General features: G+C 60.6%; 40 protein-coding genes. 24 read left to right on the top strand and 16 right to left on the bottom strand.

Annotated elements, in window-relative coordinates:
• From PSFL_RS12700 to PSFL_RS12670, 7 genes are all read right to left on the bottom strand, one after another.
• Positions 1-4,214 (bottom strand): RHS repeat domain-containing protein (locus PSFL_RS12700; RefSeq protein ID WP_397470135.1); only part of this gene is annotated, 4,214 nt, incomplete at its 3' end.
• A 39-nt stretch (positions 4,215-4,253) separates the two neighbouring features.
• Positions 4,254-6,239 carry a hypothetical protein gene (locus tag PSFL_RS12695; RefSeq protein ID WP_397470134.1) on the bottom strand — a complete coding sequence of 662 codons (1,986 nt, stop codon included), beginning with the start codon at positions 6,237-6,239 and terminating at the stop codon, positions 4,254-4,256.
• 230 nt (positions 6,240-6,469) lie between these two features.
• Positions 6,470-6,922 carry a molybdopterin synthase catalytic subunit MoaE gene (moaE, locus tag PSFL_RS12690; RefSeq protein ID WP_057958531.1) on the bottom strand — a complete coding sequence of 151 codons (453 nt, stop codon included), beginning with the start codon at positions 6,920-6,922 and terminating at the stop codon, positions 6,470-6,472.
• Positions 6,923-6,924: 2 nt separating this feature from the next.
• Complete coding sequence (gene moaD / locus PSFL_RS12685; protein ID WP_057438235.1) at positions 6,925-7,167, bottom strand: molybdopterin converting factor subunit 1; 243 nt, start codon at positions 7,165-7,167, stop codon at positions 6,925-6,927.
• A complete protein-coding gene (gene moaC, locus PSFL_RS12680) occupies positions 7,164-7,637 on the bottom strand; it encodes a cyclic pyranopterin monophosphate synthase MoaC (RefSeq protein ID WP_057438233.1) in 474 nt (157 codons plus the stop codon). Before moaC ends, moaD begins: the two co-directional genes overlap by 4 nt.
• Positions 7,638-7,806: 169 nt before the next feature.
• On the bottom strand, positions 7,807-9,201 hold the full coding sequence (locus tag PSFL_RS12675; RefSeq protein ID WP_198792611.1) for a PhoH family protein: 1,395 nt from the start codon (positions 9,199-9,201) through the stop codon (positions 7,807-7,809).
• 323 nt (positions 9,202-9,524) lie between these two features.
• The gene (locus PSFL_RS12670) at positions 9,525-10,649 is read right to left on the bottom strand and encodes a polysaccharide deacetylase family protein (protein ID WP_169959730.1); all 1,125 of its coding nucleotides are present in this window, start codon (positions 10,647-10,649) and stop codon (positions 9,525-9,527) included.
• Positions 10,650-10,796: 147 nt separating this feature from the next.
• On the opposite strand from PSFL_RS12670, the gene yaaA reads away from it, so the two are divergent.
• From yaaA to PSFL_RS12605, 13 genes are all read left to right on the top strand, one after another.
• A complete protein-coding gene (gene yaaA, locus PSFL_RS12665; RefSeq protein WP_057438227.1) occupies positions 10,797-11,576 on the top strand; it encodes a peroxide stress protein YaaA in 780 nt (259 codons plus the stop codon).
• 812 nt (positions 11,577-12,388) lie between these two features.
• On the top strand, positions 12,389-13,705 hold the full coding sequence (locus PSFL_RS12660; RefSeq protein WP_057438225.1) for a nucleotide sugar dehydrogenase: 1,317 nt from the start codon (positions 12,389-12,391) through the stop codon (positions 13,703-13,705).
• Between the two features lie 83 nt (positions 13,706-13,788).
• Entirely contained in the window at positions 13,789-15,270 is a 1,482-nt protein-coding gene (gene alg8 / locus PSFL_RS12655; RefSeq protein ID WP_397470133.1) for a mannuronan synthase, read from the top strand.
• Between the two features lie 37 nt (positions 15,271-15,307).
• Positions 15,308-16,477 (top strand): alginate biosynthesis protein Alg44, encoded by a 1,170-nt coding sequence (locus tag PSFL_RS12650; protein WP_029297907.1) that lies wholly within the window; start codon positions 15,308-15,310, stop codon positions 16,475-16,477.
• Positions 16,478-16,584: 107 nt separating this feature from the next.
• Positions 16,585-18,021, top strand: coding sequence for an alginate biosynthesis TPR repeat lipoprotein AlgK (algK, locus tag PSFL_RS12645; protein WP_115129434.1), 1,437 nt, complete (start codon positions 16,585-16,587; stop codon positions 18,019-18,021).
• A complete protein-coding gene (locus tag PSFL_RS12640; protein ID WP_057438224.1) occupies positions 18,018-19,505 on the top strand; it encodes an alginate export family protein in 1,488 nt (495 codons plus the stop codon). Before algK ends, PSFL_RS12640 begins: the two co-directional genes overlap by 4 nt.
• Positions 19,505-21,094 (top strand): mannuronan 5-epimerase AlgG, encoded by a 1,590-nt coding sequence (algG, locus tag PSFL_RS12635; protein WP_115128949.1) that lies wholly within the window; start codon positions 19,505-19,507, stop codon positions 21,092-21,094. The genes PSFL_RS12640 and algG overlap by 1 nt, the downstream gene beginning before the upstream one ends.
• 11 nt (positions 21,095-21,105) lie before the next feature.
• Positions 21,106-22,554: an alginate O-acetyltransferase gene (locus tag PSFL_RS12630; protein ID WP_057438391.1), complete on the top strand. Its 1,449-nt coding sequence runs from the start codon at positions 21,106-21,108 to the stop codon at positions 22,552-22,554.
• An 8-nt stretch (positions 22,555-22,562) separates the two neighbouring features.
• Positions 22,563-23,663, top strand: a complete 1,101-nt coding sequence (locus PSFL_RS12625; RefSeq protein WP_169959733.1) for a mannuronate-specific alginate lyase — start codon at positions 22,563-22,565, stop codon at positions 23,661-23,663.
• A gap of 187 nt (positions 23,664-23,850) precedes the next feature.
• The gene (locus PSFL_RS12620) at positions 23,851-25,383 is read left to right on the top strand and encodes an MBOAT family protein (protein ID WP_057438220.1); all 1,533 of its coding nucleotides are present in this window, start codon (positions 23,851-23,853) and stop codon (positions 25,381-25,383) included.
• Positions 25,384-25,394: 11 nt separating this feature from the next.
• Complete coding sequence (locus PSFL_RS12615) at positions 25,395-26,585, top strand: alginate O-acetyltransferase (protein WP_057958524.1); 1,191 nt, start codon at positions 25,395-25,397, stop codon at positions 26,583-26,585.
• A 16-nt stretch (positions 26,586-26,601) separates the two neighbouring features.
• The gene (locus PSFL_RS12610) at positions 26,602-27,255 is read left to right on the top strand and encodes an alginate O-acetyltransferase AlgF (protein WP_057438217.1); all 654 of its coding nucleotides are present in this window, start codon (positions 26,602-26,604) and stop codon (positions 27,253-27,255) included.
• Between the two features lie 185 nt (positions 27,256-27,440).
• Positions 27,441-28,892, top strand: a complete 1,452-nt coding sequence (locus PSFL_RS12605) for a mannose-1-phosphate guanylyltransferase/mannose-6-phosphate isomerase (protein ID WP_057438216.1) — start codon at positions 27,441-27,443, stop codon at positions 28,890-28,892.
• A 126-nt stretch (positions 28,893-29,018) separates the two neighbouring features.
• Here the strand turns inward: PSFL_RS12605 and PSFL_RS12600 are convergent, their stop codons facing one another.
• Complete coding sequence (locus PSFL_RS12600; RefSeq protein WP_397470132.1) at positions 29,019-31,799, bottom strand: dermonecrotic toxin domain-containing protein; 2,781 nt, start codon at positions 31,797-31,799, stop codon at positions 29,019-29,021.
• A 203-nt stretch (positions 31,800-32,002) separates the two neighbouring features.
• On the opposite strand from PSFL_RS12600, the gene PSFL_RS12595 reads away from it, so the two are divergent.
• Both PSFL_RS12595 and PSFL_RS12590 read left to right on the top strand, forming a co-directional pair.
• A complete protein-coding gene (locus PSFL_RS12595) occupies positions 32,003-32,467 on the top strand; it encodes a hypothetical protein (RefSeq protein WP_057438212.1) in 465 nt (154 codons plus the stop codon).
• Positions 32,468-32,487: 20 nt separating this feature from the next.
• Positions 32,488-33,300 carry an SDR family oxidoreductase gene (locus PSFL_RS12590; protein WP_397470131.1) on the top strand — a complete coding sequence of 271 codons (813 nt, stop codon included), beginning with the start codon at positions 32,488-32,490 and terminating at the stop codon, positions 33,298-33,300.
• Positions 33,301-33,341: 41 nt separating this feature from the next.
• Here PSFL_RS12590 and PSFL_RS12585 read toward each other — a convergent pair whose 3' ends face one another.
• Positions 33,342-34,196 carry a LysR family transcriptional regulator gene (locus tag PSFL_RS12585; protein ID WP_397470130.1) on the bottom strand — a complete coding sequence of 285 codons (855 nt, stop codon included), beginning with the start codon at positions 34,194-34,196 and terminating at the stop codon, positions 33,342-33,344.
• A 111-nt stretch (positions 34,197-34,307) separates the two neighbouring features.
• On the opposite strand from PSFL_RS12585, the gene PSFL_RS12580 reads away from it, so the two are divergent.
• Both PSFL_RS12580 and PSFL_RS12575 read left to right on the top strand, forming a co-directional pair.
• Entirely contained in the window at positions 34,308-35,495 is a 1,188-nt protein-coding gene (locus PSFL_RS12580) for an MFS transporter (RefSeq protein ID WP_273865308.1), read from the top strand.
• The gene (locus PSFL_RS12575; protein ID WP_057438390.1) at positions 35,495-35,899 is read left to right on the top strand and encodes a hypothetical protein; all 405 of its coding nucleotides are present in this window, start codon (positions 35,495-35,497) and stop codon (positions 35,897-35,899) included. Before PSFL_RS12580 ends, PSFL_RS12575 begins: the two co-directional genes overlap by 1 nt.
• A gap of 46 nt (positions 35,900-35,945) precedes the next feature.
• Here PSFL_RS12575 and PSFL_RS12570 read toward each other — a convergent pair whose 3' ends face one another.
• The 4 genes from PSFL_RS12570 to PSFL_RS12555 are packed head-to-tail and all read right to left on the bottom strand — an operon-like array spanning position 35,946 to position 40,713.
• Positions 35,946-36,806, bottom strand: coding sequence for an HlyD family secretion protein (locus tag PSFL_RS12570; RefSeq protein ID WP_057438208.1), 861 nt, complete (start codon positions 36,804-36,806; stop codon positions 35,946-35,948).
• A gap of 10 nt (positions 36,807-36,816) precedes the next feature.
• Positions 36,817-37,017 (bottom strand): DUF1656 domain-containing protein, encoded by a 201-nt coding sequence (locus PSFL_RS12565; protein WP_057438206.1) that lies wholly within the window; start codon positions 37,015-37,017, stop codon positions 36,817-36,819.
• Positions 37,007-39,190 carry an FUSC family protein gene (locus tag PSFL_RS12560; protein WP_397470129.1) on the bottom strand — a complete coding sequence of 728 codons (2,184 nt, stop codon included), beginning with the start codon at positions 39,188-39,190 and terminating at the stop codon, positions 37,007-37,009. Before PSFL_RS12560 ends, PSFL_RS12565 begins: the two co-directional genes overlap by 11 nt.
• A gap of 11 nt (positions 39,191-39,201) precedes the next feature.
• Entirely contained in the window at positions 39,202-40,713 is a 1,512-nt protein-coding gene (locus tag PSFL_RS12555; RefSeq protein ID WP_169959739.1) for an efflux transporter outer membrane subunit, read from the bottom strand.
• Positions 40,714-40,894: 181 nt separating this feature from the next.
• Here PSFL_RS12555 and PSFL_RS12550 point away from each other — a divergent pair, with 181 nt between their 5' ends.
• From PSFL_RS12550 to PSFL_RS12530, 5 genes are all read left to right on the top strand, one after another.
• On the top strand, positions 40,895-41,863 hold the full coding sequence (locus PSFL_RS12550; protein ID WP_057958518.1) for a LysR family transcriptional regulator: 969 nt from the start codon (positions 40,895-40,897) through the stop codon (positions 41,861-41,863).
• Between the two features lie 133 nt (positions 41,864-41,996).
• The gene (locus tag PSFL_RS12545; RefSeq protein ID WP_115128958.1) at positions 41,997-42,971 is read left to right on the top strand and encodes a D-glycerate dehydrogenase; all 975 of its coding nucleotides are present in this window, start codon (positions 41,997-41,999) and stop codon (positions 42,969-42,971) included.
• A 98-nt stretch (positions 42,972-43,069) separates the two neighbouring features.
• Entirely contained in the window at positions 43,070-43,972 is a 903-nt protein-coding gene (locus PSFL_RS12540) for a chemotaxis protein CheV (RefSeq protein ID WP_397470128.1), read from the top strand.
• A gap of 3 nt (positions 43,973-43,975) precedes the next feature.
• Positions 43,976-44,458, top strand: coding sequence for an N-acetyltransferase (locus tag PSFL_RS12535; protein WP_057438199.1), 483 nt, complete (start codon positions 43,976-43,978; stop codon positions 44,456-44,458).
• A gap of 108 nt (positions 44,459-44,566) precedes the next feature.
• Entirely contained in the window at positions 44,567-45,310 is a 744-nt protein-coding gene (locus PSFL_RS12530) for a YkgJ family cysteine cluster protein (protein ID WP_057958515.1), read from the top strand.
• Positions 45,311-45,523: 213 nt separating this feature from the next.
• Here the strand turns inward: PSFL_RS12530 and PSFL_RS12525 are convergent, their stop codons facing one another.
• The 3 genes from PSFL_RS12525 to PSFL_RS12515 form a co-directional block, all read right to left on the bottom strand.
• A complete protein-coding gene (locus tag PSFL_RS12525; RefSeq protein ID WP_397470127.1) occupies positions 45,524-47,098 on the bottom strand; it encodes a PAS domain-containing methyl-accepting chemotaxis protein in 1,575 nt (524 codons plus the stop codon).
• A gap of 97 nt (positions 47,099-47,195) precedes the next feature.
• Positions 47,196-48,407: a transporter substrate-binding domain-containing protein gene (locus tag PSFL_RS12520; RefSeq protein WP_170044070.1), complete on the bottom strand. Its 1,212-nt coding sequence runs from the start codon at positions 48,405-48,407 to the stop codon at positions 47,196-47,198.
• Between the two features lie 135 nt (positions 48,408-48,542).
• Positions 48,543-48,776, bottom strand: a complete 234-nt coding sequence (locus PSFL_RS12515; RefSeq protein ID WP_057438192.1) for a hypothetical protein — start codon at positions 48,774-48,776, stop codon at positions 48,543-48,545.
• 215 nt (positions 48,777-48,991) lie between these two features.
• On the opposite strand from PSFL_RS12515, the gene PSFL_RS12510 reads away from it, so the two are divergent.
• Together PSFL_RS12510 and PSFL_RS12505 are read left to right on the top strand one after the other, a co-directional pair.
• Complete coding sequence (locus tag PSFL_RS12510) at positions 48,992-50,158, top strand: efflux RND transporter periplasmic adaptor subunit (protein ID WP_170059379.1); 1,167 nt, start codon at positions 48,992-48,994, stop codon at positions 50,156-50,158.
• Positions 50,155-51,649 (top strand): efflux RND transporter permease subunit (locus PSFL_RS12505; RefSeq protein WP_397470126.1); only part of this gene is annotated, 1,495 nt, incomplete at its 3' end. The genes PSFL_RS12510 and PSFL_RS12505, both read left to right, overlap by 4 nt.

Raw genomic sequence — 51,649 nt, 5'->3', positions numbered from 1 at the left:
ACCCCCAACGATGCAGCCCCCAGCAGCGCCGCCTTGGAAGCAACAACCATCCCCGCCGCAGATGCCGCCGCCGTTCCAGCTGCCGCCGCATATGCCGCTACCGCGGTAACAAATCCGGGAGCCGCAAAACCTACCGTCACTATCGACAACACCAGCGCAACTCCGGTCAATACCCACTTCAACCAGTTCGGCAACAACCCGCTGGGGTCCATTAGGTTGACCGGATTACCAGCACAGTAGGCATAGCTGTTGATCCCCCCCTCGTCAAAAGGGCTCAGCGGATCAGGCTGCAAGAACATCATCAGGTGAGGATCGTAGACCCGTTGACCGTTGCCGAGAAAGTAGAGGTTGATCGCCGCATCCAGCCGTTGACCATTCAACGCCGGCAGTTGCAGATCAGCCATGCTACGGACCTTGCCGTCATCCAGCGGGATTTTCGTATCGCCGTAGGGCGTGTAGTGTCGCCGCACATGGGCCTGGCCTGGGGCCGATACGCCGCGCACGCTACCGCTGGCATCGTTCATATGCAGTTGCAGCCCGTCGACGCCCCCGCTGCGTGCCATCACCTCATCCCCGCCGTCGGCGTAGCGGATCTTTTTATTGCCTTCAACCAGAGTCTCCAGCCGGTCGCCGGCGTATGCCAGCATCACCGGCGGCTCACTGCCCCGGGACGCCAGTACCTGACGGGCCTCGGCATCGTATTGGTAGCTGTACTTGAGGGGACCGGCCTGCACTGTGGTCAACTGCTCAAAACCATTGTAGGTATAGGCCTGGCCCGCCGGGTGTGCCTGCAAGTTGCCCGCCGCGTCATACGTCAGGGTGACATCCTGCGCCGGGCGTGTGTGGGTCAGCCGGGTCAGTTGAGTGGGATCGGCACCGGTAAAATAACGCTCGCAGGTGTCTTGCGTGCTGTCGGCAAACGTCGTGACAACCCGAGTAATGTTATTGAGGCTGTCAAAGCTGAAATCCTGCCCGACAATGCCACGCCCCAGATGATCCTTGGGGTGTTCGGGCCCCGTGCAGCGATAGGTCTTGAGCCGCAGAAAGGCATCGTAGGTGAAGGTTTCGCCGATCACCAGGCGTGAGCCGGCGTCCTTGAGTTCCCGTGTCGCCAACATACTGTTGAGGTGATACGTGCTGGTCATGACCTGGAACAGCGCACCGTTCTGCTCGAAGCGGCGCTCGGCTTCCCGACCCAGCGAGTCATAGGACAGCTTGGTAACGACTCGCGTGCTTTCATAGGCGGTGCTCAGGACATGCGGCCGGCCCAATGTATCGTAGGTTTGCTCAATGACTATGGCGCCAGTGGTCATCTTGGAGAACCGCCCGAACACATCGTACTCAAGCTGGCTGGACTGGCCGTCGGCGGAAGTTTGCTGCAGCAGGCGCCCGCCAGGGGAATAGCCATACTGCGAGGTCAGGACGTTGCCGTTGGCGGTTTGGATATCCTTTTCAGGACGGCCGTTGGCATCCATAACGAACTCATGGATCAAGCCATTGGTCTCGGAACGTGTCATCGCACCGGTAACCGGGTCATGCCGGTAGGTGCTCGCCGGATGGCCCGACATCTCAATCCGAGTCGGCACATCCAACTCTGTGTCATAAGCCAGGGTCTGGCGAACCCCACGGGAGGAAACCATGGTGAACGGTTCCATCTCTCCGGCCTTGTACTCCCAGGTCGTGGCCTGCCCCGATGCCCCACGCGTCTGGCTGGTCATTCTGCCGAGGCTATCGTAGGTACGGGCCCCCAGCCGTTTATTGTCGACCGTAAAAGCACTGGCCAATTCACTGCTGGTGCCGGGGGCGTAATCCGTTTTACGCAGCCGATGAGGAGTGCCATCTATTGGTTTTTGAAGGGTCGTCAGCACCCGGTCGAACACGTCATAGGTCAGCTCAGTGGACGTTTTATTGACATCCACTGCCGTCACGCAGCGCCCCAAGCCATCGTAGGTATACGACGCCAGCTCCACTTTATTATTGTTGGCATCCAGGCGCTCCACCTTCATTGGTTGGTTATGCGTATTGAAATAGGTCAACAGCCGTTCACCTCCAACCACGCCCTCCTCCGTAAGATTGAGCCGCGGGTCATACTCGTTGATGACAACACGGCCGTCGGCGTGGGTGACGCGGCTGGCGTTGCCCCACTTACTGTAGGAGTGGACGCTGCGCAACGAGCGTTGCCCGTTGGTCACGTAGTCGCTCTTGACCACTTCCACAGTTTGCCCAAGCGCGTCATAACGCCAAGTGCAGGCGACTCGCTCCTGGCTCGAGCCGATCAATTGTGCTTCGGACACCTGGCGTCCGGCACCGTCGTAGTAGGTAATCGTCTTGTTACCTTGCGCGTCCGCGGTAATCAGATGGGCACGCTTATTCTCTTCGGCAAAATGGTAAGCGTATTGCCGCGTCGCTTTCTGCGGCGCTCCAAGAGCTACGGTTTCTGCGGTCAGCCGGCCATTGACGTCGTACGCCAGGCCCATCGTGCTGCCGCCATCTCGCGTTAACGACAACAGGCGTCGACTGACCATCGAAAGCGTGCGTTTTGCCTCAAGCCATTGATTTCCTTGTTCTTCGCGCCCTTTCAACCGTCGGGTTTCGATCAGGTTATCGCCTTCAATGACGTAACTGAAATCACTGGTCAACAGCTGCCCGCCGACCGTACTGGTGCTGCTCTTCAACCGGCCAGCCAGCGCCACAGGGGTTTCGTAGTAAGTCTGCTGCATCACTAGCACACCAGCCTGGCTGCTCGATTGCTGTAGCACAAAATAACTACTGCCCGTCTGGGGGACGCGCGTATGGGTATATTCCGTGAGTCGCGCGGTAGGCGTGCCTCCTACAGGTACGAGTCGCTCTTGTTTGAGGTAGCGCTGGAACAATTTGTGGGGGTCCGCCGGGCATTTGCCGCTTTCGCCGGCAATCGGGTAATAACTGTATTCGGTGCGAATGCCAGAGGGTTCGGTGCGGCTGAGTTCGTTGCCATAATCATCGGTTTCGATCTGCTGGATCTCTTCCCTCGAGGTGCCACCAGCTACGAGTTCATAGCGATTGGTAACGGTTTTGGGCAGTTGGAAGTTCGCGGGCTGGCTGGGAAATAGACCGGGGAGCGTGTTATAGGTGATATTTACTTTACTGCGCGTTCCCTCGCGTAGGACCTGCTTTTCGGTCAACAGGTGAAACTTATTGTAGGTGGTACGAGTGACGCTCAAGACCGTATTGTTATTGGCCGCGTCAATGCTTTTCTCCTCAGTCCAATAGTCATAGGCGCCGCTAATCAGATACAGGTTGTCCTCACCCTCTTTGAAACCACCCGCATAAGGGAACCCCGTGAAGTTCTGCCCTGGACTGTAATCATAAGTCCGGATCATTGGAGGTTGATTGGCACCTGGAGTCTGCGTCCAACTGGACACACGGGGGATGAATTGGTTGTTGCCATATTGATGACCGTTTTCGGTATAGTTGATCTGCTCAGTTCCGCCCATCGGCGTTTGCACCCGCTCAATCGCAACTAAGCCATTACGAAACGGCGTCCTGTATACAAACGTATAGGCAGCAACCCCCGGCGCACCACTACGATCGTAAGGCACAGTGACACCTGTAAGGCGATCATTGATCTGTGTAAATCGCGTACGCGCATAACGCCCCCCCTCGACACGTCTATCAGCCGTTTGCAGGCGCCCACTCGCGTAGGTCAGTAGCAGCAACTCTTCCTGTTTGTGATTGAGGATACGCTCAAGAGAACCACCTGGGGCATAGCCGAATCTGAAGACCTCACCATTTTCAAATCTTATGGAAGTAATTCGATAAGGGAGCGTACTACTGGTACGCTCCAAAACTTCAATCGTGCCATCCCGATAAATCACATGCAGCGTGGTTTCATTCGTTCGCCTTACCACTAGATCTTTAAGTTTTCGATCCTTGAAAACCATCGTTCCGCCAACAGAAGGCATACCTTGCGTCTTAAATCGCTCGCCGCTAATCAACGTGAGTTGCGCACTGGAAAGGTCAAATTCCGTATTACTCAGGCGCCACCCCAACCCATAAGGTACACGGCCAGGCTCAAACATTGAAAATAACAAAACAATACTGCGACTGACCTCGAGAGGCCCCTCAGGAGATAATTGAGCCAAATTGATTTGGGCACCATACTGACCTGTTCGTGGATCGACGGAACCGTTCAAGTACGAGGAAAAATTAAATGCGTTGGAATAGACATTCATGGTAAGCACCTGTTCTGAAGACGAGACGCACAAATCTAATCAGCTCTCATAATCCAACAACTCAATATTTTGCCTACTTCCACGCATAGTATATACATGCATGCAGCCATAATTATCGACTAGTCGCCAAGGTGTGTTGCCCTCCCCTTCAAACATGGGGAGTTCAATGGAAACCCATAACGCACGCATAATCGTATTTACTCGATTAAATCTCAGAATATGATAATTATCTGACAAGTTTTCATGTATCTCATCAAGAGAGGGGCTTGACCCAGGCTTATCGTGGCCCACTACAACTCCGCCTTTTCTATCAACTCCACCGGCCCCATTAACAAAAGACGTCTGAAAGTAACGCCCCTCCCAAGGGACCCACATGGGTGCGTCTAACCCCATTTGGGAGATAAACCTCACCCCAGGCGGGGGCAACCAATACCAAACATCAATATCGGTCTTCGTATTGTGGTTCCAATAAGCGTGATCCACAGTAAGTATAAGATCACGAACTCTCACTCGATAAGGCTGCCGAGGCGAGATATTCACCCAAGCATTAAACTTTGAATCCCCTTCGTTAAAATTCGTGGTATAAACTTTACCATCTATAATTATCTTAGCCATAAGCCTCCGACTCTCCATTGAAGCGCCGGTTTCCAAACGCATAAATCGCTCAACTATCTCTATAGTATCCAGCGCCCCACTCTTTTGTTGCGTAGTGTTCTCCCCAATTCCGCCCCCCTCTGCGTCTTGTATCTCTCGAATCCAAAGTCCGGTATCATATATATTTTTCACGGTATCGCAGGACCACCCCCCCGGTAGAGGCTGATTCACATTTGGAGAATATAATGTGACCGCTACACTGGCTTTTTCATCCTCCCGCAGGAGCGTGCTCTCCCAATTACCATTAATCCCTTCCTGCACCATAGTGACTTCAATAAGAACTTTGCACTGATGCCGGCCATTGGCATACAGCGCGTCAGTAGAATCCTGACCATTAGCAAGGACGATGTGGAAGTGCTGAGGTCGCCTTGCTAACTTAACGGGCTCCACCGTCAGACGATTGCCACTTTCATAGGGAACTATTTTAAATACATGAAGATTCCCATAGTTATCCCGCAACCGCCACTTGCTATTCAAAACCTCATGCGGAAGGTCCGGAATCTGTGTAGTAAGTTTAACCGCGCACATGACACGATTACTTATCCGATGAATCACTGGATCCTCACCTGGATTTACAACTGGAAGATACTGGTGAACCATACTCAACCGTAAAGTACTGCTCGCAGCCCCAGAGAAAACCCCTCCTTTATAATTACCCGAAAGTCCATAAGACGTCTGAAAGGAGGTCCCTTCATTTGGCACCTCCACTGACTCATTCAACCCATAATTATGAACAAACCACAAACCATTAACACCTTCCCAATAGTACATATCAATATCAAGAAGCCCTGTAATATTTAAAGCATCATAATCAACAATCAAATCAAGCTCTGTAGAAAGCAATACTGGGGGCACCGTGGGCTTGATAAATACCGACGACTTAAAATCAGTCGGATATTCGGAATAGCTGTTAGTAACCGTCTCTCCGTCCAACACAATAGTCGCCATGAACTGTACAGCCTTGAGAGAGACATTTTCCTCAAGGCGCATATAACGCCTGACAATCTCTACCCCCGCGTCAACAACCGTATTGTTTGGCAGACTCTCGCCGAGTTCTTCCCCAGTACGATTCCAGAGTCCTGGATCATATTCGTTCTTCTGCGTATCGCAACTCCACCCGCTGCCTACGCTGGCATTATCCGCGATAGAAACAGGTACGATTTTTACACTCGCTCGCTCACTATCGGTTAAGGAGGCTTGACTCCAGACACCTTTTTTCCCAAAAACCTGCTTTAAAACCTCAACTACAACTTCAACTTGATGATACCCATTGGCATAAAGTGCATCCGTATAGTCAGTGCCATCAGCAAACCTGACCTTAAAATGCACAAGCCGCATATTATGTGATTGCCTGATCATCTCGTTCTCCAAAAACCGCATCCATCGCCGTAGCGCGAACTTTCTCGAAACCAAATTCGATCTGAAATTCCACGAACTTAGATATCGAACACTTAGGGAGATTAGAGACCAGGAAAAAAGAGAAAGTAACTGTTAAAATTGACAGTTAATTAGCTGAAATAGAAATAACTTAATGAACCTTTATAACTATAAACCACAGCCATGACTGCGTGTTCTTGCAAGCGCCACCCAATGATAAACAATCAGGCTTTCCAGCGACCCGCCGCAGCATGATCACTCTCCCGCCCCTCAACCCACCGCGCCCCCTCACTGGTGTTCTCCTTCTTCCAGAACGGCGCCCGGGTCTTGAGGTAGTCCATCACAAACGCACAGGCATCAAACGCCGCCTGGCGGTGGGCACTGGCGGCCGCGACGAACACGATGGGTTCGCCGGGCTCCAGGGCGCCGATGCGGTGCAGCACTTCGAGCTTGAGCAGCGGCCAGCGCTGCTCAGCTTCGACGGCGATCTTGGCCAGGGCTTTTTCGGTCATGCCGGGGTAGTGTTCAAGGAACATCCCCGCCACATCGAGGCCATCGTTGAAATCGCGTACATAGCCGACAAAGCTCACCACCGCACCCACACCCACGTTGGCCGCGTGCATGGCGTTGACTTCGGCGCCGGGGTCAAAGGGCTGGGCTTGCACACGAATGGCCATGGTCAGCCTCCGGTCACGGGCGGGAAGAAGGCGACTTCGTCACCGGCCTGCAAAGGCTCGTCGAGGGAGCACAGTTCCTGGTTGCGCGCACACATCAGGCTGGCCTCGTTGAGCACCTCGAAGCCCGCATCAGCCGCCAGTGCCAGGCGCACGGCATCGACCGTGGCGAAGTCGCCTTCGACCTCCAGGGAGTCCAGGCCTATCGCCTCGCTGTAGCGTGCAAAAAACAGTACGTTGATGCTCATGCCTGGTCCGCCTTGAAATGCCCGCTTTTGCCGCCGAGCTTTTCCAGCAGGCGGATGTTCTCGATGGTCATGCCACGGTCCACCGCCTTGCACATGTCGTAGATCGTCAACGCGGCAACACTGGCGGCAGTCAGTGCTTCCATTTCCACGCCGGTCTGCCCGGACAGCTTGCAGCGGGCGATGATGTGCACGGTATTTTCCCCTTCGGCTGCCAGCTCAACCTTGACGCCCGTCAACATCAGCGGATGGCACAGGGGGATCAGGTCGCTGGTCTTTTTCGCCGCCTGGATCCCGGCGATGCGCGCCACGGCGAACACGTCGCCCTTGGGATGGGCGCCGTCGACAATCATTTGCAGGGTCTGGGGCAGCATGCGCACCCGCGCCTCGGCCACGGCTTCGCGGAACGTCACGGTTTTATCGGTGACGTCGACCATATGGGCACGGCCCTGGGAATCGAGATGAGTCAGCACGGGGATACTCCTGATCAGAAGCCCCGATTGTAAACCCAACGCAGATCAAAAGGTGGGAGCAGGCTTGCCTGCGATAGCGCAGTGTCAGTCACCAACGCCATCGCGGGCAAGCCCGGCTCCCACAGGAATTGAGGTGAACCGGGCGATGGAGGCATCGCCCGGTTTCGGATTACAGGTGGGATTCGGCGTATTCGGCCAGAATCGAGCGAGGGACACCCTGCAAGGCGATGTGCACGCCGTTCGGGAAATCCTTGAAGCGTTCCGTCAGGTAGGTCAGCCCGGAGCTGGTCGCGGACAGGTAGGGAGTGTCGATCTGTGCCAGGTTGCCCAGGCACACCACTTTGGAACCGGCGCCGGCACGGGTGATGATGGTTTTCATCTGGTGCGGCGTGAGGTTCTGGCATTCGTCAATCAGAATCAGGCTCTGCTGGAAGCTGCGACCTCGAATGTAGTTGAGGGATTTGAACTGCAACGGCACTTTGCTGAGGATGTAGTCGACGCTGCCATGGGTGTTTTCGTCATCCATGTGCAAGGCTTCGAGGTTGTCGGTGATCGCCCCCAGCCACGGCTCCATTTTTTCTGCCTCGGTGCCGGGCAAAAAGCCGATTTCCTGGTCCAGGCCCTGCACGCTACGGGTGGCGATGATGCGCCGATAACGCTTGGTGACCATGGTCTGCTCGATGGCAGCCGCCAGGGCGAGGATGGTCTTGCCCGAACCCGCCGCGCCGGTCAGGTTGACCAGGTGAATGTCCGGGTCGAGCAGCGCGTACAGCGCCAGGCTCTGGTAGATATCACGCGGTTTCAGGCCCCAGGCTTCCTGGTGCAACAGGGGCTCCTGATGCAGATCGAGGATCAGCAGCTTGTCGACCTGGATCTCTTTGATCCAGCCCACGAAGCCCTGTTCGTCGATGATGAATTCATTGATATGCACCGCCGGCAGGTTGTCGGTCAGTTGCACCTGGTGCCAGGTGCGGCCATGGTCCTGGCGGGTCTCGACCTTGCTCACGCGGTCCCAGAACGAGCCGGTCATGGTGTGATAACCCCGGGACAGCATCGACACATCGTCGACCAACTGGTCGGTACTGTAGTCCTCGGCAGCGATCCCACACGCTCGTGCCTTGAGGCGCATGTTGATGTCTTTGGTCACCAGCACCAGGCGCAGGTCCTTGTCGCGCGCGTGCAGGTCGATCAGTTGGTTGATGATCTTGTTGTCGTTGAGGTTTTCCGGCAGCAGGCTGTTGGGCTCGCTGCGCTTGCTCATCAGGATCGACAGCAAGCCCTTGGGCCCGCCCTTGCCACGCTGGATCGGGACGCCGACTTCCACATCATCGGGAGAGGCCTCGCCCAGGGTCTTGTCAATCAGGCGGATCGCCTGGCGGCATTCGGCGGCAACGCTGTGGTGCCCGCTTTTGAGTTTATCGAGCTCTTCAAGCACGATCATCGGGATGGCGACGTGGTGTTCTTCGAAATTGAGCAACGCGTTTGGATCGTGAATCAATACATTGGTATCAAGCACATAAAGGATTGGCTGGTCGGAAGAAGGGTTACGTCCATGATCATCCATACTCGGTCACCTTTGTGGGAGCCAGTCGACGCAATACCACAACAGTGCTGCGCCTCGATTCGAGCGCCGAATACACCGCAAAGGGAGTCTGGGAAGACGCCACCTGTGGTGCAGGTTTCGGCGATCTGACTTCGTAATACCGCAAAACCCATGACAGGAAAAAGCACTTTGACGCTTTTTTGAAGTTTATTTTTCAGGATGACGAATAGCACTGGCGGGCCGCCACGCACCCCGCTAAAGTCGGAAGTCCGCCTGCATCGAAATGTCGCAGCAAATCACCCCAAAAAACCCTCATCCCCAACAGGGCCGGGCTTTTGCCCTTTTCAGCGAAACGCTTCCCGACAATCCTGCCAACCCAGCCCACTTTGCGCCGTTGCCTGTAGCAACAGCGGCAATGCGACCCGCGCCTTGTCCTGGGTGTCGTGGAACACAATCACCCCTTTGCGCCACAACAACATCAGCGTCAGCACCCGCTGGGCCGACTCGTCGGCCTTGAGCAGGCCCGGTTCATCCTGGGAGTCGATATCCCACAATGCCACTTGCAGGCCCTGGGCCTGGAAAAAGCCCTGGCTGTCAGCCCGGCGCTGGCCATAGGGTGGGCGGAACAGCGGCACGTAGTTTTCCGGCAGCAGGTTCTGGGTCAGCGACGCACTGCGGGTGATCGAGCTTTGCCAGTCGACCCAATGGCTGTGGGAACGGTATTGCCAGCCCTGGATACCCACGCACTGACCCTGGTACAAACCCTGCACATCGACGGCCGAGGTTTTCTCCAGGCGGGTTTGCAGGCTGTTGCCCAGGACAAAGAAGGTGGCTGTCATTTTCTGCTTGCGCAGGTAGTCGGCCAGCCAGTCGGTCTGACCGCCCGGCGGTGACGGGCCGCCATCGAAGGTCAGTAAAAACAGGCGGTCGTTGAGTTCATCGCCATTGCGCTCGAAATCCCCAAAACGCGCCACTTCGCTGCCGATCTGCGGGAACAGCGCGGCCTTGCGCAGCAGCTCATCCAGGTAGCGCTGGTGAAACGCGCGGCTGGGACCGGCCCAGCCTATATAGAAAGATTGCTCGCTCACCTCGAACTTGCCGGCTTGATCGCGCAGGTCGTCGAGGTTGTCCACCAGATAGCAGAACGAGGCGTCCTGTTCGCAGCTTTGCTGGGCGAACATGTAGTTCTCCAACAACCGCTGCCAGAGGTGGCGGCGCAGGTCGTCGATAGCGCCCTGGTTGACGATCTTCAGCCCCAGGCGCTGCTTGAGGGCCGGTTCATCCAGGGCCTCGCTGGCCAGCAGCGCGTTGGCGAACATGAGGATTTCGGCGCGTGATGCCACATCAAACAGCGCCGGGCTGCTGAGTTTTTCCGGCCAGGTGCCACGGTCCAGGGTCGCGACATCCACACTGGCCGCCTGGGCGCCCAGGCACGTCAGCCAGGCGCACACTAAAAGCGCAATTCGCACAACAGGTCTCCCCCTCCTGATTCGTCGGCCACTATAGCCGATCACTATCCTCCCACAGGGATAACCGTATGGCAGCTATTGGCGTGATAGGTGGAGTCCAACGCCCCAACCCCCTAGAATCCCCCGACGATTACAGGAGACGACTTCATGCTGACGGTGATTTCCCCCGCCAAAACCCTCGATTTCGAGACCCCGCCGGTAACCCAGCGCTTTACCCAGCCGCAATACCTCGACCACTCCCAGGAGTTGATCGAGCAGTTGCGCGAGCTGAGCCCGGCGCAGATCAGCGAACTGATGCATGTTTCCGACAAGATCGGCGGCCTCAACGCCGCACGTTTCGGCAGCTGGACCCCGGCCTTCACCCCGGCCAATGCCAAGCAGGCGCTGCTGGCCTTCAAGGGCGACGTCTACACCGGCCTCAATGCCCAGACCTTCAACGACGCCGACTTCGCTTACGCCCAGGACCACCTGCGCATGCTCTCGGGCCTGTACGGCCTGCTGCGCCCCCTGGACCTGATGATGCCGTACCGCCTGGAGATGGGCACCAAGCTGGGCAACGCCCGTGGCAAGGACCTGTACGCCTTCTGGGGCACGCGGATCAGCGAATGGCTCAACGAGGCCCTGGCTGAGCAGGGCGATGATGTGCTGCTGAACCTGGCCTCCAACGAATACTTCTCGGCGGTCAAGCGCCCGGCCTTGAACGCGCGGATCATCAATACCGAGTTCAAGGACCTGAAGAACGGCCAGTACAAGATCATCAGCTTCTACGCCAAGAAGGCCCGGGGCATGATGAGCCGCTTTGTCATCGAAGAGCGCATCAACGACCCGGCGCAGCTCAAGCAGTTTGATGTCCAGGGTTATCGCTTCAGTGCCGAGCAGTCGAAGCCGGATAACCTGGTATTTTTGCGCGATCACGCACCGGAGTAGGTCGCCAGTACAGCGCAAATCCGATGTGGGAGCTGGCAAGCCTGCTCCCACATTTTTTCCGTATTTCAAACGCGGAATCGTCATTACTTTGACGTCAAAAATATTTCTTCAGATTTCCTAACGTTTCTTTCACTCGACATTCGTCAGAATTTTTCGTAGTGGCACCACTTTTTTCAAACAGTAGTGGCACAAAACTATATCCCCGCGCCAACTCCCTATAACCACTAGCCCAATCCGCAAGTGCTATCAATATAGTACTAGTGCCATCTTTCCTAATATTTCAAGAAATTTCCAGAAACAGGATGAGCGGCCAGGAACTATGTCCTTCAGTGCCGCTCATACCACCGGTAACGATTATCTCTGTTCTTGTGCGATATGACTTACACAGCGACCAACGGAAGTAGCAAAGTTGTCATATTCAACTTTGACCCTTCGGTCTAATTAACAACTGTTTAGTTGAGGGCGGGCGATAAGGTTGCATGACCATCCCCTACAAGGCCAAGGCTGAGCCTACCCAAATGGGTCAGTGAGACAACCCAATGCGTTGATAGATAAGGGCTTTATGTCCATATCAAGGCGTTGCGGCACTGACGCCAGACCCTTCTCACCGAAGGCTGGCTGCATTTCAGGGCAAGCCCCAACAATAAGGCCAAGTTGCGCACAACTTGAGTGCATTAGTTAGTCACTCGACTTTTAACATGCCTGTACATGGCAATGCTGTGTCTATTCACCGCATTACCTAGTGCATGAGTGACGCTTGAAAACATGAACTCCGGCCATCTAATGGCGTGATAAAGATAGAGGTAAATGCGATGCGCATCAGCATATTTGGTTTGGGTTACGTGGGCGCAGTATGTGCCGGTTGCCTGTCTGCACGGGGCCACGAAGTGGTCGGCGTAGACATTTCCAAGGATAAGATCGACCTGATCAACGCGGGCAAATCCCCCATCGTTGAACCCGGCCTGGGCGAACTGTTGAGCCAGGGCATTGCCACCGGCCGCTTGCGCGGTACCACCAACTTCGCCGACGCCATCCGCGATACCGACCTGTCGATGATCTGTGTCGGCACGCCGAGCAAGAAAAACGGCGACCTGGAACTCAACTACATCGAGGCGGTATGCCGCGAGATCGGTTTTGTCCTGCGTGACAAGACCACCCGCCACACCATCGTGGTGCGCAGCACCGTGTTGCCCGGCACCGTGGCCAACGTGGTGATCCCGATCCTCGAAGACTGCTCCGGCAAAAAAGCCGGCGTCGACTTCGGTGTCGCGGTCAACCCGGAGTTCCTGCGCGAATCCACGGCCATCGCCGACTACGACCTGCCACCGATGACCGTGATCGGTGAACTGGACAAAGCCTCCGGTGATGTCCTGCAATCGCTGTACGAAGAACTCGATGCGCCGATCATCCGCAAGGACATCGCCGTTGCCGAGATGATCAAGTACACCTGCAACGTGTGGCACGCCACCAAAGTCACCTTCGCCAACGAAATCGGCAACATCGCCAAGGCCGTAGGCGTCGATGGTCGCGAAGTGATGGAAGTGGTCTGCCAGGACAAGACCCTCAACCTGTCCCAGTACTACATGCGCCCCGGCTTTGCCTTCGGCGGCTCGTGCCTGCCAAAAGATGTGCGCGCCCTGACCTACCGCGCCAGCACCCTGGACGTGGAGGCGCCGCTGCTCAACTCGCTGATGCGCAGCAACGAATCCCAGGTGCAGAACGCTTTCGACATCGTCTCCAGCCACGACAAGCGCAAGGTCGCCCTGCTGGGCCTGAGCTTCAAGGCCGGCACCGATGACCTGCGTGAAAGCCCACTGGTGGAACTGGCGGAAATGCTTATCGGCAAGGGCTTCGACCTGAGCATCTACGACAGCAACGTCGAATACGCCCGTGTGCATGGGGCCAACAAGGACTACATCGAAGGCAAGATTCCCCACGTGTCGTCCCTGCTCAACTCGGACTTCGACGATGTGATCAACAACAGCGACGTGATCATCCTCGGCAACCGCGACGAGAAATTCCGCGCCCTAGCCCAGCAAGCCCCGCACGGCAAGCAAGTGGTCGACCTGGTGGGCTTTATGTCCCAGGCCACCAGCGTCAGTGGCCGTACCGAAGGCATTTGCTGGTAACAGCAACGGCAAGTTTCAAGCTGCAAGTGTCCTGATCCCCAGCGCTTGCAGCTTGAAGCCTTCTTCACCTTCGGATGACGCTTATGTCCAAGTTAAAACACGTACTGCTCCAATCCGCCGGCTGGCTGGTCTTTCTGAGCCTGCTGATGGGACTCGCCCTGCTGCTGCCGGCGAGTACGTTCGACTCCGAGTCGAAGAGTTTTATTTTCCTGATTGGCGCCGTGGGTATCTGGCGCTACTCGATGGGTGCTACGCATTTCTTTCGCGGCATGCTGTTCCTGTACGTGGTCTACCCGCACCTGCGGCGCAAAGTGCGCAAGCTGGGCAAGGCGGCGGACCCGTCCCATGTGTTCCTGATGGTTACCAGCTTTCGTATCGACGCATTGACCACGGCCCAGGTCTACAGCTCGGTGATCCGCGAGGCCATCGAGTGCGGTTTCCCCACCACCGTGGTCTGCTCCCTGGTGGAAATGTCCGATGAGCTGCTGGTCAAGAGCCTCTGGGAAAAGATGAACCCACCGGCTCACGTCAAGCTCGACTTCGTGCGTATCGCCGGTACCGGCAAGCGCGACGGCCTGGCCTTCGGTTTTCGGGCGATCTCCCGCCACCTGCCGGACGACCGCGCCGTGGTGGCGGTGATCGACGGCGACACCGTGCTCGCCGAAGGCGTAGTGCGCAAGACCGTGCCGTGGTTCCAGCTGTTCGGCAATGTCGGCGGCCTGACCACCAACGAGTTCTGCGAAGTGCGCGGCGGCTACATCATGAGCGAGTGGCACAAACTGCGCTTCGCCCAACGCCACATCAACATGTGCTCCATGGCCCTGTCCAAGCGCGTGCTGACCATGACCGGACGCATGTCGGTGTTCCGTGCCAGCGTCGTCACCGACCCCGGTTTTATCGCCGACGTGGAAAGCGACTCGCTGCAACACTGGCGCCTGGGCCGTTTCAAATTCCTGACCGGCGATGACAAGTCCAGCTGGTTCAGCCTGATGCGCCTGGGTTACGACACCTTCTACGTGCCCGATGCGGCGATCAACACCGTGGAACACCCGCCGGAAAAGAGCTTTATCAAGGCCAGCCGCAAGCTGATGTTCCGCTGGTACGGCAACAACCTGCGCCAGAACTCCCGGGCCCTGGGCCTGGGCATGGGCCGCCTGGGTCTGTTCACCAGCGTGGTGCTGTTCGACCAGCGCGTGTCGATGTGGACCTCCCTGCTCGGCCTGACCGTGGCGATCATCGCCACCTTCAAGTACGGCGGCGCGTTCATCCTCGCTTACCTTTTGTGGATCGGCATCACCCGCCTGATCCTGACCCTGTTGCTGTCGTGCTCGGGACACAAGATCGGCCCCGCCTACCCGGTGATTCTCTATTACAACCAGATCATGGGCGCGCTGGTGAAGATCTACGTGTTCTTCCGCCTCGATCAACAGTCCTGGACCCGCCAGGACACCAAACTGACCCGCGATTTGGCCAGCTTTCAACGTTGGTTCAACACCTGGTCGTCTCGGACCATGACCTTCTCCGCCGGCAGCATTTTCGTCGCCGTGTTGCTGATGATGGTCTGACCCTGCCAAGCCTGAATTAACTTAAGGAAATGCCCTGATGAACAGTCAAGTAAACGCCAACGTTGTCCACGAGTCCGAAGCCCAGCGCCAACACGCCCGGGTGAAAATCCCGGCCAAGCTGCGCTTCTTCGGTGCCGACCGCACGCCCATGGAAGTACGGGTCATCGACCTGTCCGCCGGCGGCCTGGCCTTCAATGCCGCCCAGCAACCGCTGAAGGTCGGCGATGTGCATAAAGCGCGCCTGCAGTTTGTCATCGATAACCTCGGCCTGGCGATGGACGTGGAGCTGTTGATCCGCTCCCACGACCGCCAGACCGGCCGCACCGGCTGCCAGTTCCAGAACCTGGATGCCCAGGATATTTCCACCCTGCGGCACCTGATCACTTCGCACCTGTCCGGCGATATCGTGACCATGGGCGATGTACTGGCGACCCTGCAGCGCGACAACTTCACCAAGGCACGCAAGGTCAAGGACAGCGGCAGCGGCATGAGCGCCTTTGGTCGCCTGCGCGCCGTGACGTTCAGCCTGGCGATCTTCCTGGTGGGCCTGGCGGCATTCGGGTTTGTGTTCAAGTCGGTGTATGGCATGTACTTCGTCAGTCATGCCCAGGCCGGCCTGGTCAGCGTGCCGGGGATGAACGTCACGATGCCCCGCGACGGCACCGTGCAAAGCCTGATCAAAGACAACGGCGTTGCCGCCAAAGGCGCGCCACTGGCGACCTTCAGCACCAGCATGCTGGATGTGCTCAAGGGCCACCTGGACGAAGACCAGCTGCAACCGGCCAAGGTCGAAGAGCTGTTCGGCAAGCAAATGACCGGCACCCTGACCTCCCCTTGCGACTGCATCGTCGCCCAGCAACTGGTGGCCGATGGTCAATACGCGAGCAAGGGTGATGTGATCTTCCAACTGGTGCCGCGCGGCAGCCAGGCGAATGTCGAGGCGCGCTTCTCCTATCGCCAGTTCGGCGACGTGCGCCCAGGCACCCCGGTGAGCTTCCAGGTCGCCGATGAAGAACAGACCCGCACCGGCACCATCGTCAGCAGCACCAGCCTCAACAGCGCCGACCTGTCCTCGGATATCCGCGTGCAGATCAAGCCCGATGCCCCGCTGGACAGCGCCTATGCCGGCCGCCCCGTGGAAGTGACCAGCGACCGTGGTCCGTCCCTGAACTGGCTGATTGATAAAGCCATGGCTGCTGGTTTGTAAGCGAGGATTTGCCTGTGAACCCTATTTCAAGAACAACACAATCCTTGTGGGAGCCCACTTCTGTGGGAGCCGGGCTTGCCCGCGATAGCATCGACTCGGTGCAGCAGATGCACCGCGGCGATGCCATCGCAGGCAAGCCAGCTCCCACAAAAGCTCGCTCCCCCTTGCGACCTGTGGCGCTGCTGGCATTGGCCGTCACACTGGCCGGTTGCGCCGGCCTGCCCGACCAGCGCCTGGCCAATGAAGCCCTCAAGCGTGGCGACACCGCCACCGCCGCGCAGAACTACCAGCAACTGGCAGAGCTGGGCTACAGCGAAGCCCAGGTCGGCCTGGCCGATATCCAGGTCGGCAGCCGTGACCCGGCGCAGATCAAGCAAGCCGAAGCCACCTACCGTGCGGCGGCCGATATCTCGCCCCGCGCCCAGGCCCGTCTCGGTCGTCTGCTGGTGGCCAAGCCCGGCGCCACCGAAGCCGAGCACCGCGAAGCCGAAGGCCTGCTGAAAAAAGCCTTTGCCAATGGCGAAGGCAACACCCTGATCCCGCTGGCCATGCTGTACCTGCAATACCCCCACGATTTCCCCAGCGTCAACGCGCAGCAGCAGATTGATAGCTGGCGCACCGCCGGCTACCCGGAAGCCGGCCTGGCGCAGGTGCTGCTGTACCGTACCCAGGGCACCTACGATCAGCACCTGGATGACATCGAAAAAATCTGCAAGGCCGCGCTGAACAGCACCGATATCTGCTACGTCGAACTGGCCACTGTCTACCAGAAGCGCGAGCAACCGGAGCAACAGGCCGAACTGCTCAAGCAGATGGAAGCCGGCTACAGCCGTGGCACCGTCAGCGCCCAGCGGGTCGACAGTGTGGCCCGTGTGCTGGGCGATGCCTCATTGGGCAAGACCGATGAAAAAAGCGCCCAGGCCCTGCTGGAAAAAATCGCCCCTGGCTACCCGGCGTCCTGGGTCAGCCTCGCGCAACTGCTCTACGACTTCCCGGAACTGGGCGACGTCGAGCAGATGATGAAGTACCTCGACAACGGCCGCGCCGCCGACCAGCCCCGCGCCGAGTTGCTGCTGGGCAAGCTCTACTACGAAGGCAAGTGGGTGCCGGCCGATGCCAAGGCCGCCGAAGCCCACTTCCAGAATGCCCAGGGCCGGGAAGTGGCCGCCGATTACTACCTCGGCCAGATCTACCGCCGTGGCTACCTGGGCCAGGTCTACCCACAAAAAGCCCTGGATCACTTGCTGACGGCGGCGCGCAACGGCCAGAACAGCGCCGACTTCGCTATCGCCCAGCTGTTTTCCCAAGGCAAGGGCACCCAGCCCGACCCGCTCAACGCCTATGTGTTCAGCCAATTGGCGAAGCGCCAGGACACGCCGCAGGCCAATGAACTGGCCGCGCAACTCGAACAACAACTGCCGCCCGCCCAGCGCGCCGAGGGCCAGCGCCTGCTGCAACAAGAGCTGGCCGCCCGTGGTGCCTTGAGCCAAAGCACGCTGCAACTGCACGCCCTGCAAGAAGAAGACGGCGAGGAATCCCTATGAAACTCAATCCATTCGTCAAGGCCGGTATTGGCCTGACCTTCGCCCTGCTGTGGTCGTGCCCGACCCTGGCCGCGCTGACCGAAGACAAGAACTTCGGCCTGGACGTGAAAGTCACCGGCCAGTCCGAAGACGACCGCGACCTGGGCACGCAAAAAGGCGGCGACGTCAACGGCATCGGCCTGGATGTGCGCCCGTGGATCTACGGTGAAAGCGGCGCCTGGAGCGCCTACGCCATGGGCCAGGCGGTGGCGTCCAGCGACATCATCGAGACCGACACCCTGCAACAGTCCGATGGCGACACCACCGAGCAATCGAGCAACAACGACCGCAAGACCAAGAAAAACTACCTGGCCCTGCGTGAGTTCTGGGTCGGCTACAGCGGCTTCACCCCCTACCCCGGCGAGATCCTCAAGCTGGGCCGCCAGCGCCTGCGCAATGATGACGGGCAATGGCGCGACACCAACATCGAAGCGCTGAACTGGACCTTCGACACCACCCTGCTCAAGGCCAATGTCGGCGCCGCCGAACGCTTCAGCGAGTACCGCACCGACCTCAAGGAACTGTCCCCCGAAGACAAGGACCGCCAGCACTTCTACGCCGACGCGGCCTACCAGTGGACCCCGGGCCATTGGGTTGGCGTGCGCGGTCATCACAGCCATGACGACGGCAAGCTCGACTACCCGCAACCGGGCGTGGCCGCCGATTCGCTGGACAAGCGCCAGAACGGCGACCTGACCTGGCTCGGCATTGAGGCCAACAGCGACGCTTATAACTGGCGCAACACCAACACCGTCAACTACTGGGCCAGCGTCACCGGCATGCAGGGCGACCGTAGCAACGTCAACGCGCTGAACGCCGACGGTAGCCGCCCGGCCAACGCCAAGCGCAATACCGATGTGGATGGCTGGGCCACCGACCTGGGTGTGCGCCTGCGCCTCGACCCGCAGTGGCAAGTGGGTGCGGCCTATGCCCGCGCCAGTGCCGACTACGAGCAGAACGGCCTGCAAAGCAACCGCTCGAACTTCACCGGCACCCAATCGCGGATGCATCGTTTTGGCGAGGCGTTTCGCGGCGAGATGAACAATATGCAGTCCATGAGCCTGTTCGGTTCCTGGCAGTTGCGCGATGACTACGACGCCAGCCTGGTCTACCACAAGTTCTGGCGTGTGGACGGCAACAAGCCAGTGGGCAGCAATGGCATCGACGCGGTGCAGAACAACTACGACGACGTCACCGGCGCCGTGCTGTCCAGCGCCTCCCTGCCCCTGGAAGACGGTAAGAAAGACCTTGGCCAGGAGATGGACCTGGTGGTCACCAAGTACTTCAAGAAGGGCCTGCTGCCCGCCGCCCTCAGCCAGTCGATCGACGAACCGTCGGCCCTGGTGCGCTTTCGTGGCGGTGTGTTCAAACCGGGCGACGCCTATGGCAAGCAAGTCGACTCGTACATGCACCGCGCCTTTGTCGATGTGATCTGGCGTTTCTGATGGGAGCCTGCGCAATGAATCCTCACGCCCTCAAAGGCTCGGCCCTGCTCGCTGCGGCAATGCTGCTGGCGTGCGCCCCGGCCTTTGCCAATGTCGAGCCGCAGGTCAAGGCGCCCACCCTCGCCAAGGAACTGCAACAGGCCAAGACCTACACCATCACCAGCCCGCCTACGGCGCCGCTGGAGATGGCCAAGCCGCCGCTGCCGGACCTCTCGGGCTACACCGCCGAAGCCGTGGCGAAAAAAATCGTGCGCAGCAAGGCCGGTAAGGTCAGCGTGCGCCGGATGATGCAGGAAAACGCCCTCAAGGACTTTATCGGCGGCGACAACAAGATGGCCGAATGGGTGGTGCGCCAGCACGGCATTCCCCAGGCGATCTTTATCGACGACGGCTACATGAACCTCAAGGACCTGCTCAAGAAGGTGCCCAAGCAATACCTGAGCGAAACCTCTCCCGGCGTGTTCCTGGCCAGGCTGCCGATTGTGGTCGGCGAAAAAGGCATCCTCGAAATCGACGGGCAGACCCAGGAATTGCGCCTGTCCCAGGAAGCCGGCTCGTTCCTGGTCAACGACGGCCAGCTGTTTGTGCGCGACACCAGGATCACCGGCTGGCGCGAGAAAACCAACGGCCCGGCGACCTTCCGCTCGCCCACGGAATTCCGCCCGTTCCTGCTGGCCTGGGGCGGTACCCAGACCTATATCGTCAACAGCAAGATGGCCAGCTTCGGCTATGCCAACAGTAAGTCCTACGGTGTGAGTATTTCCCAGTACACGCCGAACATGGCCAAGGTCCTCAAGCGCCCGGAGCCGACCGGCTGGATTGTCGATTCCGAGTTCTCGGACATGTGGTACGGCTTCTACTGCTACGAGACCACCGGTTTTGTGATCAAGGGCAGCACCTACAAAGACAACATCGTCTACGGCATCGACCCCCACGACCGCTCCCACGGCCTGATCATTGCCGACAACACCGTGTACGGCACCAAGAAGAAGCACGGCATCATTATTTCCCGTGAGGTCAACGACAGCTTCATCTTCAACAACCGCAGCTACGACAACAAGCTGTCGGGCCTGGTGATCGACCGTAACAGCGTGAACAACCTGATCGCCGACAACGAGATCTACCGCAACCACACCGACGGCATCACCCTCTATGAGAGCGGCGATAACCTGTTGTGGGGCAACAAGGTGATCAGCAACCGTCGCCACGGCATCCGTATCCGTAACAGCGTGAACATCCGCCTGTACGAGAACCTCGCCATGGCCAACGGCCTGACCGGGGTCTACGGCCATATCAAGGACCTGACCGACACCGACCGCGACATCGCGCTCGACCCGTTCGACACCAAGGTCTCGCTGATCGTGGTTGGCGGCGAGCTGGCGGCCAATGGCAGCGGGCCGCTGTCCATCGACTCGCCGTTGAGCATCGAGCTGTACCGCGTGTCGATGCTCGCGCCGACCAAATCCAGTGGCATCAGCTTCTCCGGCGTTCTAGGTGAGCGCCAGGAAGAGATTCTCGACTTGCTGGTACGCCAGAAAAAAGCCGTGCTGATCGACCCTGTCGAACGCCAGACCCCATTGCAGGACTGAGGATGACCTTTATGCACCCACACATGATCAAGCTACTCAGCCTCTCGGGTTTGACCCTCGGCATCCTGGCCGCCAGCAGCGGCGTGCGCGCCGATGAAGCCCAGGCGCCGAGCTTTACCGCCGAGCCGTGCTGCAACCTGTGCCCCGAGGCACACGATGCAAAGAACTACACCACCCGCTACCAGCAGAACTTCACCACCCTGGTACAGGCCCAGGGCGACTGGCTGTTCCGTACCCAGGAAGACCTGCGCACCGAATTCGACACCACCCCGGCCGGCTACAAGCGCATGCAGCAACTGCGCGATGCGTTCAAGAGCAAGGGCGTGGAACTGGTGGTGGTCTACCAGCCGACCCGTGGCCTGGTGAACCGCAACAAGCTCAACCCGCAGGAGAAAGCCAGCTTCGATTTCGACAAGGCCCTGGGCAACTACAAGAGCATGCTCGGGCGTTTTGCCAAGATGGGCTATGTGGTGCCGGACCTGTCGCCGCTGACCAACGAGCAATTGCCGGACGAACAGCCGGCCCACGACTTCTACTTCCGTGGCGACCAGCACTGGACCCCGTATGGCGCCCAGCGCACCGCAAAGATCGTCGGGGCCAAGGTGCGCGCCATGCCCGAGTTCGCCGGGATCCCCCAGCGTGAATTCGAGACCAAGAAGTCCGGGCGCATGGGCAAGACCGGCACCCTGCACAACATGGCCGGACAGCTGTGCGGCACCAGCTACGCGATCCAGTACATGGACCAGTTCAGCACCGAGCCCAAGGGCGAAGCGGCGGACGGCGACCTGTTCGGCGACTCCGGCAACCCGCAGATCACCCTGGTGGGCACCAGCCACAGTGGCAAGAACTACAACTTCGCCGGCTTCCTGGAACAGGAAATCGGCGCCGACATCCTTAACGTCGCCTTCCCCGGCGGTGGCCTGGAAGGCTCGATGATCCAGTACCTGGGCAGCGAAGAATTCCAGAAGACCCCACCGAAGATTCTGATCTGGGAATTCTCACCGCTGTATCGCCTCGACCAGGAAACCACCTACCGCCAGATGATGGCCCTGCTCGACAACGGCTGTGAGGGCAAGCCGGCGCAGATGAGCGCCAGCGCCACCCTCAAGCCGGGCAAGAACGAGTTGATGGTTAACAGCAAGAACATGGACCTGCGCAACAGCCGTCATCAGGTCGACATTCGCTTCGCCGATCCCTCGGTGAAAACCCTGCAAGCCACCCTCTGGTACATGAACGGGCGCCACGAGGACATCAAGATCGACAAACCCGAAACATCCGAGACAGACGGGCGTTTCGCCTTTGAACTGCGCACCGATGAAGACTGGGCCTCGCAGAACCTGCTGGCCGTGGAAGTGCAGGGCCCCGAAGCGGGCGCTGCGGCGCAGAAAGTCGAAGCGAAAATTTGCACACGCAACGTATTCCCCGCGGGTGGTCAGCAGACTGCTTCCGCCGGGCAATGAGGTTACCTATGCAGAAGTTATTGATTCCAACGTTGCTCGGCCTGGCGATGTTTGCCGGCCACGCCAACGCCGCCGCGCCGCTGCGTCCGCCCCAGGGCTACTTCGCGCCGATTGAAGCGTTCAAGACCGGCGACTTCAAGAATGACTGCGACGCAATGCCGACGCCCTACACCGGCTCGCTGCAGTTTCGCAGCAAATACGAAGGCTCCGACAAAGCCCGCTCGACCCTGAATGTGCAGTCGGAAAAAGCCTTTCGCGACAGCACCGCCGACATCACCAAACTGGAAAAAGACACCAGCAAGCGAGTGATGCAGTTCATGCGCGACGGTCGCCCGGAGCAATTGCAATGCACGCTGAACTGGCTGGTGAGCTGGGCCAAGGCCGATGCGTTGATGTCCAAGGACTTCAACCACACCGGCAAGTCGATGCGCAAATGGGCGTTGGGCAGCATGGCGTCGGCCTATGTGCGCCTGAAGTTCTCCGAGTCGCAACCGCTGGCCAGGCACCCACAGGAATCGCAGTTGATCGAAGCCTGGTTCAACAAACTGGCCGAGCAAGTGGTCAGCGACTGGGACAACCTGCCCCTGGAAAAAACCAACAACCATTCGTACTGGGCCGCCTGGTCGGTGATGGCCACATCCGTCGCCACCAACCGTCGCGACCTGTTCGATTGGGCGGTGAAGGAATACAAGGTCGGTGCCAATCAGGTCGACGCCCAGGGCTACCTGCCCAACGAACTCAAGCGCCAGCAACGGGCCTTGGCCTACCACAACTATGCGCTGCCACCGCTGGCGATGATCGCCAGTTTCGCCCTGGTCAACGGCGTGGATGTACGCCCGGAAAACAACGGCGCGCTCAAGCGCCTGGGCGACAAGGTGCTGGCCGGGGTCAAGGATCCGGAACTCTTCGAGCAGAAGAACGGCAAAGAGCAGGACATGCAGGATCTGGAGCAGGACTCGAAATTCGCCTGGCTGGAGCCCTTCTGCACCCTCTACACCTGCGCCCCGGAGGTACTGGAGCGCAAGCACGAGATGCAGCCGTTCAAGACCTTCCGCCTGGGTGGCGACCTGACCAAGGTCTACGACCCGGCGCATGAAAAAGGCAGTTAGCCGCTGATCGTTCCCACGCTCCGCGTGGGAATGCAGCACGGGACGCTCTGCGTCCCACAGCGTGACGCAGAGCGTCACAAGAGGCATTCCCACGCAGAGCGTGGGAACGATCGCCCTCCCCGGTTTTCGTGGGGGGTTTGGGGGGGCCGTTGGCCCTTGACTGTTGGTTAAACATGGAGAGATCGGGATGGTTTTCTCGTCCAATGTGTTCCTGTTTCTGTTCTTGCCGATCTTTCTCGGCTTGTACTATTTGAGCGGGCAACGCTATCGCAATCTGCTGCTGCTGATTGCCAGTTATGTGTTCTACGCCTGGTGGCGAGTGGACTTCCTGGCGCTGTTCGCCGCCGTGACCCTGTGGAACTACTGGATCGGCCTCAAGGTCGGTGCCGCAGGCGTGCGCACCAAGCCGGCCCAGCGCTGGCTGCTGCTCGGCGTGGCGGTCGACCTGTGCATCCTCGGCTACTTCAAGTACGCCAACTTCGGCGTCGACAGCATCAACCTGATGATGAAATCGGCGGGCCTGGAGCCGTTTATCCTGACCCACGTGCTGTTGCCGATCGGGATCTCGTTCTACATCTTCGAGTCCATCAGCTACATCATCGACGTGTACCGCGGCGACACCCCGGCCACCCGTAACCTCATCGACTTTGCGGCGTTCGTGGCGATCTTCCCGCACTTGATTGCCGGCCCGGTGCTGCGTTTTCGCGACCTGGCCGACCAGTTCAACAACCGCACCCACACCCTGGATAAATTCTCCGAGGGCTGCACGCGGTTCATGCAGGGTTTTATCAAGAAGGTGTTTATCGCCGACACCCTGGCGGTGGTGGCCGACCATTGCTTTGCCCTGCAAAACCCAACCACCGGCGACGCCTGGCTCGGCGCGCTGGCGTATACCGCGCAGCTGTATTTCGACTTCTCCGGCTACAGCGACATGGCGATCGGCCTGGGCTTGATGATGGGCTTCCGCTTTATGGAAAACTTCAAGCAGCCGTATATCAGCCAGTCGATCACCGAGTTCTGGCGGCGCTGGCATATCAGCCTGTCCACCTGGCTGCGTGACTACCTGTACATCACCCTGGGCGGCAACCGCAAAGGCACGCTGACCACTTATCGCAACCTGTTCCTGACCATGCTGCTCGGTGGCCTGTGGCACGGCGCGAACATCACCTACATCGTCTGGGGCGCCTGGCACGGCATGTGGCTGGCGATTGAAAAAGCCATCGGCCTCAACACCTCGCCACGCAGCTTCAACCCGGTGCGCTGGGCCTTCACCTTCCTGCTGGTGGTGATGGGCTGGGTGATCTTCCGTGCCGAAAACCTGCACGTCGCCGGGCGCATGTACGGCGCGATGTTCAGCTTTGGCGAGTGGTCGCTGTCGGAACTCAACCGCGCCAACCTGACGGGCCTGCAAGTGGCAACCATGGTGGTGGCCTACGCCACGCTGGCGTTCTTCGGCCTGCGCGACTTCTACAACAATCGCCCGGCCGACAAGGCCAAGCCGGCTGATCCGAGCCTGATCAAGGCAGTGCCTGGCGACACCCCCGGCAGCATCCAGGAGCCCGGTTTCAGCGTCGGCAGCAACGCCGCCGTGCAACCGGCCTACTGGACCGCTGACTGGCCCCGCTATGCCATGCGCGCGGTGATCCTGCTGCTGTTTGTGGCTTCGATTCTGAAACTCTCGGCGCAAAGCTTCTCGCCGTTCCTTTACTTCCAGTTCTGAGGGAGCCGACCATGACCCGTTCATTCCGCATCCTCTACGCCGCGCTGTTCATGGCCCTGCTTATGGCCCTGGGCGCGTGGTCGGTGCGCAGTTTCTTCGGTTTCAATACCAACGCCGAGGCCACCGTGCTCAACGGGCGCTGGGCCAAGGCCGTCGAGACCCATTACGACGACGAGTTCCCGATCAAGCGCCTGGGCACCAACCTCTGGGCCGCCCTGGACTACAAGCTGTTCAACGAAGGCCGTCCCGGCGTGGTGCTGGGTCGCGATCACTGGTTGTACAGCGACGAGGAGTTCAACCCCGCCGTCAACGAAGAGCAGAACCTGCAAGACAACTACGCCCTGGTCGAAGGCGTGCGCCAGACCCTCAAGGCCAAGGGCGTGCAGTTGGTGATGGCGATTGTCCCGGCCAAGGTGCGCCTGTACCCGGAGCATCTGGGTGAAGTGCAACCGGCGAGCATTCATGCCGGGCTTTATCAGGACTTCCATGCGCGGGTTGCCGCCGACAAGATCCTCGCCCCCGACCTGCTGGGCCCGCTGCAACAGGCCAAGCTCCACGGCCAGCAGGTGTTCCTGCGCACCGACACCCACTGGACCCCGGATGGCGCCGAAGTCGCCGCCAAGCAGCTGGCCAGGACCATCAACGCCAAGACCCTGCTCAGCGGCGAGCCCCAGCGCTTTGTCACCGACGCCGAGGGCATCGCCCCCCACAGCGGTGACTTGCGCCTGTTCCTGCCCCTGGACCCATTGTTCGAAAACCTGATGCCGCCCAAGGAGCCCCTGCAAAAACGCGTGACCCACGCGGTGCAGGCCCAGGCCGCAGGCGACGACGCCCTGTTTGCCGACAGCGAGATGCCGGTGGCCCTGGTGGGCACCAGCTACAGCGCCAACCCCAACTGGAACTTCGTCGGCGCCCTGAAGCAAGCCCTGGGCAGCGAAGTGGTGAACTACTCCGAAGACGGCCACGGCCCGATCCTGCCGATGCTCAGCTACCTGAAAAGCGATGACTTCAAGAACAGCCCGCCGCAAGTGCTGATCTGGGAGTTTCCGGAACGCTATCTGCCGGTGAACAACGAAATCGGCGAAGCCGACCCCGAGTGGGTCGCGCAGCTCAAACAAGCCGGTACGCGCCAACAGAACATGGCAAGCAACACCCCAGTTAAAACCGAAAAATCCGAGACGCCCGACCGGGCGCAAAACTGAAAGAGAGGTAACTCACATGACTTTCACTACTACTCCGCGTCGTCTCGCCAAGACTCTGGCCCTGGCCGCCGGCATGAGCTTCGTATCCATGTCCGCGTTCGCAGGCGACGCCGCCCTCTATGGCCCCGTCGCACCGAAAGGCTCGAGCTTCGTGCGCCTGTTCAACGCCAGCAACCAGGAAGTCAGCGCCAGCGTCGGCAACACGGCGTTGAGCGATGTGGCACCGCTGGCCAGCAGTGACTTCAGCTTCCTGCCGGGCGGTGACTACAGCGCCAAGGTCGGTAGCCAGAACGTCACGGTCAAACTGGCCGCCGATCACTATTACACCCTGGTCAACAGCGCCAGCGGCCAGCCGCAACTGATCGAAGAACCGCCGTTCAAGAACAAGCAGAAATCCCTGGTGCGCGTGCAGAACCTCAGCGACAAGGCCCTGACCCTGAAAACCGCCGACGGCAAGACCGATGTGGTCAAGGCCGTGGCCGCCAAGGGCCGTGGCGAGCGCGAGATCAACCCGGTGAAGGTCAGCCTGGCGCTGTACGACGGCGACAAGAAGGTTGGCGATGTGAAGCCGGTGGCCCTGGAACGTGGTGAGGCGGCGGTGCTGTATGTCACCGGCTCCGGCAGCAACCTGTCGCCAGTGTGGGTCAAGCGCCCCGTGTCGACCCGTTGATGATTTCCCTGAGTTGAGACGCCCCCTTGTGGGAGCTGGCTTGCCAGCGATGGCGGTCTTGAGGGCGCTATCGCAGGCAAGCCAGCTCCCACACTGTCCGCGTGTCGACTCAGGACCGAGACAAAAACAAGAGTGAAACGACAAACCTTCGTAGCTCTGACCCAAATCGATTCAAGGAGAAACACATGATCCCAGTAATCCTTTCCGGTGGTAGCGGCTCACGTCTTTGGCCGCTTTCCCGTAAACAGTTTCCTAAACAGTTCCTGGCCCTGACCGGCGAGCACACGCTGTTCCAGCAAACCCTCGAGCGCCTGGTGTTCGAAGGCATGGACGCACCGATCATCGTCTGCAACAAAGACCACCGTTTTATCGTCAATGAGCAACTGAGCACTCGCAAGCTCGACAGTCAGCGCATCCTGATGGAACCGTTTGGCCGCAACACCGCGCCGGCCGTGGCCCTGACCGCGATGATGCTGGTCAATGAAGGCCGCGATGAACTGATGCTGGTCTTGCCGGCCGACCATGTGCTGGATGACCAGAAAGCCCTGCAACGCGCCCTGGCCCTGGCCACCGTGGCGGCCGAGCGTGGCGAGATGGTGCTGTTCGGTGTACCGGCCACCCGTCCGGAAACCGGCTACGGCTATATCAAGTCCACCAACGATTCGCTGCTGCCCGAAGGTGTCAGCCGGGTGCAGCAGTTCGTCGAGAAGCCGGATGAAAAACGCGCCGTCGAGTTCGTCAAAAGCGGCGGTTATTTCTGGAACAGCGGGATGTTCCTGTTCCGCGCCAGCCGCTTCCTCGAAGAGCTGAAAAAGCACGATCCGGACATCTACGACACCTGCGTGCTGACCCTAGAGCGCAGCGAACACACCGCCGACACCGTGACCTTCGACGAAGCCACTTTCGCCTGCTGCCCGGACAATTCCATCGACTACGCGGTGATGGAAAAAACCCAGCGCGCCTGCGTGGTGCCGCTGAGTGCCGGCTGGAGCGACGTGGGTTGCTGGGCCTCGTTGTGGGCGGTCAATGACAAAGACGCCAACGGCAACGTGACCAAGGGCGACGTGGTGATCCAGGACAGCAAGAACTGCATGATCCACGGCAACGGCAAGCTGGTGTCGGTGATCGGCCTGGAAAACATCGTGGTCGTGGAAACCAAGGACGCGATGATGATTGCCCACAAGGACAAGGTCCAGGGCGTCAAGCAGATGGTCAACACCCTGAACGAACAGGGGCGCAGCGAGACCCAGAACCACTGCGAGGTCTACCGTCCGTGGGGCTCCTACGACTCGGTGGACATGGGCGGGCGTTTCCAGGTCAAGCACATCTCGGTCAAGCCGGGCGCGTGCCTGTCGCTGCAGATGCACCACCACCGCGCCGAACACTGGATCGTGGTCAGCGGCACCGCCGAAGTGACGTGCGACGAGAATGTGTTCCTGCTCTGCGAGAACCAGTCCACCTACATCCCGATTGCCTCGGTGCACCGCCTGCGCAATCCGGGCAAGATCCCGTTGGAGATCATCGAAGTGCAATCGGGCAGCTATCTGGGCGAAGACGATATCGAGCGGTTTGAAGATATCTACGGGCGCTCGACTCCCGTCGAGCGTGGTGTGTCAGTGAAAACCATCGCGCAGTAACACCGCAAAACAAAAAGCCCTCGCCCAGCCCGTTGCGTCCCCTATCCGCAGTGGGCTGGGCGGGGGCTTTTTCTGATCGGGCCACTTTGCAGATTGGCAGCGATCACCCACACAGCGTTGTTCCCTTCACTCGAAATAGTCCTTGAAATTGTTCGGCCCCAAATACAGAAAGTTCGACGGCGTCAGCTTGATTTCTTTGGCCATCTTGAGCTCGACGAACTGGCTGCCGGCCGTGACCGGGCCTAAATCCGTGGGCACCTGGTCAGAGCTGAAGATCACCATATAGTCGCCACTGCCCACATAGCGTTCATTCCCTAAAAACAACAGGTTCTCAACGTTCTCGCTGTTAAATTGCTGGCCTGGGGGGTTAACGTACACACCGCCCTTTGAACCCGCACGCCTTTCACCACGCGCCAGATCATTGATGCTTCGCTCGCGAGCGATCGCTTCTGCGCCGGCCTTGCTGGTGTAGTGAATGTAAACCGGCTTGCCGTTGTAAGTGCCCGAATCCACTATCGACTGCCAATCCTGATGATTGGCCAAGGGTTGATTGGTTGCTGAGCTTGATGCCAGCGGGCCTTGCCCGGCAGGCTGTTCGCGGGCAGCGTTGACCCCCTTGCCTTTTCTATTGCCCCCCAGCATCTTGCTCGCGCGCCATTGGTTATCGGCACCTGTTTCAACGGTCAGTACGGGTTTACCGGTCTGGGGATCAATAATCTGGACATAGCCGTCACTGAGTTTGAAATCACCTTTAATCTCATACGTCTTGGCGATACCGGACTGATCGGTGTAACGGATAAACCAACGATCTACCCCCGCCTCGTTCTTGTACTGATAAATCCCTCTAGCATTGACTGTGCTCTTGGCCAGTAACGATTCGCCATCGGCAATGGCGTAGGCGCTGATGTTGTCCGTTTGTGACGGTTGCAGGCGATTGGACACATCGGCATCAACGTAGGGAGAGTCAGGCGCCGGTTCGGACGCGGACTCCACGGAGGGTTCAGGGGCTAGCGGTTCTTCTTTGGGCAGGGCAAAGGGGTCCGCGGCATTTGAGCTGAGACCGGCAGAGGAGAACAAGGTGTTGATCATGCCATCGAATGTCTTCGACGCCCCGTCATGACGTTCAGCCTGGGTGTCGCCCGAAATCTCTTTTTCGGTGCCCAATACCACTTCCGTGAGACTTGTGATGACGGCAGCGGCGGCGACCGGAGCAGCCAGCGGGGCCAGTTTGACCAGCAGTTCTGCGCCGACCGAAATGTCGTTGAGCCAGGTGTCACGGGTGACCTCGCTGTTGGATTTGATCGCGGTGTCTGCGTCGTTCCTCATACGCTGCTGGCCACTGTCCGCCATGTGACTGAACACATCGCCCTTGATCGCGATATTGCTGCGGTCAATGACGTTGCCCTCCTGGTTGCTGACGCTATCCGTACTGAGGTATTCCAGGGATGAGTCGACGCCGTTTTTTGGCCGTATCTCAGAGATCAGGGAACCCAGCGGCACGATTGCATTAAAGAATGCGGTCCCAAAACCACCGGACTCACTGTTCTGCCGATCAGCCAACGAGAAGTGCGACTCCAGGGCTTTGCGCGTCTGGGGCGTCTTGCCTTGATCGCTGACCCATTGATCCATTTTTTCCAGTGAGGCGAATTTCAGAAAGGCCGGCTTGGCGTCAGGAATATAGAGAATTTGCACGCCGTCCAGGCGCCCGCTGGCATCCTTCTGGAGCCCCTCTGCGGGCAGGGTAAAACGCAAAATATCACTGGACTGAAAGCCATTGATATCAAATGCATGAACCTGGACATCGCCGGTTACCGGGGAAGTTGCCTGCAGTTTCTCCACGGTCATGGGCTGATCTTCGGCTATTTCTGCACCGGTAACCGCCTTCATCAGCCGTTTATAGTCACTCCTGGTGAGCTGATGCTCGGGCGGCTGCAGCGCTCGTTCGGCCGGTAACTTCGCCTCCTGGGCCTTGAGTTGCTCGCCTGCCCTATAGATGAATATGCCTTTCTGGACTGTGCGGTAGCCATCGGCGTGGTCTTTCCAGAAGCTGTCGATTTTTGCCGACATGGTTGTCTGGAAATCGGATTTCCAAAGGGCCTTCATAAAGGCCGAAGGCGCCAGGGGGATTTCGTTGTGGGCGCCATAGCCTGCTTTGGCGCTTTGTCCGGGGCCGTCTTTATACAAGCCCGCTTCCGAGTCCAGAGTGCCGGGAATCCCGTCGTACTCGGAAAAGTTCTTCAACACGGCGTCAGTCAAACTGATGGATGACGAGGGTTCTTCCTTCATGTGTTCCCAACCGGTAGCGGTTTGCCCTGATTGCGAACTGTTAAAACGATTCAGGTAAGTCTTGTCGGCGTCTACATGGATTCCGGTCAACCCGAACACAATTTCTTCTGCACGCTTTTTGGCTTCTTTGCGCACATCTGGAAACGCGACGGCCGTGTCCAACACAATCTTTTTGAATTTGGTTTTTTCGACATTGGCCTTGGCGGCTCGCTCGGTAATGACTGCGTAGGCATTCGAGGGACTTGTCGGTGCCAGGGCAGACACGGTCTGCCTGAGTTGGATGAGCCCCTCTCGGTTTTGCGGAATGCTCCAGCCATTGGCGGTGATGTATTGCGCAAGGCTGACTTCCATGGTCGGGCCTGGGTGTTGCGCATCTGGAGCCAATTGTATTTTGGCGGCTTGCAAGGCCGGGAGAATATGCTCATTGGATATACGGCCCGTTGCAAGGCCTTGCTCCAGGCCTGCCAGGGTCAGTATCAGCGCGTTACGGTTGTCCAGGGCACTGTTGCCGGCAACGGTGGTGGCTTGGGGATTGGAGGCGGACTTCATTGGGCTGCTCTCATCGTCAGAAGCGAAGGAGCGGTAGGCTGGAACAGCAAAATTTTGTACGGATAAGGTCATGGCGTTGTTCTCGGCACGTATAAAAAAAGCTCACAGAACAACGACCGTCAGTCTGTGGCTGTATATAGGTGTGTGAAGCGAACAACCCCCTTGATTCCAGCGCGAAGGTTACGTGGAGTGTCCGTTCGGGGGTGACCGCAACCCGATAGGCAACCGCATGCTGTCAACGGTACGATGGTTCATCTACCCACGAGGCTGCCCCCATGTTCTTCGGCGTTCTGCTCATCATCACCTGGCTGGTCCTACTCCTGCGCTACCCGGCCAAGGCATTGCCGGTTTCCCTCGCCGCAGCAGTGGGTTTGGGCTTCGTGGCGATATGGGTGGTCTGGCTGGACAACCGCGAGGCCTCGCAACTGGCGCGCCTGGAGCTGCGCATCCACTATGCCCCCGATCAGTGCCCCGCCGACCGCCCCTTGCAGCTCAAGCTCAACAACGGCAACGACGTCCCCCTGACCGAACTGCGCTGGCGCGTCGCCGCCTACGCACCAGGTGATACGGTGAACCTGGCAGACAACGTCTATGCTGCCCCGCGTTATCGCGGCCCCGGCGAACTGCAGGCCGGCGCCACCTGGGAAGACTGTCTGCCGGTGCCGCCCCTGCGCCCCGGCTACCGCCCGCAAACCCTGGAGTTTCGCGCCGAACACCTGCAAGGCAGCTTCTCCGACTAACCACTACCAAGGATTGCCCCATGCCTAACGTGCTTATCACCGGTTGCTCCAGCGGCATCGGCCGTGCCCTGGCCGATGCCTTCAAAGTCGCCGGCTATGACGTATGGGCCAGCGCCCGCCGTCCCGAAGACGTCGCGGCCCTCGCATCTGCCGGTTTCAAGGCCGTGCAACTGGACGTCAACGATGGCGCGGCCCTGGCGCAATTGGCCGGACAGGTGGGCGGGCTGGATGTGTTGATCAACAACGCCGGCTACGGCGCCATGGGCCCGCTGCTCGATGGTGGCACCGAGGCCCTGCAGCGCCAGTTCGAAACCAACGTGTTCGCGATCGTCGGCGTGACCCAGGCGCTGTTCCCCGCCCTGTGCGCGCGCAAAGGGCTGGTGGTGAATATCGGCAGCGTTTCCGGAGTGCTGGTCACGCCGTTTGCCGGCGCCTACTGCGCCTCCAAAGCCGCCGTGCATGCCTTGAGCGACGCGTTGCGCATGGAACTCGCACCGTTTGGCGTGCGAGTCATGGAAGTGCAGCCGGGGGCGATCAACACCCACTTTGCCAAGACCGCCGGCACCCAGGCCGAATTGCTGATCAATGAACAATCGCCGTGGTGGCCACTGCGCGAAAGCATCCGTGCCCGCTCCCAGGCCTCCCAGGACAAACCGACCCCGGCCAGCACCTTTGCGGCGGATGTGCTCAAGGCCGTGCAACAGAGTGAACCACCGCGCCTGCTGCGTTCGGGGAATGGCAGCCGGGCGCTGCCGTTGATGGCGGCGCTGCTGCCCAAGGGGCTGTTGGAGACGGTGTTGAAGAAGCGATTTGGGCTGGGTGGAGCACTTTGATCACCGTGGCGAGCGGGCTTGCCCTCTGCACGGGGTCTTCGCTATTTCATGAAGTCAATAAACGCCCGCACCTTCAGCGGTAAATGCCGCGTGTCCGGATATAGCGCATACACCCCCTGAGGCGCGAAACGATGATCCCGCAACAGGCGTACCAGCCGCCCCGCGTCCAGGTCCTCCTGCACCAGCCACTGCGGCAGGACCGCCACGCCATGCCCGCGCACGGCAAATGCTTGCAGCACGGCGGCACTGTCGACCACCAGCGCACTGGGGCCAGAGCGATACTGATGTTCGCCACCTGCCGGGTCGGTCACGCTCAACTCAGTCAGGCGGCCATGCCCCAGCTTGGGCAGTCGTTCTAGTTCATCCAACGTATGGGCACTACCCAAACCAGGCGCCGCAACGGCAAATACCTGATAGGTGGATAACTGCACCGCACGATGATTGGAGTCCACCAGGCGCCCCAGCCGGATCGCCACGTCAAACCGCTCGGAGATCAGGTCGGCATGGGTCGAGGATGTGGATAAGTGGATGTTGAGGTCCGGGTGCAGGCGGCGAAAACCCTCCACGGCCGGCGCGACCACCGCCAACGCATATTCAACAGTCGTGGTGATGCGCAGGGTGCCTTTGAGCTGGGCGTGCTCAGAACGGGCCTCTTCCACTGCCAGCCGTGCTTCTTCGAGCATGCGTGTACAGCGCAGGTAGAAACGTTCGCCGGCATCGGTGAGCGCCAGTTGGCGGGTACTGCGGGTGAGCAGGGTGACGCCCAGTTCGGCTTCCAGACGTTTGAGATTGAAGCTGACCACCGCGCGGGTCTGGCCCAGCAGATCGGCGGCGGCCGTCAGCGAGCCGGCCTCGACCACGGCTTTGAAAGTGTCGAATCGGTCCAGACTGACCATGGCCACAGCCCCCATTTGTCAAAATATTTTTGACAAACTAACAGGCAAACCCGTGTATCCCAAGCTCTGCAACCGGCCTACCCTGCCAGCCTCAAACGCTGGATCGCCCCTATGACCTACCGCTCGAAAGTCGCCTGGATCTTTTTACTGGGCTTCGCCCTGGACCTGGTGAACATGTTTGTCGCCACCGTCGCCTACCCGGATATCGCCCATGAACTGCAGGCTTCGGTCACGCAATTGGCGTGGATCAGCAACGCATACCTGCTCGGCCTGACCCTGATTATTCCGCTGAGCGTCTGGCTCGCCGCAGTGTTGGGCGAGCGGCGCTTGATCGCCGCGAGCTTGGGGCTGTTTGGCATGGCATCGGTGCTGGTGGGCCAGGCCGAGTCGATTCAGGCCCTGATCGGCTGGCGGCTGTTGCAAGGCTTGGGGGGTGGATTGCTGATACCGGTGGGCCAGGCCTTGGCGTACCGACACTTTGCCCCTGGGCAGCGTCACCAGCTGACGGCCCGAGTGATGTCGGTGGCGCTGTTGGTGCCAGCACTCTCCCCGGCGCTGGGCGGCTTGCTGGTGGACACGGTGTCGTGGCGCTGGATCTTCTATGCCAACCTGCCATTGGCCCTCCTGACCCTGCTGCTGGCACTGCTGTGGATAAAACCCGATGTGCCCGCAACCTCGCGACCGGCCCTGGCCTTGGGGAGTCTGTTCAAGCAGATCCGCCACCCGATGCTGCGAGTGGCGATGCTGGTGTATCTGTTTATCCCCGGCGTCTTTATCGGCACCAGCCTGGTCGCCATCCTCTACCTGCGAGGCCTTGGATACGACGCGACACGCACCGGGGCCTTGATGCTGCCGTGGGCACTGGCCTCGGCCCTGGCCATCTACCTGAGCAAGCAGTTGTTCAGTCGGTGCGGGCCCAAGCCATTGCTGCTGGCCGGCATGGCCTTGCAATGCGCCGGCATCCTGCTGCTCAATGCTGCCCAGCCCGCCCTGCTGGTGGGCGCCTATGCCCTGATGGGCCTGGGTGGCAGCCTGTGCAGCAGCACCGCGCAGACCCTGGCCTTTCTGGATATTCCTGCCGAACGCATGGGCCACGCCAGCGCGCTGTGGAATATCAATCGGCAAGTGAGCTTTTGCCTCGGCGCAGCGGCACTCAGCGCCGTGCTTTCGGCCTCGGATTCCTTCACCATGACCTTCTTGATCGCGGCAGCGCTGACACTGCTGCCGCTCTTCGCAGTGCTGAGCCTGGATACCTCTAGGGTTCGCGCACTGCTTCACCCAGCCAGCGAGCCTCAATGATGATTGATTACAGCGACTTTTTTGAAGAAGTGATCCAGACCCACATCGAGATCGAGCAGTGGTTTGCCGGCACAGCCCCCGAAGGCACCCTGCAGAACCTGCTGGCGCGCTTCTCCCCCGAGTTCAGCATGATCGCCCCCGCCACCGGCGCACGGGTGAATGCCGCCGGGGTCCAGGCCCTGTTCACTCGCCTGGGCGGCATGCGGCCCGGATTGAAAATCACCTTGAGTGAACTGACCGGCATCGACCGTCATGCGCGGGGTGCCACGGTGACCTACCGTGAGCATCAGGTTGATCACAGCGCCAGCCAGACGGATCGCCGGGCCACCGTGGTGTTCGAGAAACAGGCCAGCGGCGCACTGCTGTGGCGGCACCTGCATGAGACCTATATCCAGGGCCAATAACCCTCCCCTGCAGGAGCCGGCAGGCGACGTGCCTGATGCCCTCTGTTTAGTTTTGTGCCTGGTTGACGATCACCGTGCAAGTAATCCCCGCCGCCAGCAACACCCCCTCCGGCACTTCATCAATATGAATCCGCACCGGTACCCGTTGGGCCAGGCGTACCCAGTTGAAGGTCGGGTTCACGTCGGCGATCAGTTCGCGGCTCTCGGGGTTGTCGCGGTCGTAGATGCCGCGGGAGATGCTTTCCACATGGCCCTTGAGGGTCTCGCCGCTCATCAGTTGCATATCGGCTTTATCACCGACTTTCACATGGGGCAGCTTGGTTTCTTCGAAGAAGCCGTAGACCCAGAACGAGTTCATATCGACTACGGCCATCTTGGCTTCGCCAATGCGCGCATAGTCGCCGCGATGCACGTTGAGGTTGGTGACATAGCCGTCGACCGCTGACACGACTTGCGTGCGTTTCAAGTTCAGTTCGGCGGCCTCCAGTTGCGCCAGGGCATGTTGGTAGTCGGCCAGGGCCGAGTCGGCGATGTTGCTGGCGTCGTCGCGGTTCTCTTTGGAGATCACCAGGGCGTCGAGGTCGGCGCGGCGGTGGGCGTTGACCTTGCGCATCTCCCAGGTGGCTTTGCGTGAGGCGACCAAAGATTGCGCCTGCTTGACCGCGATGCGGTAGTGCTCGGGGTCGATCTGCATCAGCAGGTCGCCCTTTTTCACCAACTGGTTGTCACGCACCGGCACATCCACCACTTCGCCGGTGACGTCGGCGGCCACGTTGATGATGTCGGCGCGCACCCGGCCATCGCGAGTCCATGGGGTCTGCATGTAATGGACCCACAAGGTGCGGCCAATCCAGATCGCCAGGGCCAGAACCAGCAGGGTTGCGAGCAGGCTGAAAAACTTTTTCATCGGGGCATTCTCAACGGTAGACAGTCAGCGCCATGGCGCCGAAAAGACAGGTGAACAGGCTCAGGCGCAGCAGCGCCGGGTGCCAGAAAAAACGGTACAAATCAAAGCCCGCCAGGAAGCGATCCAGGGCCCAGGCCAGTGCGGCGGCGATAAAAAACATCAGGGTCATGGTCGGCATGTAGATGCCGTGGAACGCGATTTCACGAGGCATGGGCGACTCCGGAAGGCTTGAAGGCAGCCAGGGGCGATTGCGGGTCCAGCAGGGAGGTGCGGATAAAGTGCAGGTAGCTTTTCACCCGGCGCAGGGCCGAGGTGTCGAAGTGCGGGGCGAAGGGTTCGTCGGTGGCCTGCACGCGGCTGATGGCGTGATCGACCGCCACCAGGGCGCGCTCCAGGTTGCTCTGGCTCGGTTGCAAAAACAGCCGCACCAGCGAACGCCCCATGACCCGGATGGCCTGGCGCCAGGGCTGGGATTGGGCATACGCCGGGTGCACCGGCAGAATCGCCTGTTCCTTGCGCAACTCAATGATCGCGTGACCGACTTCAAGCACCACAAACATCCAGCGCAACAGGTTGCGTTGCACCTGTGGCTGGCCGGCGGCCAGGCCATAGGCCTGGTGCAGCAGGTCGCGGGTGCGGCTTTCAAAACCCGAGGCCAGGCCCTTGAGCTTGCCGCTGATGGCATACACCACTTGCTCACGCAGGTCGCGCTCCAGGCGGCGCCACAGCCAGGGGCTGTTGGGCGGCAGGATAATCGCCCCCGCCGCGGCGCACACCAGCATGCCGATGATCATGGCGATGTAGTCGTTGATAAAGGTGTAGGGGTTGTAGATCGTCAAGTTGTCCGGCACCGAACCGGTACTGAAAAAGATCAGCAGGCCCAGGCCAACCCCGGCGTATTGCGGGCGCGACGAGAGGAACGCACCGAGCACGATCACCGGGGCGAGCATCACGCAGAGCAAGGGAAAGCCGTCGATCCAGGGAAACACGAAGAACATTTCGACAAAGCCCACCACGGCGCCGATCAGCGTCCCGCAGGCCATTTGGAAGGCCATGCGCTTGGGGTTCGGCGTGGCGGCCGACAGGCCCACGGTGGCTGCCGCGATCAGGGTCATGGTCGCGCCGCTGGGCCAGGCGGTGGCCACCCAGTAACTGCCCAGCACCAGCAGAATGAATGACGCGCGAATTCCCGACGCGGCACAGGCCAGCCAGTTGGTTTTCGGCGTGTAGGACTCGTCCCAGTGCTCCCGTGCGTGGCTGTGCTCGGCCAGGGAAGCATGGGTCTGCGCATAGTTGTGCAGGTCATCGACAAAGCGGTACAGCAGCTCATAGGCAGTGTGGAAATCCAACTGCTCGGCATCGCTCGGGCTGCTCTCCTGGAACATCGCCCGCAGGCTGCGGACCTTGGCCGGCAGGCTCTCCTTGTAGGCCGTCAGTTGGCTCACCAGGCGCGCAGCATCGGGGCTGGTCAGGGCGCGCCCACTGAAGCCATCGAGCAGTTCGGCCAAATCCTGCAGGCCGGGCTTGATCGCGACCACCACATGGTCGGCGGCATCGCTGCGCAGGCGCTCGAGCAACTGGTGCAGGGCGTTGAAGCGCGTGGTGATGCCCATGAACTCACTGTTCAAGCGACTCAAGCGACCATTGCGCCGGCGCATATGGGGGTCTTCGAATACGGTGACGCTGCGCAGCCCTTCCAGGCCCACGGCTTCGGCGATAAAGCGCACGTTGCTGCTTTCAAAACCTTCACGCTGGCCGCGCCCGCGCAGGCCATCGGTGACGAACAGCGCGAAGGTGCCGAAACGCTGGTACAAGGCGTTGCGCATGGCCGCGCTGCTGGTTTGCGGCAGGATCGCGGCACTGACCAGGGTCGCACACAAAATCCCCAGGGAGATTTCCAGCACCCGCCAGACCGCCGCCATAAAGGCGCCGTCCGGGTGGGCGAGCGCCGGCAGGCCGACCATCGCCGCCGTATACCCGGCCAGCACAAAACCATAGGCGCGAAAGTTACGGTTACGGGTGGCACCGGCCGTGCACACGCCGACCCAGATCGCCAGCGCGCCAAGAAACAGCTCGGTGTTTTGCGCAAACAAGGCGATCAACAACACCATCACCGCCGACCCCGCCAGGGTGCCGAGGAAGCGGTAGAAGCTCTTGGCAAACACCTGGCCGCTTTGCGGTTGCATCACGATAAACACGGTGATCATCGCGGTACGCGGTTGCGGCAGTTCCAGGCGCATGGCCAGCCACAGGGTGAGAAACGCGGCGATCAGTACTTTGAAGATATACACCCAGGTCACGCCATCACTGCGTGCCCAGTCGAAAAAGCCACGGCGCCATTCCAGGGAATGCAGCCAACGCAGCGGTGCAGGCAAGGGAGTCATGGGGAACCTGATCAGTGATCGAACACGGCCAAAGCCGCCGGGGTCTTGCTCGGGAGTGTCTTATCGGGTGCCGGTGCATCGCTGCCAGCACCCAGGCCACCGCCCAGGGCTGTCACCAGTTCGGCATGGGCGCTCAAGCGCGCGGCCTGGACCTGTTGCTCGACCTGCTGCTGGCGAAACAGCAGGGTCTGGGCATTGAGTACATTGAGGTAATCGGTCAGCCCGCGCTGATAGGCGATCATCGCGAGGTCATAGGTTTTCTGCGCCGAGGCCACCGATTCGGCGGCGAAGGTTTGCTGCTTGGCCATGGATTCGCGGCGGATCAGTTGGTCGCTGATGCCCTTGAGTGCATTGACCAGGGTCTGGTTGTAGCGGGCCACGGCAATGTCGTAGCCGGCGCTGGCCTCGCCCAATTGCGCACGCAGGCGGCCACCGTCGAAGATCGGCAGGGTGATCGCCGGGCCGACGCTGTAGTTGAGTTTCTTGCCGGTGAGGAACTCCAGCATGCCGCCGCCGGTGGCGACGTAGCCGAGGCTGCCCACCAGGTCGACGTTGGGGTAGAAACCGGCGTGGGCCACGTCAATCCCCCGGGCCTGGGCCGCGACTTGCCAGCGGCTGGCGACCACGTCCGGGCGCTGGCCGAGCAATTGCGCGGGCAGTGCCGAGGGCAATTTCAGCGGCGCACCGAGGGCCAGGGTCGGCCGCTGCAAGGTTGCACCCTCCCCCGGCCCCTTGCCGGCCAAAGCCGCCAGCTGGTTGCGGGTCAGGGCGATCTCTTCGTCGAGGGCGTCCAGTTGCCGATGGGTTTCCGGCAACGGCGTCTGGGCCTGGCTGACTTCAAAGTGCGTGCCGATCCCGCCATCCAGGCGCTTTTGCGCCAGGTCGAGGATCTGCTCTTGCTGGGCCAGGGTGGCGGCGACGATATCGCGCTGGGCGTAATGCAGCGACAGCTGGATATAGGCGCGCACCACATTGTTCTGCAATTCCAACTGGGCCTGGCGTGCCTGGGCGACACGCCTATGCGCCAGGTCGACGGCGCGCTCGCTGGCATTGCGCTCGCGGCCCCACAGGTCGAGGGCGTAGCTCAGGCCCAGGGCAGCGTTGTTGTCCCAGGTGGTGGAATTGTCCAGCTTGCCGGGGCCGTAGAACTGATCGCTGGGCCAGTTGTGGCGCTTGAGGGTGGCATCCCCGTTGATCTGCACGGCCTCGGCCGACTCGGCCAACCCGGCCATGGCCCGCGCTTCACGCACCCGGGCGGCGGCTTCGGCCATGCTCGGGCTGCCTTGTACGGCGAGGTCGATCCACCGATTGAGTTGCGGGTCGCCATAGGCCTGCCACCACTGGCTGGTCGGCCAGTGGGCATCCCGGGCGGCGCTCTGGATCGCGTCGTCGGTGGCCAGGGTATTGGCGGCGAGGTGCTTGCCTTGGGGGGCAATTCCTCCGGTTCCGATGCAGCCGCTGATTGCTAACGATAAAGCCCAAACACTGAGAGTCTTCAGCTCTCTGCTGATGCGACGCGGCACTGCTGCGAATTCCTGAGGTGGTGTTGCGGGGACGGTGCGGCAATTCTAGGGGGCACGGGGAATGGCGATAAGGTGGGATTCCTGTGAATCTTTATTACCGTTCAGGCGATAATCCATTGGTCGGGCTCACTCGCCCCCGTAACTTCGTGTCACAATTTGCCATCTCCCTTGAGAGCACCCCATGGACACTTTGCAAAACATGCGCGCCTTCAGTTGTGTCGCCGAGGCCGGCAGCTTCACCGCCGCCGCCGTACAACTGGACACCACCACGGCCAACGTCTCGCGCGCGGTCTCCAATCTGGAGGCCCATCTGCAAACCCGCTTGCTCAACCGCACCACCCGCCGCATCGCCCTGACCGAAGCCGGCAAGCGCTATTTATTGCGCTGTGAGCAAATTCTCGCCTATGTCGAGGAGGCCGAGGCCGAAGCCAGCGACGCCCATGCACGCCCCGCCGGGCAGCTCAAAGTGCACACCATGACCGGCATCGGCCAGCATTTCGTGATCGACGCGATTGCCCGCTACCGCCGTACCCACCCCGACGTGACCTTCGACCTGACCCTGGCCAACCGCGTGCCCGACCTGCTGGACGAGGGCTACGACGTGTCCATCGTGCTCGCCAGCGAGCTGCCGGACTCGGGGTTTGTCTCCCAACGCCTGGGGATCACCTACAGCATCGTCTGTGCCTCGCCGGCCTACGTCAAAGCCAACGGCTGCGCGCAGCGGCCCAGTGACCTGCTCAACCATGCCTGCCTGCGTCTGGTCAGCCCGGTGATCCAGTTGGACAAATGGGCCTTCAACGGCCCGGACGGCCAGGAAAGCGTGAGCATCAACAGCTCGCCGTTCCTGGTGAACTCCGCCGACGCGATGAAGACCGCGATCATCAGCGGCATGGGCGTCGGCCTGCTGCCGGTGTACGCAGCCATCGAAGGCCTGCGTAACGGCACCCTGGTACGGATGATGCCGAATTACCGCTCCCAGGAACTGAACCTGTACGCCATCTACCCGTCGCGCCAGTACCTGGATGCGAAGATCAAGACCTGGGTGGAATACCTGCGCGGCTCGCTGCCGGAGATCCTCGCGGCGCACCAGGCGGAACTGGTTGCGTATGAACTGAGTGGCAGTTTGGGTGGGGTGCGGCTGGGTAGCTGACCTGCCGTCATCGCAGGCAAGCCAGCGCCCACATTTTGCCCTGTGCCCACAGAGGTCTAGCGGTGTCCTGACATTCGCAGCGAGGAATGTTAGCGTGCTTGGCATTCTTCCCTGTCGATGAGCCTCACTTGCGATGAAAAAGACTGTCCTCGCCTTCAGCCGTGTCACCCCCGCAATGATCGAACGCCTGCAACAGGACTTCGAGGTCATCGTCCCCAACCCCAAGCAGGGTGATATCAACGCGCAGTTCACTGAAGCCCTGCCCCACGCCCACGGCCTGATCGGCGTCGGCCGCAAGCTTGGGCGGGCGCAGCTCGAAGGGGCGAGCAAGCTGGAAGTGGTGTCCAGTGTCTCCGTGGGTTACGACAACTACGACGTGGACTACTTCAACGAACGCGGGATCATGCTCACCAACACCCCCGATGTGCTGACCGAAAGCACCGCCGACCTGGCCTTCGCCCTGCTGATGAGCAGCGCCCGCCGCGTGGCCGAGCTGGACGCCTGGACCAAGGCCGGGCAGTGGAAAGCCAGCGTCGGCGCGCCGTTGTTTGGCTGCGATGTACACGGCAAGACCCTGGGTATCGTCGGCATGGGCAATATCGGCGCGGCCATCGCCCGCCGTGGGCGCCTGGGCTTCAATATGCCGATTATCTACAGCGGCAACAGCCGCAAGACCGCACTGGAACAGGAACTGGGCGCGCAGATGCGCAGCCTGGACCAGTTGCTGGCCGAGGCGGATTTTGTATGCCTGGTGGTGCCGTTGAGTGAAAAGACCCAGCACCTGATCAGCCATCGCGAGTTGGGCCTGATGAAATCCAGCGCAATCCTGGTGAATATTTCCCGAGGCCCGGTGGTGGACGAGCCGGCACTGATCGAAGCCCTGCAAACCCAGCGCATTCGCGGCGCCGGGCTGGATGTGTATGAGCGCGAGCCCCTGGCCGAGTCGCCGCTGTTCCAACTGAGCAATGCAGTGACCTTGCCGCATATCGGGTCGGCCACCCATGAAACCCGTGAAGCCATGGCCAACCGTGCCCTGGACAACCTGCGCAGCGCACTGCTGGGCCAGCGCCCGCAGGATCTGGTGAACCCGCAGGTGTGGAAAGGCTGATCGGCATTGTAGGAGCTGGCAAGCCAGCCCCTACAGTTTTTGGCGCGAACGTCGATAACCCGCTATAGATTGTTATCGCTGATCCACAGAAGGTTTTTATGTCCACCACCAAAGCCCGCGCAGATTCACTCTCGCTTCTGCTCTTTACCTTGCGCAGCGGCAAGCTGATGGCCATCAACCTGCTGAAAGTCAGCGAAATCATTCCCTCCCCGCCGCTGACCAAGCTGCCGGAGTCCCACCCGCACGTCAAAGGCATCGCCACCCTGCGTGGCGCGGCCTTGTCGGTGATCGACCTCAGCCGGGCGCTGGGCGAAATGCCCCTGCAAGACCCCGACGGCGGTTGCCTGATCGTCACTGATGTCAGCCGCTCCAAGCAGGGCCTGCATGTGCAGGCGGTGAGCCGGATCGTGCATTGCCTGACCACCGATATCCGTCCGCCGCCCTTTGGTTCCGGCGGTACGCGCTCGTTTATCACCGGCGTGACCCAGGTCGACGGGGTGCTGGTGCAGGTGCTGGACATCGAAAAAGTCATCCACGCCATCGCCCCCGCGCAGATCGAAGTGGCACCGACCGACCTGACCATGGAAGAAGCCGAAGTGCTCGGCCATGCGCGCATCCTGGTGGTGGACGACAGCCAGGTGGCCCTGCAGCAATCGGTGCACACCCTGCGCAACCTCGGCCTGACCTGCCACACCGCTCGCAGTGCCAAAGAGGCCATCGACGTGCTGCTGGAACTGCAAGGCAGCGCCGGGCAGATCAATGTGGTGGTGTCTGACATCGAAATGTCGGAAATGGACGGCTACGCCCTCACCCGCACCCTGCGCGAAACCCCGGATTTCCAGGATTTGTACGTGCTGCTGCACACCTCCCTGGACAGCGCGATGAACAGCGAAAAAGCCCGCCTGGCCGGTGCCGACTCGGTGCTGACCAAGTTTTCGTCACCCGAGCTGACCAAATGCCTGGTGGTCGCGGCCCAGACCGTGGCGCAAAAAGGCCTGTAAACATTGACAGCGTATTACCAACTGCTGCGCCGCGACCTCACCACCAGCCTGCCCGCGCCGCAATGGCCGGCCGGCATCCGCCTGGACCATTACCGCGACGAACTGGCCCCGGCGATTCATGCGGTGTTACGCATGACCCAGGAACAGGGCGGCGGCCATGTCGCCAACCTGGACACCTGGCAGCAGCAGTTCATCAGCAACGCAGAGTTCGACCCCAGGCTGTGCCTGGTGGTCAGCAACGCCGAAGGCATTCTTGGCGTGGCCCAATGCTGGACCAGTGCCTTTATCAAGAATCTCGCCATCCACCCCTGTGCCCAGGGCCAGGGGCTGGGTCGCGCCTTGTTGCTGCACAGCTTCCAGGTGTTCAAGCAACGCGGCGAGCCCTATGTGGACCTCAAGGTGCTGGAGAGCAATCTGCGCGCACGCCAGCTGTATGAAAGTGCGGGCATGGTGTTTGTGCTGCGCGACGTGGTCAGCGACGACTGACCGGCACTGGCGCATAACTTGCTTCCAGAGTCTCTGAACGGCGGATAGAGGTAAAAACCCGTCACCGTCCAAGAGCGCCCTCTGACCTGGCCTGGTAGCAGATCTTCCATGAATACCCATTTTTCCTGCGTTGGTTGCGGCAAATGCTGCACCGACCATCATGTCCCCCTGACACTCGACGAAGCCCGCCAGTGGGCGGCGGACGGCGGCAATGTCATCGTCCTGGTGGAAGGCTTCCTGGGCAATGGCCTGGGCCTGCCGCTGCAACAACGCGAGCATGCCGAACGGCGTTCGGTGGTGGTGCCCAGCGGCACGACCGAGGCGTTTGTGGCCATTACTTTTGCCGCCTACAACGCGGGGCCCTGCCGGAATCTTGACGAAGACAACCGCTGCGGCATCTATGAGCGGCGGCCACTGGTCTGTCGTATCTACCCGATGGAGATCAACCCGCATATCCCGCTGAACCCGGCCGCCAAGGATTGCCCGCCGCACTCCTGGGAACAGGGCCCGGCGCTGATCGTCGGGGGTGAACTGGTGGACCCTGAACTGGCGGAGCTGATCCGCCGCTCACGCCAGGCCGACCGTGACGACGTGCAGACCAAGGAAGCGGTGTGCGCCCTGCTGGGGATTCGCACCACGGCGCTCAAGGGCGATGGCTTTACCGCGTACCTGCCGGATATGGGCGCGTTTGCCCAGGCCATTGAATTGGCGGTGGAACAACCAGCCATGGCCAATGAGTGGGTGTTTCATGTGTCCGGCATGGACATCGCCGAACAGTTGCTGGATGCCGGGGCACAGATCGCCACCGAGGTGCCGGCCAACTATGCGTTTATCTCGCTGCGCGCTGCCTGAGGCGCGTCAAATGGGGTTGGAGCTGTGGCTGTGGCTGTGGCTGTGGCTGTGGCTGTGGCTGTGGCGAGGGAGCTTGCTCCCGTTGGACTGGGTAGCAGTCCCATTTTAGGGCCGCTTCGCGCCCCAACGGGAGCAAGCTCCCTCGCCACAGGTTATTGATTGCCCTGCACCCTCTCTGAACTGAAGGGCATCAGGGCTTGCCACAGCCACAACCTAGTGGCGTTTGCCCCAGAACTCTTCTGCCAGCCGCCGCAGATCTTCCGCCAGGGCCGCCACGTCGCCCGAGCTGAGCTGGCTCTGCTGGCCGGCAGTGACGGTGGCTTCGCCGGCATTACGGATGCCGACAATATTGCGATTGATGTCTTCGCTGACCGCGCTCTGTTCTTCCACTGCAGTGGCAATCTGCACACTCATGGCGGTGATCTGGTTGACCCGCTGGCTGATGCCATCCAGGGCCGATGCGGCGCGCTGGGCGTGATCGACGCTGGCTTCGACATGCTGGCTGCTCTGCTCCATGGCCATCACCGCATCCCGGGCGCCGCCCTGCAGGGTGCTGATCATGCGCTGGATTTCATTGGTCGATTGCTGGGTACGTTGTGCCAGGCCGCGCACTTCGTCGGCCACCACCGCAAAACCACGGCCCTGTTCGCCCGCTCGCGCTGCCTCGATGGCCGCGTTGAGGGCCAGCAGGTTGGTCTGCTCGGCAATCGCCCGGATCACCTCCAGCACACCGGAAATATCACCGCTATGGCTTTCCAGTTGATGGATCACCGTGGTAGCCCTGGCCAGTTCCTGGGACAGACGCAGCACCGCATCGCGGCTTTCGTCCACTCGCTGATGACCTTCGCGGGTCTCGCTGCCGGCCTGGTCGGCGGCTTTCGAAGCTTGCTGGGCATGGTTGGCGACTTGCGCCACGCTGGCCGCCATCTCGTGGATGGCGGTGGCCACCTGGTCGGTCTGGCTCTGCTGGCCCAGGGTGCTGCTGTGACTGCTGTCCAGTTGCTCGACCAGGGCGGCGGCGTGCCCGGACAAACGCTGCGATGCATCGCCAATCCGGCCGACCACCGCGCCCACCTGGGCTTCAAGCATCTGCATGGCAAATTCGATTTGCCCCAGCTCATCCGCACGCCCGGTATAGATCGCCTGGCTGACGGGGTTATCGGCGATCTGCCGCGCCCGCTCGCTCAGTTGCCGCAGGGGGCGCAACAACAGGTTGACGCCTAATATCCCCACCGCGCCCACCGCCGCCAGGCCCAGCACTTGCACCGCCCACGGATAGTTCGCCAAGCCGACCCCAGCCCCCCAGGTCAAGGCGCATGTCGCGCCGGTGACCAGCGACAACTTCAAGGGCATCTCCAGCACCGGCCGCATGCGCCGAGTGCCCGTGCGCAGACGGGCATACACGCGCTCAGCTGCCATCACCCGCCGCGCATCGGGCCGGGTCCGCACCGACTGGTACTCCACCGCCACGCCGTCGCGGGTGACCGGCGAGGCATAGGCACTGACCCAGTAGTGATCGCCGTTCTTGCAACGATTCTTCACCATGCCCATCCACGAGCGACCGCTTTTGAGGGTCTGCCACATATGGGCAAAGGCCGCCGACGGCATGTCCGGATGGCGCAGCAGATTATGAGGCGCACCCAGCAGCTCCTCGCGGCTGTAGCCGCTGACGTCGATAAAGTCCTGGTTGGCGTAGGTAATCGAACTGCCGAGGTCGGTGGTCGAGAGAATGTTGGCATCTTGGGCAATGTCCACATTTCGACCCGTGACCGGGAGATTGATCTTCATGGAAAGCGCGCTCGGGGGTTATTGGGGGAGTCGGCAGGGGCACCGACTCTAAGCGCACCGGTTGAGCAAATACTGATCCAGCTCATGTTCCACGCATTTAGTTGCCCGGCGCCAGCGCCTGCGGCTCGTGGTACTCCTCAATCAGGGCGACACAGTCCAGCGCCACCCGTGCGCTGCGCGGCAACCTGCGCACGGCCAGTACACTGCGGGCGGGTAAGCGGCTACGGGCGAAGTAGCCCAGGTACACCTCATTGACCAGGGCCAGGTCATCCAGGTCAGCCAGCATCAAGGTGCACTTGACCACCCGATCCAACGACGAATGATGACGCTCCAACAGGTCGTGCAGGTTCTTCATCACCTGCTTCATCTGCGCGCCCGTCCCGCCTTTCACTGGATTACCGCGAATATCCAACCCCGAGATACTGGAGATGTACAACGTGTCGCCGACCCGCACCGCCTCGGAAAAAGGCAGCGTCAGCTCGCTGGGGTAAAAGCGCGGCCCATCGCCCGGTTGCGCCGCTGCAATGTCGAGTTCCTCCTGCAGATACCCTCGCAGAATGCGCTGGTGCTCGCCGCTCTGCTTGAGCTGCTCCAGCGCCCGGTTAAGGTCACTGCGCAATTCGCGATCGGACTTGCGCACGCCGATGGCCACGGCAGTGCCCATCTGTTGGCCGGTGACCGGCGGGCCGACGAAATCGAAAGGTTGCCCCTGCTCGGTGTCGAGCAGCTCCTGGCGAATTTCGGCTGTACCTTGCAGGGTCGCGTCGATATCACCGGCCACCAGGCTGCGGATCAACTGGTCGTTGAGCCAGAAGCTCTTGATGATCACCCCGGCCGGCGCCCATTGCGCCAGGGCGAACGCTTCGCGATTGCTGCCGGTCAACACCCCCACGCGCTTGCCCTTGAGGGCGCGTACCGTGGGCATCAGCCCGGAATAACGGCGCGCCACCAAGTGCGTGGTCAGGGGATACAAATCGTCGGTGAAGTCGATCAACTGCCGGCGTTGCGGGGTAGAAGCCATGCCCATGATTGCGTCGAAACGCCGGCTTTCAAGGGCTGCGATGCTATGGGTGAAGACTTGATCGACCCAGATGCAGCGAACATCGAGTTGCGCGCACAAGGCATTGCCCAGTTCGATGTTCAAGCCGACCAACTGCCCTTGGGCGTTGCGGCTTTCATAGGGAGGAAACAGAGGGGAAATCGCGAAGCGGATCTCGCTGCGCGGCGCCGCGGCGGCCACCGGCCCTATCAGAAAGGCGCCCGACAGTAGCGCCCCAATGGATAAAACAAAGATCTTTGCCCAAGCCATGAAGACATCCCTTTCTTGAAAATCCCACTCCTTCACCCCGTGCTGCCAACCAGGCGCGGCGAAGGGGTATCGAGCAAGCTTTCAAGAAAAGGTCATGGGCCGACAAGGCGAAAAGTCAGCAATGGCTGTAGGCAGTCAGCGCTTGCCCATCGAACGACGGGTGCCGGGCGGCGCCATGCCGGGGGTCTTGGTGTGGCCGTTCTTCGCGCCGTTTTTGTACCACGGCTGATTGCTGTCTTTCGCCCCGGCCAGCTCACCCGGCTTGAAGGGGAATTTGAACGCCGGGATCACCGGCTTGGCTTCACTGTCGAGGCTGTCTGGATCAGCGAGTTCGGCGCTTTCAACAGGCGGTTGTGTCGGGGAATTCATGGAAGCTCCGGAGCGTGCAAAAAATGACGCGGGCCCGACTTGCGGGCCACACTGGCGCGCAGTATACCTGCGCGCCCTGGTTCTTTAACCACTGCCCGTACGAATGGTCGACCTTTGCTGACAGCGCTGTCAGTTACCGGTCACTTTGCTGACCGGGTTTGCAGGCTATAAAGAGCCTACGCTCCTCCCTTTCCCTGTCCGGACGCCGCGAGACCATGCCCATTCAACGCAAAACCACCGTGATTGTGCTCGCCGTCGTGGCCCTGGCGGTCATGGCCTGGGTGGCGACCCGGCCGGCCAAGACCAAGCTGTCGGCTTCCAGCGCAATCCCGGTACGGGTGGTCAGTGTCGCGCAGCAGGATATCCCACGGTTTGTCAGCGGTATCGGCTCGGTACTGTCGCTGCATAGCGTGGTGATCCGCCCGCAGGTCGACGGCATTCTCACCCAGTTGATGGTCAAGGAGGGGCAACGGGTCAAGGCCGGCGACCTGCTGGCGAGCATTGATGACCGGGCGATCCGCGCCAGCCTTGACCAGGCCAAGGCCCAGTTGGGCGAAAGCCAGGCGCAGTTGCAGGTGGCACAGGTCAATCTCAAGCGCTACAAAGAACTGAGCATCGACGACGGCGTGTCGAAGCAGACTTACGACCAGCAGCAAGCCCTGGTCAACCAGCTCAAGGCCACGGCCCTGGGCAACCAGGCGGCAATTGATGCGGCCCAGGTTCAGCTTTCCTACACACAGATTCGCTCCCCCGTCAGCGGTCGGGTGGGGATTCGCAATGTGGATGAAGGCAACTTCCTGCGTACCAGCGATGCCCAGGGCCTGTTCTCGGTGACGCAGATCGACCCGATCGCCGTGGAATTTTCCCTGCCGCAACAGATGCTGCCGACCCTGCAGGGCCTGATCGCCGCGCAACACCCGGCCAGTGTCGATGCGTTCCTCGGCGCCGACACCGACAGCCCGGCCGCCATCCTGCTCGGCGAAGGCCGCCTGAGCCTGATTGATAACCAGATCAGCGCCACCACCGGCACCATCCGCGCCAAGGCCGAATTCAGCAATGCCACGCAAAAACTGTGGCCGGGGCAACTGGTCACGGTGAAGATCCAGACCGCCCTCGACAAGGCGGCCCTGGTGGTGCCGCCGACCGTGGTCCAGCGCGGCCTGGACTCGCACTTCGTGTACCGCGTCAATGGCGACAAGGTGGACGTGGTGCCGGTGCACGTGACCTACCAGAACAGCGACCTGACGATTGTCACCGGTGTGCAGGCCGGTGATGTGCTGGTCAGCGACGGCCAGTCGCGCCTCAAGGCCGGTGCCCAGGTGGAGGTGCTCAAGGAGCCGCCGCAAGTGGTCCAGACCGCCCAAGCGCAGGCCCGGCCATGAAGGGTCGTGGCTCAGTATCGGCCTGGTGCGTCGACCATCCGGTCGCCACCCTGCTGCTGACCTTTGCCCTGGTGCTGCTGGGCTTGATCGCCTTCCCGCGCCTGCCCGTCGCGCCACTGCCGGAGGCGGAGTTCCCGACGATCCAGGTCACCGCCCAACTGCCCGGCGCCAGCCCCGACACCATGGCCTCGTCGGTGGCCACGCCCCTGGAAGTGCAATTCAGTGCCATCCCCGGCATGACCCAGATGACCTCCAGCAGCGCCCTGGGCTCCAGCCTGTTGACCCTGCAATTCACCCTCGACAAGAGCATCGACACCGCCGCCCAGGAAGTGCAGGCGGCGATCAATACGGCGGCCGGCAAATTGCCCAGCGATATGCCCAACCTGCCGACCTGGCGTAAGGTCAACCCGGCGGACAGCCCGGTGCTGATCCTCAGCATCAGCTCCAACAATATGCCCGGCACCGAACTGAGCGACTACGTGGAGACCCTGCTGGCCCGGCAGATCAGCCAGATCGACGGCGTCGGCCAGATCAGCATCACCGGCCAGCAACGCCCGGCAATCCGGGTACAGGCCTCGCCGGACAAACTCGCCGCCATCGGCCTGACCCTGGCCGATATCCGCCTGGTGCTGCAGCAGTCGAGCCTGAACCTGGCCAAGGGCGCGCTGTATGGGCGCGACAGCGTATCGACGCTGTCGACCAACGATCAGCTGTTTCATCCTGAGGAATACGGCGAGCTGATTGTTTCCTACAAGGACGGCGCGCCGGTGCAGTTGCGCGACGTGGCACGGGTGATCAACGGTTCGGAAAACGCCTACGTGCAGGCCTGGTCCGGTGATACACCGGGGGTCAACCTGGTGATTTTCCGCCAGCCGGGGGCCAATATCGTCGACACCGTGGACCGCATCCAGGCCGAGCTGCCGCGCTTGCAGGCGATGCTGCCGGCGTCGGTGGAAGTCAGCTCGCTGTCGGATCGCACCAAGACCATTCGTGCCTCGCTGCATGAAGTGGAAATCACCCTGTTGATCGCGGTGTTGCTGGTGGTGGCGGTGATGGCGCTGTTCCTGCGCCAGTGGTCGGCAACCCTGATTGTCTCCAGTGTGCTGGGGGTGTCGCTGGTGGCCACTTTTGCCCTGATGTATGTGATGGGCTTCAGTTTGAACAACCTGACCCTGGTGGCCATCGTGATTGCCGTGGGTTTTGTGGTGGACGATGCGATTGTGGTGGTGGAGAACATCCACCGTCACCTTGAGGCGGGCCTGGACAAGCGCGAAGCGGCGATCAAGGGCGCCGGCGAGATAGGTTTTACCGTGGTGTCGATCAGCTTTTCGCTGGTGGCCGCGTTTATCCCGCTGCTGTTCATGGGCGGCGTGGTCGGGCGCCTGTTCAAGGAATTTGCCCTGACCGCGACCTCGACCATCCTGATTTCGGTGGTGGTGTCCCTGACCCTGGCGCCGATGCTGGCCGGGCAGTTTATGCGCGCCCCCACCC

It is taken from the genome of Pseudomonas sp. DD1 (genome assembly GCF_044510355.1).
GTDB lineage: Bacteria > Pseudomonadota > Gammaproteobacteria > Pseudomonadales > Pseudomonadaceae > Aquipseudomonas > Aquipseudomonas shahriarae.
Note: the sequence above shows the minus strand (reverse complement) of the source record. Positions and strands in the feature narration are given on the sequence as shown.

Coding starts and splice junctions, on each gene's coding strand:
- PSFL_RS12525 (WP_397470127.1), bottom strand. CDS start 47,098: ATGAAGATCAATCTCCCGGTCACGGGTCGAAATGTGGACATTGCCCAA.
- PSFL_RS12610 (WP_057438217.1), top strand. CDS start 26,602: ATGACTTTCACTACTACTCCGCGTCGTCTCGCCAAGACTCTGGCCCTG.
- PSFL_RS12630 (WP_057438391.1), top strand. CDS start 21,106: ATGCACCCACACATGATCAAGCTACTCAGCCTCTCGGGTTTGACCCTC.
- PSFL_RS12615 (WP_057958524.1), top strand. CDS start 25,395: ATGACCCGTTCATTCCGCATCCTCTACGCCGCGCTGTTCATGGCCCTG.
- PSFL_RS12650 (WP_029297907.1), top strand. CDS start 15,308: ATGAACAGTCAAGTAAACGCCAACGTTGTCCACGAGTCCGAAGCCCAG.
- PSFL_RS12675 (WP_198792611.1), bottom strand. CDS start 9,201: ATGGATGATCATGGACGTAACCCTTCTTCCGACCAGCCAATCCTTTAT.
- PSFL_RS12605 (WP_057438216.1), top strand. CDS start 27,441: ATGATCCCAGTAATCCTTTCCGGTGGTAGCGGCTCACGTCTTTGGCCG.
- moaE (WP_057958531.1), bottom strand. CDS start 6,922: ATGGCCATTCGTGTGCAAGCCCAGCCCTTTGACCCCGGCGCCGAAGTC.
- moaD (WP_057438235.1), bottom strand. CDS start 7,167: ATGAGCATCAACGTACTGTTTTTTGCACGCTACAGCGAGGCGATAGGC.
- PSFL_RS12515 (WP_057438192.1), bottom strand. CDS start 48,776: ATGAATTCCCCGACACAACCGCCTGTTGAAAGCGCCGAACTCGCTGAT.
- PSFL_RS12595 (WP_057438212.1), top strand. CDS start 32,003: ATGTTCTTCGGCGTTCTGCTCATCATCACCTGGCTGGTCCTACTCCTG.
- PSFL_RS12560 (WP_397470129.1), bottom strand. CDS start 39,190: ATGACTCCCTTGCCTGCACCGCTGCGTTGGCTGCATTCCCTGGAATGG.
- PSFL_RS12570 (WP_057438208.1), bottom strand. CDS start 36,806: ATGAAAAAGTTTTTCAGCCTGCTCGCAACCCTGCTGGTTCTGGCCCTG.
- algG (WP_115128949.1), top strand. CDS start 19,505: ATGGGAGCCTGCGCAATGAATCCTCACGCCCTCAAAGGCTCGGCCCTG.
- PSFL_RS12565 (WP_057438206.1), bottom strand. CDS start 37,017: ATGCCTCGTGAAATCGCGTTCCACGGCATCTACATGCCGACCATGACC.
- PSFL_RS12585 (WP_397470130.1), bottom strand. CDS start 34,196: ATGGTCAGTCTGGACCGATTCGACACTTTCAAAGCCGTGGTCGAGGCC.
- alg8 (WP_397470133.1), top strand. CDS start 13,789: ATGTCCAAGTTAAAACACGTACTGCTCCAATCCGCCGGCTGGCTGGTC.
- PSFL_RS12625 (WP_169959733.1), top strand. CDS start 22,563: ATGCAGAAGTTATTGATTCCAACGTTGCTCGGCCTGGCGATGTTTGCC.
- PSFL_RS12620 (WP_057438220.1), top strand. CDS start 23,851: ATGGTTTTCTCGTCCAATGTGTTCCTGTTTCTGTTCTTGCCGATCTTT.
- PSFL_RS12640 (WP_057438224.1), top strand. CDS start 18,018: ATGAAACTCAATCCATTCGTCAAGGCCGGTATTGGCCTGACCTTCGCC.
- PSFL_RS12550 (WP_057958518.1), top strand. CDS start 40,895: ATGGACACTTTGCAAAACATGCGCGCCTTCAGTTGTGTCGCCGAGGCC.
- PSFL_RS12520 (WP_170044070.1), bottom strand. CDS start 48,407: ATGGCTTGGGCAAAGATCTTTGTTTTATCCATTGGGGCGCTACTGTCG.
- PSFL_RS12530 (WP_057958515.1), top strand. CDS start 44,567: ATGAATACCCATTTTTCCTGCGTTGGTTGCGGCAAATGCTGCACCGAC.
- PSFL_RS12660 (WP_057438225.1), top strand. CDS start 12,389: ATGCGCATCAGCATATTTGGTTTGGGTTACGTGGGCGCAGTATGTGCC.
- PSFL_RS12580 (WP_273865308.1), top strand. CDS start 34,308: ATGACCTACCGCTCGAAAGTCGCCTGGATCTTTTTACTGGGCTTCGCC.
- PSFL_RS12540 (WP_397470128.1), top strand. CDS start 43,070: ATGTCCACCACCAAAGCCCGCGCAGATTCACTCTCGCTTCTGCTCTTT.
- PSFL_RS12545 (WP_115128958.1), top strand. CDS start 41,997: ATGAAAAAGACTGTCCTCGCCTTCAGCCGTGTCACCCCCGCAATGATC.
- PSFL_RS12600 (WP_397470132.1), bottom strand. CDS start 31,799: ATGACCTTATCCGTACAAAATTTTGCTGTTCCAGCCTACCGCTCCTTC.
- PSFL_RS12590 (WP_397470131.1), top strand. CDS start 32,488: ATGCCTAACGTGCTTATCACCGGTTGCTCCAGCGGCATCGGCCGTGCC.
- PSFL_RS12575 (WP_057438390.1), top strand. CDS start 35,495: ATGATTGATTACAGCGACTTTTTTGAAGAAGTGATCCAGACCCACATC.
- yaaA (WP_057438227.1), top strand. CDS start 10,797: ATGCTGACGGTGATTTCCCCCGCCAAAACCCTCGATTTCGAGACCCCG.
- PSFL_RS12510 (WP_170059379.1), top strand. CDS start 48,992: ATGCCCATTCAACGCAAAACCACCGTGATTGTGCTCGCCGTCGTGGCC.
- algK (WP_115129434.1), top strand. CDS start 16,585: ATGCACCGCGGCGATGCCATCGCAGGCAAGCCAGCTCCCACAAAAGCT.